The organism is Streptomyces sp. NPDC015661, from assembly GCF_043077765.1.
Taxonomy (GTDB): Bacteria; Actinomycetota; Actinomycetes; order Streptomycetales; family Streptomycetaceae; genus Streptomyces.
In genome coordinates this window covers 1-55964 of sequence record NZ_JBIBST010000024.1, presented here as the reverse complement: position 1 = coordinate 55964, position 55964 = coordinate 1, and the positions used below count along the sequence as shown (strand labels likewise).

50 protein-coding genes and 1 pseudogene are annotated in these 55964 nt (G+C 70.7%); 30 read left to right on the top strand and 21 right to left on the bottom strand.

Features of this window, described 5'->3' with window-relative positions; genetic code table 11:
- From ACF07V_RS38250 to ACF07V_RS38240, 3 genes are all read right to left on the bottom strand, one after another.
- Nucleotides 1–603 (bottom strand): hypothetical protein (locus tag ACF07V_RS38250; RefSeq protein WP_392160726.1); only part of this gene is annotated, 603 nt, incomplete at its 3' end.
- Nucleotides 604–1582: 979 nt separating this feature from the next.
- Nucleotides 1583–1912 carry a hypothetical protein gene (locus tag ACF07V_RS38245; RefSeq protein ID WP_392160724.1) on the bottom strand — a complete coding sequence of 110 codons (330 nt, stop codon included), beginning with the start codon at nt 1910–1912 and terminating at the stop codon, nt 1583–1585.
- A gap of 104 nt (nt 1913–2016) precedes the next feature.
- Entirely contained in the window at nt 2017–2334 is a 318-nt protein-coding gene (locus ACF07V_RS38240; protein ID WP_392160722.1) for a transposase, read from the bottom strand.
- Here ACF07V_RS38240 and ACF07V_RS38235 point away from each other — a divergent pair.
- Complete coding sequence (locus ACF07V_RS38235; RefSeq protein ID WP_392160720.1) at nt 2257–2562, top strand: hypothetical protein; 306 nt, start codon at nt 2257–2259, stop codon at nt 2560–2562. The two genes, ACF07V_RS38240 and ACF07V_RS38235, sit on opposite strands and share 78 nt — an antisense overlap.
- 108 nt (nt 2563–2670) lie before the next feature.
- On the opposite strand, the gene ACF07V_RS38230 is transcribed toward ACF07V_RS38235, so the two are convergent.
- Nucleotides 2671–3255 carry a hypothetical protein gene (locus ACF07V_RS38230; protein WP_392160718.1) on the bottom strand — a complete coding sequence of 195 codons (585 nt, stop codon included), beginning with the start codon at nt 3253–3255 and terminating at the stop codon, nt 2671–2673.
- Nucleotides 3256–4049: 794 nt separating this feature from the next.
- Here ACF07V_RS38230 and ACF07V_RS38225 point away from each other — a divergent pair.
- Nucleotides 4050–4724: a DUF4232 domain-containing protein gene (locus ACF07V_RS38225; RefSeq protein ID WP_392160717.1), complete on the top strand. Its 675-nt coding sequence runs from the start codon at nt 4050–4052 to the stop codon at nt 4722–4724.
- 64 nt (nt 4725–4788) lie between these two features.
- Here the strand turns inward: ACF07V_RS38225 and ACF07V_RS38220 are convergent, their stop codons facing one another.
- The 5 genes from ACF07V_RS38220 to ACF07V_RS38200 form a co-directional block, all read right to left on the bottom strand.
- A complete protein-coding gene (locus ACF07V_RS38220) occupies nt 4789–8307 on the bottom strand; it encodes a hypothetical protein (protein ID WP_392160715.1) in 3519 nt (1172 codons plus the stop codon).
- Nucleotides 8308–8380: 73 nt separating this feature from the next.
- A complete protein-coding gene (locus ACF07V_RS38215) occupies nt 8381–9235 on the bottom strand; it encodes a sulfite exporter TauE/SafE family protein (protein WP_392160713.1) in 855 nt (284 codons plus the stop codon).
- A complete protein-coding gene (locus tag ACF07V_RS38210; protein ID WP_392160711.1) occupies nt 9232–9816 on the bottom strand; it encodes a rhodanese-like domain-containing protein in 585 nt (194 codons plus the stop codon). The genes ACF07V_RS38215 and ACF07V_RS38210 overlap by 4 nt, the downstream gene beginning before the upstream one ends.
- A gap of 92 nt (nt 9817–9908) precedes the next feature.
- Entirely contained in the window at nt 9909–11291 is a 1383-nt protein-coding gene (locus ACF07V_RS38205) for a rhodanese-like domain-containing protein (protein ID WP_392160709.1), read from the bottom strand.
- Between the two features lie 156 nt (nt 11292–11447).
- Nucleotides 11448–12770, bottom strand: a complete 1323-nt coding sequence (locus tag ACF07V_RS38200; protein ID WP_392160707.1) for a D-arabinono-1,4-lactone oxidase — start codon at nt 12768–12770, stop codon at nt 11448–11450.
- Nucleotides 12771–12943: 173 nt separating this feature from the next.
- Here ACF07V_RS38200 and ACF07V_RS38195 point away from each other — a divergent pair, with 173 nt between their 5' ends.
- Both ACF07V_RS38195 and ACF07V_RS38190 read left to right on the top strand, forming a co-directional pair.
- On the top strand, nt 12944–14248 hold the full coding sequence (locus tag ACF07V_RS38195; RefSeq protein WP_392160705.1) for an amino acid deaminase/aldolase: 1305 nt from the start codon (nt 12944–12946) through the stop codon (nt 14246–14248).
- Between the two features lie 97 nt (nt 14249–14345).
- Nucleotides 14346–14951 (top strand): TetR/AcrR family transcriptional regulator, encoded by a 606-nt coding sequence (locus ACF07V_RS38190; protein ID WP_392160703.1) that lies wholly within the window; start codon nt 14346–14348, stop codon nt 14949–14951.
- A gap of 21 nt (nt 14952–14972) precedes the next feature.
- On the opposite strand, the gene ACF07V_RS38185 is transcribed toward ACF07V_RS38190, so the two are convergent.
- Entirely contained in the window at nt 14973–15614 is a 642-nt protein-coding gene (locus ACF07V_RS38185; RefSeq protein WP_392160701.1) for a CGNR zinc finger domain-containing protein, read from the bottom strand.
- Nucleotides 15615–15794: 180 nt separating this feature from the next.
- On the opposite strand from ACF07V_RS38185, the gene ACF07V_RS38180 reads away from it, so the two are divergent.
- Together ACF07V_RS38180 and ACF07V_RS38175 are read left to right on the top strand one after the other, a co-directional pair.
- A complete protein-coding gene (locus ACF07V_RS38180; protein WP_392160699.1) occupies nt 15795–16709 on the top strand; it encodes an arginase family protein in 915 nt (304 codons plus the stop codon).
- Nucleotides 16706–17215 (top strand): hypothetical protein, encoded by a 510-nt coding sequence (locus ACF07V_RS38175; RefSeq protein WP_392160697.1) that lies wholly within the window; start codon nt 16706–16708, stop codon nt 17213–17215. The genes ACF07V_RS38180 and ACF07V_RS38175 overlap by 4 nt, the downstream gene beginning before the upstream one ends.
- A gap of 27 nt (nt 17216–17242) precedes the next feature.
- Here the strand turns inward: ACF07V_RS38175 and ACF07V_RS38170 are convergent, their stop codons facing one another.
- The 7 genes from ACF07V_RS38170 to ACF07V_RS38140 form a co-directional block, all read right to left on the bottom strand.
- A complete protein-coding gene (locus ACF07V_RS38170; RefSeq protein ID WP_392160695.1) occupies nt 17243–17653 on the bottom strand; it encodes an SRPBCC family protein in 411 nt (136 codons plus the stop codon).
- A gap of 44 nt (nt 17654–17697) precedes the next feature.
- Nucleotides 17698–18678, bottom strand: a complete 981-nt coding sequence (gene bla, locus ACF07V_RS38165) for a class A beta-lactamase (RefSeq protein ID WP_392160694.1) — start codon at nt 18676–18678, stop codon at nt 17698–17700.
- A gap of 61 nt (nt 18679–18739) precedes the next feature.
- Nucleotides 18740–21736 carry an NHLP bacteriocin export ABC transporter permease/ATPase subunit gene (locus ACF07V_RS38160; protein WP_392160692.1) on the bottom strand — a complete coding sequence of 999 codons (2997 nt, stop codon included), beginning with the start codon at nt 21734–21736 and terminating at the stop codon, nt 18740–18742.
- A gap of 1 nt (nt 21737) precedes the next feature.
- On the bottom strand, nt 21738–23954 hold the full coding sequence (locus ACF07V_RS38155) for an NHLP family bacteriocin export ABC transporter peptidase/permease/ATPase subunit (RefSeq protein WP_392160690.1): 2217 nt from the start codon (nt 23952–23954) through the stop codon (nt 21738–21740).
- A gap of 83 nt (nt 23955–24037) precedes the next feature.
- Nucleotides 24038–24844, bottom strand: a complete 807-nt coding sequence (locus ACF07V_RS38150) for an HlyD family efflux transporter periplasmic adaptor subunit (protein WP_392160688.1) — start codon at nt 24842–24844, stop codon at nt 24038–24040.
- A gap of 122 nt (nt 24845–24966) precedes the next feature.
- A complete protein-coding gene (locus ACF07V_RS38145; RefSeq protein WP_392160686.1) occupies nt 24967–25218 on the bottom strand; it encodes a hypothetical protein in 252 nt (83 codons plus the stop codon).
- 351 nt (nt 25219–25569) lie between these two features.
- Nucleotides 25570–26034: a GNAT family N-acetyltransferase gene (locus ACF07V_RS38140; RefSeq protein WP_392160684.1), complete on the bottom strand. Its 465-nt coding sequence runs from the start codon at nt 26032–26034 to the stop codon at nt 25570–25572.
- A gap of 137 nt (nt 26035–26171) precedes the next feature.
- Here ACF07V_RS38140 and ACF07V_RS38135 point away from each other — a divergent pair, with 137 nt between their 5' ends.
- Complete coding sequence (locus ACF07V_RS38135; protein ID WP_392160682.1) at nt 26172–26702, top strand: GNAT family N-acetyltransferase; 531 nt, start codon at nt 26172–26174, stop codon at nt 26700–26702.
- Nucleotides 26703–26792: 90 nt separating this feature from the next.
- On the opposite strand, the gene ACF07V_RS38130 is transcribed toward ACF07V_RS38135, so the two are convergent.
- Nucleotides 26793–27740, bottom strand: coding sequence for an IS5 family transposase (locus tag ACF07V_RS38130; protein ID WP_392160680.1), 948 nt, complete (start codon nt 27738–27740; stop codon nt 26793–26795).
- Between the two features lie 254 nt (nt 27741–27994).
- The gene (locus tag ACF07V_RS38125; RefSeq protein WP_392160679.1) at nt 27995–28741 is read right to left on the bottom strand and encodes a hypothetical protein; all 747 of its coding nucleotides are present in this window, start codon (nt 28739–28741) and stop codon (nt 27995–27997) included.
- Nucleotides 28742–29098: 357 nt separating this feature from the next.
- Here ACF07V_RS38125 and ACF07V_RS38120 point away from each other — a divergent pair.
- From ACF07V_RS38120 to ACF07V_RS38100, 5 genes and pseudogenes are all read left to right on the top strand, one after another.
- Nucleotides 29099–29828, top strand: a pseudogene (locus tag ACF07V_RS38120) (IS5 family transposase); the annotation flags it as partial.
- Nucleotides 29829–30047: 219 nt separating this feature from the next.
- On the top strand, nt 30048–30470 hold the full coding sequence (locus tag ACF07V_RS38115) for a hypothetical protein (RefSeq protein ID WP_392160678.1): 423 nt from the start codon (nt 30048–30050) through the stop codon (nt 30468–30470).
- A 369-nt stretch (nt 30471–30839) separates the two neighbouring features.
- Entirely contained in the window at nt 30840–32081 is a 1242-nt protein-coding gene (locus tag ACF07V_RS38110; RefSeq protein ID WP_392160676.1) for a pentapeptide repeat-containing protein, read from the top strand.
- A gap of 350 nt (nt 32082–32431) precedes the next feature.
- Nucleotides 32432–32719 (top strand): hypothetical protein, encoded by a 288-nt coding sequence (locus ACF07V_RS38105; RefSeq protein WP_392160674.1) that lies wholly within the window; start codon nt 32432–32434, stop codon nt 32717–32719.
- A 149-nt stretch (nt 32720–32868) separates the two neighbouring features.
- Complete coding sequence (locus ACF07V_RS38100) at nt 32869–33126, top strand: DUF6332 family protein (protein WP_392160672.1); 258 nt, start codon at nt 32869–32871, stop codon at nt 33124–33126.
- Nucleotides 33127–33236: 110 nt separating this feature from the next.
- Here ACF07V_RS38100 and ACF07V_RS38095 read toward each other — a convergent pair whose 3' ends face one another.
- Nucleotides 33237–34103: a D-alanyl-D-alanine carboxypeptidase family protein gene (locus ACF07V_RS38095; protein WP_392160730.1), complete on the bottom strand. Its 867-nt coding sequence runs from the start codon at nt 34101–34103 to the stop codon at nt 33237–33239.
- 241 nt (nt 34104–34344) lie between these two features.
- The gene (locus tag ACF07V_RS38090; RefSeq protein ID WP_392160670.1) at nt 34345–34944 is read right to left on the bottom strand and encodes a TetR/AcrR family transcriptional regulator; all 600 of its coding nucleotides are present in this window, start codon (nt 34942–34944) and stop codon (nt 34345–34347) included.
- 148 nt (nt 34945–35092) lie between these two features.
- On the opposite strand from ACF07V_RS38090, the gene ACF07V_RS38085 reads away from it, so the two are divergent.
- The 18 genes from ACF07V_RS38085 (at nt 35093) to ACF07V_RS38000 (ending at nt 55817) form a co-directional block, all read left to right on the top strand.
- Complete coding sequence (locus tag ACF07V_RS38085; protein ID WP_392160668.1) at nt 35093–36253, top strand: agmatine deiminase family protein; 1161 nt, start codon at nt 35093–35095, stop codon at nt 36251–36253.
- 71 nt (nt 36254–36324) lie between these two features.
- Complete coding sequence (locus ACF07V_RS38080) at nt 36325–37242, top strand: sensor histidine kinase (protein ID WP_392160666.1); 918 nt, start codon at nt 36325–36327, stop codon at nt 37240–37242.
- Between the two features lie 379 nt (nt 37243–37621).
- Nucleotides 37622–38203 carry a TetR/AcrR family transcriptional regulator gene (locus ACF07V_RS38075; RefSeq protein WP_392160664.1) on the top strand — a complete coding sequence of 194 codons (582 nt, stop codon included), beginning with the start codon at nt 37622–37624 and terminating at the stop codon, nt 38201–38203.
- A gap of 95 nt (nt 38204–38298) precedes the next feature.
- The gene (locus ACF07V_RS38070) at nt 38299–39471 is read left to right on the top strand and encodes a hypothetical protein (RefSeq protein WP_392160728.1); all 1173 of its coding nucleotides are present in this window, start codon (nt 38299–38301) and stop codon (nt 39469–39471) included.
- Complete coding sequence (locus tag ACF07V_RS38065; protein WP_392160663.1) at nt 39443–40213, top strand: alpha-ketoglutarate-dependent dioxygenase AlkB; 771 nt, start codon at nt 39443–39445, stop codon at nt 40211–40213. The genes ACF07V_RS38070 and ACF07V_RS38065 overlap by 29 nt, the downstream gene beginning before the upstream one ends.
- Before the next feature lie 160 nt (nt 40214–40373).
- Nucleotides 40374–41069 carry an urease subunit gamma gene (gene ureA, locus ACF07V_RS38060; protein WP_392160661.1) on the top strand — a complete coding sequence of 232 codons (696 nt, stop codon included), beginning with the start codon at nt 40374–40376 and terminating at the stop codon, nt 41067–41069.
- Complete coding sequence (locus ACF07V_RS38055; RefSeq protein WP_392160659.1) at nt 41066–42802, top strand: urease subunit alpha; 1737 nt, start codon at nt 41066–41068, stop codon at nt 42800–42802. The genes ureA and ACF07V_RS38055 overlap by 4 nt, the downstream gene beginning before the upstream one ends.
- A 173-nt stretch (nt 42803–42975) precedes the next feature.
- Nucleotides 42976–43989 carry an agmatine/peptidylarginine deiminase gene (locus ACF07V_RS38050; RefSeq protein ID WP_392160657.1) on the top strand — a complete coding sequence of 338 codons (1014 nt, stop codon included), beginning with the start codon at nt 42976–42978 and terminating at the stop codon, nt 43987–43989.
- 105 nt (nt 43990–44094) lie between these two features.
- The gene (locus tag ACF07V_RS38045; RefSeq protein ID WP_392160656.1) at nt 44095–45771 is read left to right on the top strand and encodes an ABC transporter substrate-binding protein; all 1677 of its coding nucleotides are present in this window, start codon (nt 44095–44097) and stop codon (nt 45769–45771) included.
- Nucleotides 45768–46727, top strand: coding sequence for an ABC transporter permease (locus ACF07V_RS38040; RefSeq protein ID WP_392160654.1), 960 nt, complete (start codon nt 45768–45770; stop codon nt 46725–46727). The genes ACF07V_RS38045 and ACF07V_RS38040 overlap by 4 nt, the downstream gene beginning before the upstream one ends.
- Nucleotides 46724–47578, top strand: coding sequence for an ABC transporter permease (locus tag ACF07V_RS38035; RefSeq protein WP_392160652.1), 855 nt, complete (start codon nt 46724–46726; stop codon nt 47576–47578). The genes ACF07V_RS38040 and ACF07V_RS38035 overlap by 4 nt, the downstream gene beginning before the upstream one ends.
- Nucleotides 47575–48561 (top strand): ABC transporter ATP-binding protein, encoded by a 987-nt coding sequence (locus ACF07V_RS38030; protein ID WP_392160650.1) that lies wholly within the window; start codon nt 47575–47577, stop codon nt 48559–48561. The genes ACF07V_RS38035 and ACF07V_RS38030 overlap by 4 nt, the downstream gene beginning before the upstream one ends.
- Complete coding sequence (locus ACF07V_RS38025; RefSeq protein WP_392160648.1) at nt 48554–49351, top strand: ABC transporter ATP-binding protein; 798 nt, start codon at nt 48554–48556, stop codon at nt 49349–49351. The genes ACF07V_RS38030 and ACF07V_RS38025 overlap by 8 nt, the downstream gene beginning before the upstream one ends.
- Nucleotides 49352–49393: 42 nt before the next feature.
- Nucleotides 49394–50536: an agmatine/peptidylarginine deiminase gene (locus tag ACF07V_RS38020; protein WP_392160646.1), complete on the top strand. Its 1143-nt coding sequence runs from the start codon at nt 49394–49396 to the stop codon at nt 50534–50536.
- A gap of 150 nt (nt 50537–50686) precedes the next feature.
- On the top strand, nt 50687–52138 hold the full coding sequence (locus ACF07V_RS38015) for a purine-cytosine permease family protein (protein ID WP_392160644.1): 1452 nt from the start codon (nt 50687–50689) through the stop codon (nt 52136–52138).
- Nucleotides 52139–52196: 58 nt separating this feature from the next.
- Complete coding sequence (locus tag ACF07V_RS38010) at nt 52197–53366, top strand: agmatine/peptidylarginine deiminase (RefSeq protein WP_392160642.1); 1170 nt, start codon at nt 52197–52199, stop codon at nt 53364–53366.
- 178 nt (nt 53367–53544) lie between these two features.
- A complete protein-coding gene (locus ACF07V_RS38005; RefSeq protein ID WP_392160640.1) occupies nt 53545–55044 on the top strand; it encodes an NCS1 family nucleobase:cation symporter-1 in 1500 nt (499 codons plus the stop codon).
- A 41-nt stretch (nt 55045–55085) separates the two neighbouring features.
- A complete protein-coding gene (locus ACF07V_RS38000) occupies nt 55086–55817 on the top strand; it encodes an aspartate/glutamate racemase family protein (protein ID WP_392160638.1) in 732 nt (243 codons plus the stop codon).
- Nucleotides 55818–55964 lie beyond the last annotated feature (147 nt).

Here is a 55964-nt window from a genome sequence, read left to right as displayed (position 1 = left end):
GTCCAGGACGATGTTCTCCTTCACCCGCCCCGGACCCACCTGGTACGACAGATCCGCACCGGACACCGCGTCCTTGTACGAGACCGTGTCGCCCTTGGCCACCGGCGCGAGCTTCCCCGCACCCTTCAGACCAAGAGTCACCATGTGACCCTCGGCCTGGAAACGAAGCAAACGCTCCGCATCCGAGCCGAACCAACTGGACGCAGCATTCGTCGTGTTGGCGAAGTCGAAGCCCTTGGCATCGGACGGAACGACCGTCGGGTCGATGTCCTTCCAGGACTTCCCCACCCGGTAGCCGGTCGGGACGGCCGAGACCTCGGCCTGCACCCGGCCGTCGGACAGCTGCCAGTACCGCGCGTTCGCCGTCCGCTTCCCGGTCAGCTCCGCGACACGCTTCGGCTTCGCCGCGGCCTTGCCCTTCGGCAGCTTCTCCCGGCTCGGCAGTACACGCTCACCGCCCGCCGTCGGATGCTCAGGGGCCTTGTTGCCGTCACCCTCATCCGAGAACCAGCTGCCGATTGACTCCATCAACCCCTTGTCGTCGTCCTGCGACGGCGAACTGGGAGCCGTATACGCGACCTGCGGCAGCAGCGATCCCGCCACCGCCGAGACCACAAGACAGGAGAGGTATCTCCTGTAAGGAACTTTCACGCCAATACCTTTCAGCCAAAAAGGCCCGTTTTCGGGCGCGCAAAGAGGGCGCACACAGTGCGCCCTTGGAGCCTGCCGGTTCTAGCGGGCTAAGTGATCTTGAGTCAAACGCATTCAGATTTAGGGCAGTTCCACTGATTGGGCGCGAATGGCCTGCCGATGTCCCCGGCTTATCTGTGTACTGAGGTGCCATGCATCGGATGGTGTATGCGCCTGGATCCACCGACGGCATTCGGGCGAGCGATTTCGGGTGAATTCGCGGCGACTGGTGGCGTGTCTGATGTCCGGGTGGCCCGTCCCGGTGACGGGGTCTCCGAAGGCTTGGTCGGTGGGCGGCAGGGCGGTTCAGCGGTCAGGTGCGCAGGCGGCAGCCGATGGCAGCCGACGACAGCCCACAAGCTGGTGAAGGCGTCTTCCCAGGGCCGGTGTTCGGGCAGGCAGGCGGGCCTTGACCCCGGATTTGAACACGTCTATGCGGCTTGGGTCGGAGTAGCTGCTGCTCGGCGGGGGTCGTTGACCGAGGCGGGAGTGTCGGCGCCGGGTGTTGCATCGGGTCAGCCACCGGAAGGCGTCGAGCCTGGCGTCACGCTCGCTCGGCCAGGCCTTGGGCCCTGGTGCGGTGCCGGCGGCGGTGATCCTGGGGCTCCGTAAGTGCCGTCGGAGTCCTGGTGGACCCTGCGTATCAGGGACGCAAGCCGGACCTCGGCGGTCTGCCAGGCCGCCCGCGCGGCCGCCGTGCGGCGCCAGTAGTGGAAACTCAAGCGAGAGATGCCAAGCGTCGAGCATAACCGCGTGACGCCGAACCGGCGCTGTTGATCTCCAACGAACTGGCAGCGGTTCACCAGCGCGTCTCCCCGGCGAAATTCCGGGCCGCCTTGCGGAGAATGTCGCGCTTATTCGGGGTTGGTACTCCAGCCGTAGATCGTCATCTTCATGTCTGATTCACGGCTTGCCTTCGGTAATGGCTCGCCTGGGCTCGGGCCTGGTGGCGACGTCGCCGGACGGACCAGGCGAGCCGATGGGTCAGGTCGTGCACGGGCTGGACGACCATCGTTGTGACCAGTTGCTGGATCTCGTTGCAGGTGAGCGGGATGAGCCCGTGGGGTGAGGGTTGACGGTTGTGTTCGTCGGCGCGGACGACAGCGAGGAAAGCGTGGGCGAGCATGGCCAGGGTGACCCAGCGCGACCACGAGGTGTAGCGGCGGAGTTGGTGCTCGTCCAGTCCGGCCAGACCCTTTCCGGCCTGGAAGGTCTCTTCCACGCGCCGTCTCGACCCAGCGACGCGAACCAGCGTGGCCAGGGGCACCGGGCCGGGCGAACAGCAGCGGTAGTAGGCGAGTTCACCGGTGGCGCGATTGCGGCGGATCAGCAGCTGGTGGCGGCCGGGCCAGGGTTCAGTCCGGTCGATGACGGCCCAGTCGTAGAAGCGGTGCGGTCCACCGCCACGTGCCCCCGCTTGCCCGCGTAGACAAGGTAAACCGCGACCTGGGAGTTCTCGATCCTCCCGGCGGTGCCGGTGTACTGGCGCTGGACACCGACGGTATGCGTTCCCTTCTTCAAGTCCCCGGTCTCGTCGACCACCAGTACCGCGTCCTCGTCGTGCAGATGCTCCAGCGCGTACTCACGCACGTCGTCGCGCACCCGGTCGGCGTCCCACCTGGCCCGGCCGAGCAGGTGCTGCATGCCGTCCGGACTTGCCTCCCCGGCCCACTCGGCAATCGACCAGCAGTTTTTGCCGGCAGGTCCGACAGCAGCCCGAGCCCCAAGCCCCGTACCCGGCGACGCGGTTCAACCCGCCCGAACCGGCCCGCTATCCGGCCCATCAGGACCTCGAACGTCTCCTGCCGGCGGGCAGGGTCTACGCTGCGGCCTGCGGCCACCGCACGATCTTCAGTCTTCACACACCGATGATCAGCGGTGGCCGTACCCGTCTCTCAGCCGACCTCACCAGCAAGATCACTGGTTGAGTCGTCGCTGGTAGTGGCTGTGACGGGCTCATCAGCCATTGCGGGGGAAGGCTCACTGCCCGCCGAGCCGGAGCACAACAGCCACGTACAGGCTCACGGACATTGTCAGAAATAGAAAGGCGAGAACCGTGTGGACGACGAGCCCTCGCCCCGGGGCGAGACCCAGATGTGCCCTGGCCGCACGGCTCACCCGGGGCCCGGGCACACCTCGCGTGGCGTTCGCCTCCGCCTTCTCGATGGCTCGGCGCAGCTTCCTGCGGCTTCTCTCGGTCGTGATGCCCAGGCGCACACCATGGGTGTCACGCACCATCAGGGTGCGGTACGCGCTGCCGTACGAGAAGGTCGTCAGCAGCCGGACGGTGTCGATCCGGTTGAGGTCGACGGACCGTTCGCCGGTCAGGGTATGCGCAGTCAGACACGACGACGAGTGCCGGAACGGGGCTCGCTCCTCGCACAGCGCGGGAAGGAGGACGAAGCCAGCGATCACGGACAGCAGGCCGAGCGCGATCGTTGTGCCTTCGGGGACTACCCCCGTCCGGGCCAGCCCGTAGCCGCCGAAGGGCAGCAGAAGCACCGTCACCACCAGGCCCGATCCCATGCGTGCCCGAGCCACGCTGCGGGTCGTGGTTGCCTCCACTGACGCCTCCTTTCTGCCGGCAGACACCAGCATGCATGCGCGGCAGACCTCTGCGCAGTGCCGGTGTCCGGCAATCTTCGGCGCAGGATCCTTCGGGGGGCAGACCCACACGCCACAGCCACTAACAGCGGCGACTCGACTCGTGATCACGATCTACGGCTGGAGTATTAGGGCGCGCGGGAGCCAGAACGACAGTCCGTCCTCGGACCCGAGAGCGATGGGCCCCTTGTTGTTTGCCGCGTCGATCCCCGGATCCTCGGCGTCGACACTCTCGTCGTCCTCCCAGGGGCAGGCCGCCTCCAGGGGGAACGTGCGCCTGGCGGACGCGGGCCGAGGTCGGGCCGCGTGTCGGGCAGCCGGCGGAGCGGCTGGAGACCGCCGTCGCCGGCGGGCCGGGCCTGCCCGTCGTCGATCGACCTGTTCGATCGCACCCTGCGGTACCCGACCGGACGACTCGCCGCCCGGCGAGGGGAGATCGGAACCCGGTGGCCGCGCCTGACCGCCGGCCCTCAGGCGCTCCTCGCTCCGGCCCATCTGCGGTGCGGTGACACCTACGTCCAGCTTGCCGTCACGAGACGGTCACGTCGAAGCCGTCGTCCTTGCCGTCGGTGATCCGGTTCAGTTCGTCGCCACGTCGCCGATCGAATGGTTTCTCCGGCCCGCCGGACTCCGGGACCTGTGGGGCGAACCGTGGTGATTTCGGTAAGACTCCGTCACAGAACCGTGAAGCGCGCACGCGAAGCTGGAGTCCACCTCAGCGCAGTTCGTGCGTTGTCATCGGGGGGAGTACCACCATGAGTTCCGTTCGCAGAGCCGCCTTCGTCCTCGTCGCCGTGTCCGCGCTGGCCCTGACCGCCTGCGGGCCGTCCGAGGACGGTGCCGCGGGCGGCGCCGATGTGCCGGCCACGACTCCCCCCGCCTCCACGTCCCCGTCCACGCCGGGCAAGCCGTCGACGCCCGCCAAGCCCTCGCCGTCGGGCAAGCCCTCGACGACCGCCAAGCCGTCGGCGTCCGCCAAGCCGTCCAAGCCGAGCTCGCCGTCCACGGATCCGGACTACAACGTCTTTCCCTGCAGCACCTACGACGTGAAGTTCACCGCGAACCTCGCCGAGCCCACGACCAGCAGCTACCTGCTGAAGATCACCAACACGAGCGGGAAGCCGTGCCGGGTGCTCGGCCACCCCATCGTGACCTTCGGCGATCTGGACGGGCAGGCCACGCAGCGCGGCACCGCCCCGGGTATCGAGGAGGCCATCCGGCTCGAAGCCGGCGAGTCCGCCTACGCGGGGCTCATGGGCGGCCCGAAGGACGCCAAGAGCAAGACGGTCTCGTCCATCGCGATGACCATGGACACGGAGTCCGACCTGACGCAGGTGCCGCTCAAGGCCTCGACGCCCGGCTTCAACGTCTCCGAGTCCAACTCCGTGACCGCCTGGATGGACAACGCCGAGGACGCGCTCAGCCTGTAGTCGGGAGCCGCCCGCACGAACGGCGGCCGTGGTGCCCGCCACGTCCGAGCTCGACGGCCGCCGTTCAGCGTCCGCCCAGGACCGTGGCGTACGCCGTCTCCCTGACCTCCCGGTCCGGGTGCCGCCGCAGCGCCATGACGGCCGCACGGCAGGGCTCCGGCCAATCCAGGCGGGTGCCGAGGGCCGAGGCGAGGGCGGCGGCGAGGAGGCCTTCCACGAGTCCGCCGTCCTCGCCCAGGACACGCACCGCGTGCAGCGCGGCGCCGGGGTCGGCGGGCGGAGTGCCGTACCGGTGTGCCTTCTCCAGGTCCTCGGCCACCCGGGCCGCGAGGACGGGGCGGCCCTCGACCGCGGCGGCCAGCTCGCGCAGCGGGAGCAACAGGTCGGGCCCGGGTGCCTCCAGGTCGATCGCTCGTACGAGGAGGGCGGTGCGGGTCGCGGCGGCGGCCGGCTCGGCCGCCAGTTGCCGTGCCAGGGCCATGCTCATCCGGTGGTCGTGGCTCGACGAGCCGATGAGGGAGTGCAGGCGACGGCGTGCCGGCAGGTCCCCGTCCTGGCCGCCTCCCTCCGGCTCCCCGGCCGCGACGAGCGCCAGAAGCCGGTCCACGGTGTCGTGCAGAAGGCTGCCGGGCTCGGCGCCGCCGATCGGATGGGGCAGACCGGACCGGGCGAGCTCCGTCAGCCAGTAGCCAGCCCGATCGGTGGTCAGCGGCGAGGCGAGGTCCGTGTAGACGGCGACGAGGGCCGTGCCGGCCGCCGGTGTGTACTGCGCCCAGTCGCGGAGAGCGAGCAAGGCCCTCTCCGCCACCGGCTCCTCGGGTACGTGGACCAGGCGGGCGACGAGTTCCCCGTACCGCGACCGGTGGGCCGGGGCCAGGTCCGCCGGGTTCAGGCCCAGGAGGGTGCGCCGGGCGGCGTCGGGCCCGTCGGCGGCCACCGCTTCCAGCAGGGCCCACGTCTCCTCGGCCGGCAGCAGTGTCGGGGCCAGGCCGACGACGGTGGCGTGCACGTCCGGATGGATGCCCGGGGCGCGGGCCACGGCGGACAGGAGCGCGGTGGCCGGGGCCGGGGGGAGATGCCGGGCGGCGAGCCGGGCGGCCGCCTTCCTGACGGTGACCTTCACCCCGTCCTCACGGGTCAGGACGTCACGGAGCAGGGCGGCGACCAGGCTGGGCCGGGCGTGCGCGGCGGCGCGGTCGGCGGCGGACCAGGCGGCCGCGGCCTGGTCGTCGCCCGCATGGTCGAGCAGGGCGCCGAGGGCCGCTGCCGGATCGTCGGTGTGGGCGGCCGCGTCCAGGGCCGCCGCCCTCAGAGGGGGCTCGACAGGGGCGCTCGACGCCGGGTTCTCGTGCGCGGGCACCGTCGGCATCGCGGCGGTGTACCGCTGGAGCAGGGCTCTGCCGTAGGTCGGCACCTGGGCCACCGTGCGGAGCAGCGCGGCACGTTCGTCGAGACCTCGGCCGCCGTCGGCGACGACGGCCGCGGCCAGCCGGACCGCGGCTTCCTGCTGCCGGGGCAGCCACCGGTCGGCGTACCGGAAGGGAGGCAGCGGCCGGGGACGGCCGGCCGCGGGGAACCGCCCGCCCGGGAGCGGTGTTTCGGGCAGGGCGAGGTCCAGCAGGTCGGTGCGTTCCGAGGCGAGTACGGCGAGCACCTGGGGCACGAAGGCCGCGGACGGCTCCCGCGCCAGCAACACGGCCGCGCGGTCGCCCCGGGTCGCCGGGTCGGCCAGCCAGGCCGCGGCGACCTCGCCGAACACCCCGTCCGGGCAGGTGCGCAGGGCCTGTTCGAGACGGTCCTGGAGTTCCGGGATCCGACGGGCACGCCGTCCGGCGGATCCGACGAGTGCGAGCAGGGGCATGGCGTCGCCACGGGCGATGGTCTCGTCCAGCCTCGGTCCGAGTGCGCCGAGCAGGACCCCGGCTCCGCGGCCCCGCACGAGGGGGCCCAGCCGGCCGAGTGCCGGTGCTCCGGTGTGGGCGGTCAGGGCCTCCACGAGGAGGACCGCGCAGTGTGCCGCAGCCGCAGCCGCAGCCGCAGCCGCAGCCGCAGCCGCAGCCGCAGCCGCATCGGCATCGGGAGCGTCGGCCGGCGCGGTCGCGGCGGCGGCGAGCAGGGTCACCGCCAGCGTCAGGATCGTTTCCCGGGTGCTGTGCGAGCAGTCCCGGGCGCCCAGAGCGTCCAGGCACAGCCGCTCCAGGGAGTCGGACCCGGTGCGGTGTCCGGCGGGCGCCCCGGCCCCGAGGGCTGCCACGAGAAGCGGTGCCGGCAGTCGGGCGAAGCCGGACAGGGCCTCCTCGCGTACGGGGTCGCGCTCGTGGGTGAGACGGCCGGCGGTCAGCGCGAGCACCTCCGCCACCTGCTCCGGTTCACCGGTGAGGCCGGCGTTGACGACCAGCTGGTGCCAGAGCACACCGCGCTCGTCGGCGTCGTCGGTACGGAGTGCCGCCAGCAGGCGCGGACGGGCCTCGGCGGCCGGGAGCAGGGCGAGGAGGCGCCAGACCTCCCAGTCCGAGTGGCGTTTGGCGCGGGCTTCCTCGAGCGCGGCCCGGGCCCGGGCGTGCCGTTCGGCGGCCGGCAGCAGGGCGAGCACACCTTGGTGGGCGTGGAGGTTCCGCCGCGGATCCCCGGCCTCGAGGACGGCGTCCAGGAAACGGGGCCGCCGCGCCGGTGGCATCGACCGCAGGAGAACACCGAAGGCCTCCCGGTGGAACCACCGTGCCGCCAGCCCGGGCAGCGACGGGGGATCCGCCGCCACCAGTTGCCGCATGACCGCGCGGCCGGGCGTCCGTTCCCACCACCCGGCCGACCGGCGGGGATCGGCGAACCAGCGCGCGACGCGCTCGGCGTCGACCGCGACGAGCTCGCCGAGCCGGTCGTGGACCGGACCGGGCAGGTCGTGGGGGCCGTACCGCTCAAGCAGGCCGAGCACCCGTCCCGGGGCGGCGGGCAGGGCGGCGGCGATCGCCGTGGCGTGCCGCCTCCACCAGAGCTCGCGCAACCGTTCGGCGGACTCGCCGAGTTCGCGTTCCGCATGGTCGAGGACGGCGACGGGATGGCGGACGGCCAGCGTGCCCCAGTCCTCGAACGTGAGCGTCCCGGCGAGTTCGGGCAGCAGCCGCGCGGTGAATCCCGTCGAGCACCCGGGCAGCAGCCGGGCCGCGTCCCGGTCGCCGTACTCGGTGCGGACCCGGAGCACCAGCCGCTCGGCGAGGCCGGACCGGCGCCCGTCCCGCAGCAGCCGTGCGAGGTCGGCGCGGACCACGGCGGGGGCGTCGTCGTACGCGGCTTCGACAGCGGCGTCCGCGACGGGCAGCCGCCGCGCCCCGCGCAGCGCGTACCGACGGACCACGGGGTCGGAATCGCCGAGCCGGGCGGCCAGGTGCGCCGAGTCCCCGGCGGCCAGGGCCGCCAGCGCGGCGAGGCGACGCTCGTACGGGCCCCGTGCGTCCAGGGCGGTGAGCAGGGGACGGAGCGCGTCCCGGGAGGCGAGCCGGTGAGCGGTGACGGCGGTGAACCGGAGCCGGGCGGCGTGCGGCAGGGGTTCGAGGGCGGTGAGCAGCTGTTCGGCAGTCGAGATCATCGCGGGCATTGTCCGCGAGGGCGTGTCCCTGCCTCCACCGATTATCGGGCCGAGCGAGGTCGGGTACGGGAACTCAGGGCGCGCTCCTGGCGGCGGAGGTCCGCCGTAGCCGGACGGCGACCGCGCCGGCCACCGCGGTCCCGAGGACCGCCCAGGTGGCGGGGTGGGTCCACACGGCGGTGTCCAGCTGCCGCGCGAGGACGAAGACACCCATGACGACGACGAACCAGCCGAACGCCGTGCGCAGCGCGTCCTGCGGGATGCGCCCCGCGAGCCGTCCGCCCACGAGACTGCCGGCCACGGCCGCCGCGGTCACGGTCAGGGCCAGAGCCCAGTCGATCCCGACGCCCGCGAGGTGTCCCGCGAGCCCCGCGAAGGAGTTCATCGCGATGACGAGGAGCGAGGTGCCGACCGCGATGCCCATCGGGAGCCCGGCGAGCAGGGCGAGCGCCGGGACGACGAGGAAACCGCCGCCCGAGCCGACCAGACCCGTCACCGCACCGACGGCCAGACCCTCCACCGCGATGTGCCGCGGAGGGTGGTCGGCGGGGATCCGCCGCGTCTCCCGGCCGTGCCGGGGCCTGCGGAGCATCGCGACCGCCGTGGCCAGCATCATCAGGGCGAAGGCGACGAGCAGGGCCGTGCCGGGGAGGTACTCGGCGAGCCGCCCGCCGCCGTACGCACCGGCCATGCTGAACCCGCCGAAGAGCAGCCCGGTCCGCCATCGGACCCGGCGGGCGCGCGCGTGGGGGACCAGCGCGGCGAGGCTGGTGACGCCGACCACGAACAGGGAGGTGGCGATCGCCTCCTTGGTGTGCACTCCGGCCAGATAGACCAGGAGCGGCACCGTCAGGATCGAGCCGCCGCCCCCGAGGGCGCCGAGGCTGACGCCGACGAGCAGGGAGGCGGCGACGACCAGGGCGGTCACGAAGTGCTCCGCAGCTCCGCGATCACCGTGCGGATGTCGGGGCGAGGCCCACGGTTGTACGGCAGCTTGGAGAGCAGCATCCCCATGGCGCAGGAGTTGCTGAGTGCCGCGTAGGTCAGGCCGGCTCCGATCGCGGTGCCGATCAGGTGGGCGCCCGGAACGAACACCCCGACGAGTCCGGTGATCAGGACGATCGAGCCGGCCACGAGCCGGACCTGGCGCTCCATGTCCCACCGCTCGGGCCCGCGGTCGACGGGCGCGCCGGCGGCCTCCCAGGCGACGATGCCGCCCTCCAGGACGCGGAGGTTCGGCAGCCCGGCCTCGGCGAGGGCCTTCTCGGCCTGCGTGGCGCGCTGTCCGGAGCGGCAGACGAGGACGACGTCCTCGTCGAGGTGGGTCAGGAGCTCGGTGCGGTGCTCGCGGAGGGTGTGGAGCGGCACGTTGTACGAGCCGGGGATGTGTGCCGTACGGAACTCGGCCGGTGTGCGCACGTCGAGCAGGCGCGGGGCGCGCCCTTCCTGGACGAGCCGGTGCAGGGCGGCGGGGGTGAGGGAGGGGGCGGGCGCGGAGGTGGCGCTCATGGGGATCCACTTCGAGTCGGTCGGATATACCGAGGGGGGTATGTAAAAGGGTGTGGGGGGCCCAGGGCCGGATCTTTGGGGGGTCTCGAGGGCTAGGCCGCAGCCGATTCCAGCAGGGCCCAGGCGGCGTATCCGCCCAGGATGTCGGAGACGTCCTGGAAGCCGCGCTGCCGCAGCAGGCTCGCGGCGATGGAGGAACGGTGGCCGCCGGCGCAGTGCACGACCAGGGGCCGGTCGGCGGGCAACTCGTGTGCGCGGTGGGGAAGTTCGCTGAGCGGGATGTGCAGGGCGGACTCGACGGAGCCGTGCGCCTCGCGCTCGCCGCAGGTGCGCACGTCCACGACGACCGGCGGCCGCTCGCCCGCGAGGGCGGTGCGGAGGTGCGCGGCGGTGATCCGGCTCGCGGGGGAGACCTCGTCGGGCAGGGCCTCCAGGGCGTCCTCGGGGTTGCGCAGGTAGCCGGCGACCCGGTCGAAACCGATGCGTGCGAGGCGGGTGACGACCTCCTCCTCCCGGTTCTGCGGCGCCATGACGACCAGCTCGGCGGCCGGGTGGAGAACGGTGCCGGCCTGCTCGGCGAAGCGGCCGTCGGCGGGCACGTTCACCGCGCCGCGCAGGTGCCCCGCCGCGAACTCCTGCGGGTCGCGGGCGTCCACCACGATCGCGTCGCCGGCCCGCAGCCCGGTGAACTCGGCGAGGGTCAGCGGGCGGGGGGCCGAGGCGTCGTAGCGGGCCCGGTCCTTGCGGTTGAGCTCGGCGTCGTACGCGAAGTAGCCGGGCGCGGCCGACTGGCCGGCGGTGACCAGTGCGACGAACTCCTCGCGGCCCATCGGGGCGCAGGCGTAGTTGGTGGCCCGCTGCTCGCCGATCGTCGACTGCTTCTCCGTCGACAGGTTCTTGCCGCAGGCCGACCCGGCACCGTGCGCGGGGAAGACCCGCACCTCGTCCGGCAGCCCCATGAGTTTGTTCTGCACGCTGTCGTGGAGCATCGCGCCGAGCTCCTCGGCGGTGACGCCCACCGACGCGAGCAGGTCGGGACGGCCGACATCGCCGATGAACAGCGCGTCGCCGGTCAGGACGCCGTGCGGCACCTGGTCCTCGGCCCGCTCGTACAGGAGCACGCTGATCGACTCCGGTGTGTGTCCCGGGGTCTCCAGGATCTCCAGCGTGACGTCGCCGAGGGAGATCCGCTCGCCCTCGGCGAGCTTGCGGATCGGGTACTCGGTTTCGGCGTGCCGGCCGTAGCCGATCCAGGCGCCGGTCTCGTCCGCCATCTCCAGATGGCCGGCGACGAAGTCGGCGTGGAAGTGGGTGTTGATCACGCCGACCACCGTGAATCCGTGGGCGTCGACGTCGGCGAGGTACTCCGAGACGTCCCGGCGGGGGTCGACGACCACCGCCTGCCCGGTGCGCTCGTCGGCGATCATGTACGACGCCTGGGAGAGGCAGTCGAGGTAGTACTGGGCGAAGAACACGGCAGCCCCTTCACACATCGGCGGGGGGATCCCTTGCCGGGGTAGATACCCCCCTGGGTATTTACGTACTCGACCGTAAGCAAGGTGCCGCAGCAAAGTCAAATACCCCCCTGGGTATCCATGACCACAGGGGGGTATGCGCCTCGGTATCGCCGACTAGACCGGCTTCGCCTCGGGTCCTACGCCGAGGACTCGGTCGAGGTGGGCGTTGGCGAAGACGCCGGTGGGGTCGAGCGTGTCGCGCAGGGCGGTGAAGTCGTCGAAGCGTGCGTACCGGGGGCGCAGGCGCTCCGCGTCGAGGCCGTGCATCTTGCCCCAGTGCGGGCGCCCCCCGTACGAGCCGAGGATCGACTCGCACGCCTCGAAGTACGGGGCGTAGGGCATGCGGTGGTACTGGTGGAAGGCGATGTAGCAGCTGTCGCGGCCGTACGCGGTGGAGAGCCAGATGTCGTCGGAGGCCGCGAAGCGCACCTCCAGCGGGAACGACACCTTGGCGTCGTGCGTGTCGATCCACTGCTTGATCTCCCGCAGGGCGTCGACGGCGTGTTCGCGGGGGACGGCGAACTCTCCTTCGTGGAAGCGTACGTCACGCGGCGAGGCGAAGATCCGGTACGACAGGTCCGACCACTCGCGGGTGGACATCGCCCGGGCCGCGAACCGGGCGATCGGGGGGACGAGCCCGGGGTAGCGGGTGCCGAGCCGGTTGAGCCCCTCGAAGCCGAGACCGCTGACCGTCTCGTCCAGGCGGCGCGCGAGGGCGCCGATGGGCTTCAGCGGGGCGTCGGCCGGCTGCCGCCGGAAGCGGCGGGTGAGGGTCGTCGTGCTGTGCGGGAACCAGAAGAACTCGAAGTGGTCGTTGGTGTCGGCGAGTTCGTGGATCCGGTCCAGGGTCTCCGCGACGGGCATGGCGGCGTCGTGGGCGTGCAGGGCGAACAGCGGCACACAGCGCAGGGTCACCGCGGTGATGACACCGAGCGCGCCGAGCCCGACCCGGGCGGCGGCGAAGAGCTCCGGCCGCTCGTCGGGCGAGCAGGTGACCAACGACCCGTCGGCGAGGACGAGTTCGAGCGCGCGCACCTGGGTGGCGATGCCTCCGAAGCGGGTTCCGGAGCCGTGCGTGCCGGTCGAGATGGCCCCGGACACGGTCTGGCGGTCGATGTCGCCGAGGATCTCCATGGCCAGGCCGTGCTCGGCGAGCAGCGGGTTCAGCCGCCACAGCGGCATGCCCGCGTCGACCGTGACGAGGCCGGTCTCCCGGTCAACCGACCGCAGGCCCGCCATACCGTCCAGGCGCAGCTGGACGCCCGGGGCGACGGCGACCGGGCTGAAGGAATGGCCCGCGCCGATCGCCTTCACCCGGTGGCCGTCCGCGGCCGCGCTCCGTACGGCGTCGGCCACCTCGGAGGCGTCCGCCGGATGCAGAACGCGCACGGGACGCGCCTGCTCGTTTCCCGCCCAGTTGCGCCACACGCTGGTCATGACCGGAGTCCTCTCGGGTGGATCGACAGCCGCCGCCGCCCGGTCCGGGCGGCGGTTCCCGGAAGAGTGGACTTGGACATCCGTCCAAGTCAAGGGTCGGGGACGCTTGACTTGGACAGCCGACCAAGAGACCGTTGCGGAGCCGATCAGGTCTGGAGAAAGGCCGCAGGGTCATGGCACAACAGCCGAATGTCACAGGGACGACGCCCGCTCCGCACCGACTCGGGAGCCCGCCACCACCGGCCGGTTCCCCCAGCCCTTCCGGTTCCCCGGGCCCTTCCGGCTTCCCGAGCCTGGCTGGGCTTCCGAGCCTCCAGGAGGCGACCGCCGCCCTCCAGCCGCCGTTCGCCGTCGTCGACCTCGGAGCCCTGCGAGCCAACGCCGCGCAGATGACCCGGCGGGCCGGCGGCAAGCCGATCCGGCTCGCCAGCAAGTCCCTCCGCTGCCGCGCCCTCATCGGCGACACCCTCCGCCTCCCCGGGTTCACCGGCATCCTCGCCTTCACGCTCCCCGAGGCGCTCTGGCTCGCCGAGGACCACCACGACGTCCTCGTCGGCTACCCCTCCGTCGACACCGACGCGCTCGGTCGCCTGGGAGCGGACGAGCAGCTCGCCGCCCGCGTCACCCTCATGATCGACTCCATGGACCACCTCGACCTCGTGGCCGGCGCCATCGGGCCGACCGGCCCCACGGTCCGCGTCTGCCTCGACCTCGACGCCTCACTGCGCCTGGCCGGCGGACGCCTCCACCTCGGCATGCGCCGCTCACCCCTGCACACACCGCACCAGGCCCGGGACCTGGCCCTGGCCGTCGCCGCCCGGCCGCGTCTCCGGCTCGTCGGCGTCATGTCGTACGAAGGGCAGATCGCCGGCATGGGTGACAACCAGCCCGGCTCGCGGGTCAGCCGCACCGCCGTCCGCCTCATGCAGAAGCTCTCCACCCGCGAACTGCGCGAACGACGCGCCGCCGCCATCCGCGCCGTACAGTCCGTGACAGCCCTGGAGTTCGTCAACGGCGGAGGCACCGGCAGCCTGGAGAACACCTCCGCCGAACCGGCCGTCACCGAACTCGGCGCCGGCTCCGGCCTCTACGCACCAACCCTCTTCGACCACTACCGCAGCTTCCGCCCGCACCCCGCCGCCCACTTCGTCCTTCCCGTCGTACGCCGTCCCGGCCCGCGCCACGCCACCGTCCTCGGCGGCGGCTGGATCGCCTCCGGCGCCCCCGGCGCCGACCGACTGCCCGTGCCCGTGTGGCCGACCGGCCTGCGACTCCTCTCCACGGAAGGGGCGGGCGAAGTCCAGACGCCGCTCACCGGCGACGGGGCGGCCGGCCTGCGCACGGGCGACCGCGTCTGGTTCCGCCACGCCAAGGCCGGCGAGCTGTGCGAACGCGTCAACGAGCTCCATCTCGTCGACGGCGACCGCATCGTCGACGTCGTACCGACCTACCGGGGCGAGGGCCGGGCCTTTCTGTGACCGGCCGCCCGCGGGGCGGCGGCCCTGATCACCGGCCCGCGGGGCCGCTGGGATACGTTGATCCGGTTCACCGCCCCACCCCGTCGATGGAGACGCCATGACCCGCCGCTCAGCCGACGAGCGCCGTGAGCAGCTGGTCGAGGCGGCCATCCGCGTGATGATCCGCGACGGCGTCGCCAAGACCACCACCCGTGCCGTCGTCAATGAGGCGGGACTTCCCCTCGGAGCCTTCCACTACTGCTTCCGCTCCAAGGAAGAGCTCCTGCACAGCGTGATCGAACGCATCACCCTGAGGAGCGTCACCCCCGCCACCGCGTCGCCGGCGGAAGGCTCGACGCGCGACATCATCTTCCACACCCTGCACACCTACTGGGACCAGGTCCGCGAGCGGCCCGCCGAGCACATGGTCACCTACGAGCTCACCCAGTACGCCCTGCGCCAGCCCGGTCTGGCCGACGTCGCCCGCCGCCAGTACCAGCACTACCTCAAGGTCTACAGCGACCACCTCGAAGCCATCGCCGACCTCGCGGGCTTCCGCTGGACCGTGCCGCTCCCGGCCCTGGCCCGCTACGGCCTGAGCGTCATGGACGGACTGACCCTGAACTGGTTGATCGACCGCGACGACGCCCAGGCCCGGGCGGCCCTGGACGAGTACGCCGAACACCTCAGCGGCGTGGCCGCGCCCCGGGCCCCCGGTCGGTAGTCGAGCGACCGCGCACGCCGGTCACTCCTGGGGCTCGGCGGCTCGACTCCGCCGGTAGTGGGTCCGGCCCTTGGCGGAGTTGCCGCAGGTGGCCATGGAGCACCAGCGGCGCCGGCCGCCCCGGGAGCTGTCCAGGAACAGCCAGCCGCACCGCTGCCCGGGGCAGACGCGGGTGCGTTCGGGCGGCAGCGCCCGGAGCAGGTCGAAGGCCCGCAGGGCGAGCTCGTGGCGGAGGTGGTCGAGCCCCGAGGTCCCGACGTCGACCTGGAGCCGCGGTGTGGTCCCGTCCAGCGTGAGACGGGCATGGGCGACCGCGTCCTTCCAGTCCTTCTCCACCTGGCCGACGGCCTCCGTCGGTGCCGGGGCGTCCTGGTGGATCAGCGCCGTGAGCAGCTTGTGCAGGGCTTCGCGCAGCTCGCGGATCCGGGCGAGCGCCGACTCGGCCGGGTCGGGATCGGCGTCGGCCGCCTCCCGCAGGGCGGTGAGGTCGGCGGGGGAGAAGTGCCCGGTGAGGGTGGCCCACTCCAGCAGGCGGGGGTAGCCGTCGAGCCAGTCGACGGGCTCGGCGTCGCGCGCCGTGACCGTGTTCACCAGGTCGACGACGAGGTGCCCGCCGACCAGATCTCGGGCCTTGAAGGTGTGAGGCCGGATGCTGCCCGTCACACGACCGCCTTCCTCTGCGCTTGCCCCCGTCGTTCCAACCAGTGTACTGATGTTATCCGGTTGGATCGACGCGTGGATGCACGGATGCACGGATGAACCGATGCACGGATGCACGGATGCACGGATGCACGGATGCGTGGATGTACGGATGTACGGATGTACGGATGTGAGGAGACGCCCATGACGGCTGCCGTCGAGCTCATCACCGCCCCCTGGAACCTCGGCCTGCGCCCGCCCGCACCGGGCCAGGAGCCGGGAACCTGGCGCGCCCCGCGAGCCCTGCTGTCGGCGGGCCTCGAAGCACGCCTGAAACCGGACCGGCTGGTGGAGCTCGACCGCCCGCCCTACGCCTTCGACGCGCAGCCCGCGACCCGCATCCGCAACGGCGTGACCCTGCGCGAGCACACCCTCCGCCTCGGAGAAGCGGTCCACACCGCGCTCGACGCCTCCCGGTTCCCGGTCGTCCTCGGCGGCGACTGCAGCATCCTCCTCGGCTGCCTGCTCGGGGCCCGGCGCCACGGACGCTGCGGCCTGCTCCACCTCGACGGGCACAGCGACTTCCGGCACCCCGGCAACCACGACGCCGGTACGGCCCTCGGTTCGGCGGCCGGAATGGACCTGGCCCTCGCCACCGGCCGGGGGGAACTGCTGCTCACCCACTGGCCGGTGGTGGGCCGGCCACTGGTCGCTGACGAGGACGTGGTCCAGATCGGCGACCGTGAGGAGGGCGAGGAGGCACCCCCGGTCGCCCGCTTCACCGCGAAGGAGATCCCGCGGACCGGCATCGCCGAACTGGGCGAGCGGGTCGTCCGCCACCTGGAGCGGCGGGAGCTCGACCGCGTCTGGCTCCACGTCGACCTCGACGTGCTCGACGAACGCGTCCTGCCCGCGGTGGACTCCCCGGGCCGCCCGGGCCTGGACTTCCCCCAGCTCGCCGAGCTGGTCTCCACCCTGGTCGGCACCGGTCGTGTGGCGGGGCTCGACGTGGCCATCTACGACCCGGAACTCGACCCGGACGGCGCGTACGCCACCCCCATCGTCGACTGCCTCGCCCACGCCCTGACCCCGCTCACGACCGCGGAGGCACCCGCATGAGAACGCTGCTCGCCGACGGCCCCAGCACGCTGTACCCCACCGAGATGGAGCAGTTCGGACGCCTGGCCGGACAGTGGACGACCAGGATCACGTACCACCCCGCCGACGGCTCCCCGGCCCACAGCGTCAACGGCGCATGGGAGTTCGGCTACGCCCTTGACGGCCGGGCGGTCCTGGACGTCTGGCGCCGGCCCGGACGCGGGGAACTCCCCGCCGAAGGCGGCGCCCCGGACGAGGAGTGCGGTCTGTGCGTACGCATCTGGGATCCCCGCCTCCAACTGTGGCGGTTCACCTTCCACGGCACCGCCCACGGCGACCAGGTGCAGATGTACGCCCACCGGATCGACGACGAGATCGTCATGGAACGTGCCGTCGGCGGCGACCTCGTCCGCTGGACCTTCGCCGACATCACCGCCGACACCTTCCACTGGCGCAACGAACGCTCGGCCGACGGCGGCCGCACCTGGCGTCTCGACCAGGAGGTCGACGCGCGCCGTCCGACCTGACGCGATGCCAGGGCTCCGCGGGCGCACTCAGGCGGACTCGAGCAGCTCCTTCAGCCGGGCCAGGTCGGCCGTGACCGTGGCGGCGTCACGCTCGAAGTCGGCGTCGCCCGTCCCCGGCTGACGGCGGAGCGTGAACACCACCTCGCTGCGGGGGCCGTCGGCGATCACACGGACGGGGTTGTGGACGGTCTCCCCGGAGGGCAGCGTGACGTCGTGGTCGAGTACGCCCAGATCGTTGCGCGGCGCGAAGGCGACCACCACGCGTCCCAGGGGAGAGGAATCCGCCACCCACGCATCCCCGATCTTCTCGATGGACTTCCCCAGACCGTGCGCCCACGCGGGCAGGTTGGCCGGGTCCGACGCGTAGGCGTAGACATCGGCGGCGGTCCGGTCGATCCAGATGCTGAGGTGGCGTGATTCCTTGCCCGTGATGGTCATGGCACCGACGTTAGTCGGCCCGCGCCGTCTTCCTCTTGAACGAATCAGACACGCTGATCCGCATCCGCATCCGCATCCGTATCCGCATCCGCATCCGCATCCGCTCCTCTGCCGAACTCCTCGGCCAGCAGAGCGGCGGTCCTGGCCACCAGCGGGTTGTCGGTCGGGGCGTCCGCCTCGGGCTGGGTGCTGAGGACGGCGAGCACGATCGGCGTGCCGTCCGGCCGCCAGGCGACACCCACGTCGTTGGCCCCGCCGTAGCGCGGGGAGCCGGTCTTGTCGCCGAGGAGCCAGTCGGCGGGCAGGCCGCGGCGGAACTTCTCGGTGATGGTGGTGTTGCGGAGCAGCCAGTCGGTGAGCCGCTCGCGGTCGTGGGGTTCCAGCGCGTCGCCGAGGACGAGACGCGCGTAGGAGAGGCCGATGGCGTGCGGGGTGGTGGTGTCGGTGACCCGCCAGGGCTCCGCCGAGTTGAGCTCGGGCTCCCACCGGTCCAGCCGGGTGACGCGGTCCCCGATCGAGCGGCAGAAGCGGGTGACGCCGGTGGGGCCGCCCAGCTCCTGGAGGAGCAGGTTGCCGGCGGTGTTGTCGCTGAAGCGGATGGTGGCGTCGCAGAGTTCGGCGATCGTCATGCCGCCCGCGACGTTCTCGGCACGGCCCGCGACCGGCGAGATGCCCGACCTCTCGACGTACGCCTGGGTGTAGTGGACGCGGCGGGCGAGGAACTCGCCGTCGTGGTCGAGGTCGCGCAGGACGGCGGCGGCGGCGAGCGTCTTGAACACGGAGGCCATCGGGAAGCGTTCGTGCCCCCGGTGGGCCACGGTCCTGCCCGTGCGCATGTCACGGGCGAACACGCCGAGCCGTGCGGTGTGCTCCCGCTCCAGGCGCCTCAGCCGCGCGACGATGCCGCCCGGTTCCGGTAAGGCCTGCGCGGTTCCGCCGCCCAGGGCGAGTGCGGCCGTGAGCGCCGCTCCGACGCCCAGGGTGAGCGCGGTACGGCGGGACGGGCCGGGTCCGTCGGTGTGCAAGGGGTCTCCCTCCGCGATGATCACTGTCGTAGGGGGAAACGCCCCGGCGGCCGTTCCGGTTTCAGCCCAGTTGGCGCCGGACCAGCTCGTGGAAGAGTCCGGTAGTGTCGGCGAGGAGCTCGGCGGGCGTCCCTTCCTGGACGACGCGCCCGTCCGCCATGGTGATCACCCGGTCCGCGTCCATGATCGTGGACAGGCGGTGGGCGATCACCACGCGGGTCGCGTTCAGCGCGCGGGTCGATTCGATGACGGTCCGCTGCGCCTCGTTGTCCAGGGCGCTGGTCGCCTCGTCGAAGAAGAGGACGCGGGGCCTGCGGATCAGCGCCTGGGCGATCATCAGCCGCTGGCGCTGCCCGCCCGAGACGGTGCCTCCGCCGTCGGTCAGCATCGTGTGCATGCCCATGGGCATGGCCTTGATGTCCTCGGCCAGGCCCGCCATCGCGGCGGCTGCCCAGGCGTCCTCCAGGGGGTACGAACCCGCGCCGCGGATGCAGTCGAGGACGGAGCCGGAGAACGGCTGGGCGTTCTGGAGGACGACGCCGCACTGGCGCCGCACGGCCGCCTGGTCGAGGGCCGCGAGGTCCTGCCCGTCGTACCGCACGGTCCCGGAGGCCGGCCGGTCGAAGCCGATGAGCAGCCGCAGGAGCGTGGACTTGCCGCAGCCACTGGCCCCGACGATCGCGAGGAACTCGCCCGGCCGCACCCGGAGACCGACCCCGTCGAGGACCAGCGGGCCGTCCTCGGTGTAGCGGTAGGAGAGGTTCTCGGCCTCGATCGCGCCGGTCAGTTCGCCCGGCGGGGCGCTGGAGCCGCGCACCTCGGGCGTCTCCCGGAACACCGGCCTGATCTGTTCGAACATGGGCTGTACGGCAGCGGCCGAGAGGAGCGCGCCGGTCAGCTGCGTGACGGAGGACAGCATCATCGTGACGGCGGTGCTGAAGGTGAGGAACTCGCTCGCGGACAGACTGCCGCGGGCCGGACCGGCCAGGAGCGCGAACATCACGAGCGTGCACAGCGGCAGACACACCGCCCCGAGGACCGCGAGGACGTTCTTGATCCGCCCGACGCGCCGGTGCAGCTCGCGCGTGCGGGCGAACTGAGCCGCCCAGGCGGCGTACGCGAAGCTCTCGGCCGCCGCCACGCGCAGCTTCGGCAGACCGCGCAGGGTCTGGAAGGCCTGGTTGTCGAGCTTGTGGCCGAGCCGGATCAGCTGCCGCTGATAGCGCAGCTGCCAGAGGCCGAGGCCCAGGAACACCGCGGCCGTGGCGAGCAGCAGGGCGAGCGCGACGAGGGCCAGGGGCACGCTGTAGACCAGGAGCAGCACCAGGTTCACCGTGCCCACGGTGCCGGCCTGGAGGACCACCGGGCCGATGCCGGACAGGACCCGCCGGATGGCGCTGATGCCCATGGCGGCACCGGCCAGTTCACCGGTCGAGCGGCCGGTGAAGAACGTCGTGGGCAGGCGCAGCAGGCGGTCCCAGACGGCCGGTTGGAGCGTGGCCTCGATACGGCCCTCCATACGGAGGATCGCGGTGTTCTGGAGCAGCATGAAGGCGGCCGACACGACGCTGGTCGCGATGATCGCGACGCCGGCCTGGACGATGAGTCCGGTCTCGCCCGCCGGCACGTACGCGCCGAGCACCTTGCCGGTGGCGACGGGGACGAGGGCGCCGAGCGCGACCGCGACGAGCCCGCCGAGCAGCAGGTCGCGGAGCTCCGCCCGGGTGCCGCGGACACTGAACCGGAGCAGGCGCAGCACGCCGAGCGGCCGGTCGGGCAGCGGCCGGTAGAACATGACGGCCCGCGGCGCGAACCCCTCGGCGGAGATCCGGCCGACGCGCTCCCGCTCACCGGTGGCCGGGTCGAAGGCCACGTACCGGCCGCGCCGCCACAGCAGGGCGACCGGTGTGCCGTCCGCCGCGCGGTGGCCCACGAGCGGGCCGGAGTCCTCGCGCCACCAGCGCTCGCCGAGCCGCACACCGCGGGTCCGGATCCGGGAGGCGAGCGCGATGCGTTCGACGGGGTCGTGGCGTCCGGTCTCCGAGCCGACGGCGGCCGGTTCCGCGAGGGCGATGCGCGCCTCGTCGGCGACGGCCCGGCACACGGCGTAGGTCGCGTCGTCGCCCGCACGATCCGCCGAGGACGTGCCGCCGGAGCGGCCGATGGAGGCGAGCAGCGCGCGGTCCGCGCGCGTGCGTGCCGCCTTCCCCGCCTCGATCCCCGCGGCCGCGCGGTCCTCGTGGTCCCGTTCGAGCTGCTCGATCCAGTCGTCCAGGGCGTACAGCAGCCGGTACTGCTGGTCCACCATGCCCTGCCAGGTCGCCGCGTCGATCAGGAGCGTGCCGGACCCGTGGCCGTGGCCCTGATGGCTCTCGTACGCCGCCCCGTACGCGATGCTGCCGGGGCTGACCCGCATCCAGAGGACGTCGCCGTCGGCCGCGCCCGAGGCGTCGTCCAGGGCCGCCTGGTACAGGACCCGAAGACCGCGCCCGATGCCGAGCGCGAAGGCGTGCTCCAGGGGGCTGGGCGGGACCTCGGCCGGCATGCCGTACGCGTTCTGGTTCTCGTACCAGCCGTCCGCGTACCACTGACCCTCGTACCACCGGCCGCCGTACCCCTGCTCGCCGTACCCCTGCTCGCCGTACGCCTGCTCGCCGTACGCCTGCTCCCCGTACGCCTGCTCCCCGTACCCCTGCTCCCCGTACGCCTGACCGGCCCCGTGCGGCAGTTCGCGCAGCTCGACGCGGCGCAGCACGCAGCCTTGCACGGGGCGGCCGATCAGGGTGTGCGCGGGGCCGTCGACCGGGCCGAGCAGCAGCGTGCCGGTCTCGACGCGGCCCAGGGAGTGCCAGGGGCCGAGCCGTGCGGCGTCGACGGCGAAGAGATCCATCGCGCCCTCGACGACGAGCCACAGGACGTGCGGGCCTTCGAGGGCGACACTGCGCGGTCCCGCGCAGTCGACCGCGTCACCCAGCGCGCCCAGCGCGGCGACGACCGGGTCCTGGACGCCGCCGTGGCGCGCGCCGGCGAGGTCGGCGGGCGGGTGGGGGAAGGTCACGTCAGTGCTCCTTGACCAGGCCGGCGTACGCGCCCCGCGCCGCGACGAGCTGTTCGTGGCGGCCGCGTTCCACGACCGTTCCCCGGTCGAGCACGACGATCTCGTCGCTGTCGCGCACGGTGCTCAGCCGGTGGGCGATGACCACGCAGGCGCAGCCGCGCCGCCGCAGGTTGTCGATGACGATCTGTTCGGTGGCCGCGTCGAGGGCGCTGGTCACCTCGTCCAGGATCAGGACGCCGGGGCGGCGCACCAGCGCGCGGGCGATCTCCAGGCGCTGGCGCTGGCCGCCGGAGAAGTTGCGGCCGTCCTGCTCGACGCGGCTGCGGATGCCGCCGGGGCGGCGGGCGACCTCGTCGTACACGGCGGCGTCCTGGAGGGCGCTGACGACGGCCTCGTCCGTGACGGAGGGGTCCCAGAGCGCCACGTTGTCGCGGACGGTGCCCTCGAAGAGGAAGACGTCCTGGTCGACGAAGGACACGGAGGCGGCGAGGGCGCTGCGCGGGATGTCCTCCAGGCGCATGCCGTCGATGCGGATCGCGCCCTCCCAGGGGGTGTAGAGGCCGGACATCAGCCGCGAGACGGTGGACTTGCCGCTGCCGGAGCCGCCGACCAGGGCGACCTGCTGCCCGGGGCCGACGGTGAGCGAGAAGTCCTTGAGCAGCGGGGCGTCGAGGGGGCTGTAGCCGAAGGTGACGCCGTCCAGCTCGACGTGGCCCGTGAGCCGGCGGGTGGGGGCGTGCGGGGCGCGCCGGGTGTGGACCGGGTCGACGGGGAAGTCCTCGACGTCCCTGAGTCGGGCGACGTCGGCCGCGAAGTCCTGGATGCGGCCCGCCACTCCGTTGAGCCGCGTGATCGGAGCGGTGAAACCGGTCACGAGGGCCTGGAAGGCGACGAGAAGCCCGACGGTGAGGTGCCCCTCCACGGCCCGCAGACCGCCGATCGTGAGGATCAGCGCGCTGTTGAGCGCGGCGAGCGTGGGCGCCACGACCGCCAGCCAGGCGCTCGGCACCCCGAGCCGCTGCTGCACGTCGAGCGTGGTGGCGTGCTGCCCGGCCCAGCGGCGGAAGAAGCCGTCCTCGCCGCCGGTGGCCTTCATCGTCTCGATGAGCTGCAGTCCGCTGTACGCGGTGTTGATCAGCCGTGCGCCCTCGGCGCGCAGCTTCTGCGTGCCGGTGGCCCGCACGTGGACGACGACGCGCAGGGCGACGACGTTCAGCAGGGCGATCAGCACGCCGACGACGGTGAGCTGCGGGTCGTAGGTCCAGAGCAGGACTGCGTAGAGCAGGACGACGACGGCGTCGACCGCCGCCGCGGCCAGGTCGCGGGCGAGTGTCTCGGCGACGGCGTCGTTGGACTGGAGGCGTTGGACGAGATCGGCCGGGTTGCGCTGGGCGTAGAACGCGAGCGGCAGCCGGAGCAGATGCCGCAGGAAGCGGGCGCTGCCCAGCGTGGAGGCGATGACGCGCCCCCGCAGCAGATTGGCCTGCTGGAGGCCGGTGAGCGTCGCGGTGAGCACGAGGGCGGTCGCCATCGCGGCGAAGACCACGCCGAGCAGGGACGTCTGGTTCCCGATGAGGAACATGTCGATGTACGTACGGCTCAGGGCCGGCACCCACGCGCCGACGGCCACCAGAAGGAGGCTGGCGACGACCGCGGCGGCCATGGTGCCGGAGGTGCCGCGCAGCCGGCCGGGCAGGGCGGCGAGGACACCCGGCCTGCTCCCGCCGCGACGGAAGCCGGGGCCCGGTTCGAAGGTGAGCACGATGCCGGTGAAGCTGGTGTCGAACTGGTCCATGGGGACGAACCGGCGCCCGCTGCCAGGGTCGTTGACGTACACGCCGGGCCGGCCGAGACGGCGGCCGGTGCCCTCGTACACGACGTAGTGGTTGAACTCCCAGAACAGGACGGCCGGGGCGCGCACCTCGGCGAGCGCGGCCACATCCATCTGCATCCCCTTGGCCTGCAGTCCGTAACCACGGGCCGCCTTGAGGAGGTTCCCGGCCCGCGACCCGTCGCGGGAGACGCCGCAGGCGATGCGGAGCTCTTCCAGCGGGACGAAGCGGCCGTGGTGCCCGAGCACCATCGCGAGGGCGGCGGCGCCGCACTCGACCGCCTCCATCTGGAGCACGGTGGGAGTGCGGACGGTCCGGGGCCTGCGGCCCCTGGCGGAGGGGGTACGGCGCCGGGGACGGCCGGCGGGAGTACGGGGTTCGGGCACGGCGGCGGGCGGAAGCCTGCGAGCCGTCGTCCGAGCCCGGCCGCGAGACCCGGCCCCTTTCGGGGTGGCTCCGCGAGCCGGGCTCACGGCAGCAGCCAGTCGACGGGCCGCTGCGCGGCGAGGTGGACGGCGCCGGTCACCGGAGTGCCGGACGCGGGGGCGTGCCGGGGCCCGTCCGTGGAGGACCAGGCGAATCCGGAGGCGGTGGCGGGGGAGCGGTCCAGGGCCACCAGCACCGCGACCGGATCGCCCTGGCGGGAGAACCGCGCGGCGAGACCGGCGTCGCCGAGGAAGGCGACCAGCCGCGCCTGCGTCTGGGGGGTACTGCCGACGGCGGTGACCCGGCCCCGGAGCACGCCGAACCGCTCGCGCGGGGCGGACTGGACGCCGAGGTCGACCGGGGAGCCGACGCGGATCGTGGCGGCGGTGTCGCCCGGCAGGTACAGGACGGCGACCAGAGGGGCGTCCGGGTCCGTCACGCGCTCGACGGTCGCCACGTCGGCGCCCGCGGTGACGACCGAACCGAGCCTGGCGTGCAGCGTGGTGACGCGACCGCCCGCGACGGCGCGCACGGGCCGGTCGCCCCGGTCCGTACGGACGGTCAGCAGGGGCGCGCCGGGCGCGACGGGCCGGCCCTCTTCGACGAGGACCTCCGTGACCTGGCCGGCGACGGGGCTCTGGAGCAGATACGTGCCCTCGGCGTGGGTGAGGAGACCCGGGGCGTTCACCTTGGAGGTCACCGTCCCGGTGAGGGCCCAGACGCACGCGGCCGCCATGACGACGACGGTGACGGCGAGGACGAGACGGCCCTGCGGGCGCGCGAAACGCACGGGCACGTCGAGTTCTTCGGGGGATTGCAGCTTGGAAAGCGCATTGCGGCGGAACTGCACGGACTATTCCTTCGGCTGCATTCTCTCGCAATTCCCGCGGTCGGATATTCCGCGGCCGGGCTCGGGGGCGACCGTGAACCCCGGAACCGGCGTGGTTCCGGGGTTCACGGGCGTTATGGGGCTCAGATACCGGCGATGCCGGTGATGCCCGCGGTGTCCACCGAGACACCGGTGATGCCGGCGGCCAGGCCGGGAACGCCGGAGACGAGGCCCTCGACGCCCTGGACCGTCTGCAGGGAGCCGACGGTGCCGAGCACGTTGGTGACGTCGTTGGTCAGGGCGCCGGCGAGGCCGCCGGAGACGGTGACGAGACCGCCGGAGACGGCGTCGAGGTCGGCGTCGGAGATCTCAGCGGTCTCAAGGTCGTGACGCATGATGCGCACCCTTCGTTCATGGGGGGGGGAATCCGTCTTCTGCGGCCGCAGCGGGATTGATCCAATCACGTGAACGACTGACCGGAGAAATTCGGTTGACGCTTCGGCGGGCGTTCTTCTGCACCTCGGGAAGCGGCCGTGCATTCAATTTCACCGAATGCCGACACCTTCTCCTCGAATCCGAGTAACAGATTCGGCCGATCCGCCTCACGCAGGGAACCCAACCGGACAGAAGGGTGCCGTCCGGGCGGACCCGGACCCCGTGGTGTCGGGGAAGGGTGAAGGCCCCGCCCCTCCACACGCACACGCTGTGCAGGTTTCCGGCAGGCGCGCGGGACGCCCGACGGCCCGTCAGGCCTCGGGCGCCATGTCGTACGTGACCCACATCGTGCGCGTCGCCACCTGGTCGTACTTGGAGCGGGCGCGGTGGTTGTCGTCGGCCGTGATCCAGCGGACGACGCTCCAGCCGCGCTCGGCCCCGATCTCGCGCAGAGCACCGAGCAGCAGGTCCGCCGCACCGGAGCCGCGGCTCGCCGGGTCCACGAAGAGGTCGTCGAGCCAGCCACCGACGGTGGCGGACAGCGGGCGTGCGAAGGGCCGGAAGTGGGCGAGCCCCAGAAGCCGGCCGTCGGCGGCCTCGGCCACCAGGCCTTCCACCTCGTGACCCGGGTCGTGGATCCAGGACCAGACGAGCCGCGCGGCCTCCTCGGTCTGCTCGACCCGGTAGAAGTCGGCGTACCCCCGGTAGAGGGCACGCCACTGGTCGAAGTCGCCCTCCCGGACCGGGCGGACCACGACGGCGGCGGTGTCGGACATTGCTTCACGCTCCTCACGCACCGCTCCCTGCGGTGCGGAGCAAGTGGATCACGCCGTGGTTCCGCCGCTGAACCCCGGTTCAGTAGTCGGCGATTTCCCTCGGATCGCTCGCCCGGGCGTGCGATAGGTTGCCCGCCATGACTGAACTCGGATCTGACGCCTGGCCGCCTGCCCCGATACGGACCGAAAGGCTCGTGCTCCGCGAGTCCGAGGCACGGGACCGCGAGGGGTTCGTCGAACTGTTCGCCTCGCCGGAGGTGGGCACCTACATCGGTGGCGCGCGCCCGCGCGAAGAGCTCGACCGCGCGATGCCCGAGGTGCCCGGCCGGCGCCCTGGCGTCTTCGTGATCGAGCTCGACGGAGCGATGGTCGGCATGATCACGCTCGATCCGCGCGACGCGGAGCGTCCGGGGCACGTCCGCCAGGAAGGCGGCGAACGCGAACTCGGCTACATGCTCCTGCCGCAGGCCTGGGGACAGGGCTACGCCGTCGAGGCGTGCGCGGCGGCCCTCGACTGGCTCGCCGCCGCGCTCCCCGGCGAGCCGGTGGTGCTCTCCACCCAGACCGCCAACGACCGCGCGATGCGCCTGGCGGCGAAGCTCGGCTTCACCGAGGTGGAACGGTTCGAGGAGTACGGCACGGAACAGTGGTTCGGCGTCCGGTCCTGAACCGCGCGGTCCGGCTGAACGCCTAACGCCCTTGTGAGGACCTCTAAGAAGCCGTTGCTTTTCCGGATCTGATGTGCATGTTTCCGCAGGTCAGGTGTGATGTGCGCGTTGTCGAGGCAGGCTGGGGCCGTCTGATTCGTCGTGGATGACGTGAGGTGGCGGATGCCGTCGATGCGGGCTGTGATGGAGAGCCGTGAGAGGGCCGCGCTGGCGCGAGTGGAGGAATTGCGTGCCGAATTCGAGCGGGCGGCTCTCGCCGACGCGGAAGAGGTGCTGAACCGCCGGGTGATCGGCCTGGAGGAGTATCTCGAGACGCTGACCCAACTGGGAGGTCCCGAGCCCGCCGAGGCTGCAGGGCCGTCCGAGCCTGAGCCTGTTCGTGAGCCGGTGGTGGACGACGCGGCGGCCCCGTCGACGGCCAGGGCTCGGCGGGTGGTGGCCCGCAGGAAGGACGGGGTCGAGGTCGACATTCTCGGCCCGGACTACCGACGGATCATGGCCGTGTTCGAAAAGGCGGGCGGTGACGGATTGTCGGCGCGGCAAGCATTCCCGCAGCGCGGGCAGCATTCCGCAGGCGGCGTTGCGGTCCGTCACCGACGCGGGGGTGACCAGCACCGCCAGGACGAGGCCGAGGCAGTCCACGACCAGGTGCCGCTTGCGTCCGTTGACCAACTTGCCGCCGTCGAAGCCGCGGGAGGCCGCGCCGACCACGGCGTCCCCTTTCACCGACTGCGAGTCCACGATCCCCGCGGTCGGCTCCGCGTCCCGGCCCTCCGCCTCGCGGACGCGTTCCCTCAGCCGGTCGTGGAACTCCTTGATCAGAGCGTTGTCGCGCCAGCGTCGGAAGAACGCGTAGACCCGGTCCCAGGGCGGGAGGTCCGCCGGCATCGCCCGCCACTTGATCCCGTTGTCGACCAGATACCGCACCGCGTCGACCATCTGCCGGTGGCAGTAGCTCTCCGGCCTGCCTCCCCGGCCGTCCATCCATGCCGGGACGGGCAGTATCGTCCGCGCCACGGCCCACTCCGCGTCCGTCATGTCCGTCGTGTAGCGAGGCCGGCGGCCCGGTTTGTCGGCCGCGTTCCCGAACCTGTGAGCAAGACAGTCACACCCCGGGGTGAACAGGCGGGACGCCACCGGAACGACCACGTACAACTGCGGCAACAGGGCCTCCTGGCGCTCGGGCTTCGACAACGACGAGCTGTTCAGGAGGCCCTTCCTTCCTGCTCTGCCAACCGTGAACTCACCAGATCAGGACCCCCGTTCGAACCTGCGGGCTGTGCGCCTATCAGTCAGAAGGGAGGTTCGAGATCGCCGCGGCCATCGCTATGCGGCCCGCAGTCCCAGGGCTCCTCCAGGAAAGGTTCAATGTCGGTGACGTCGTGGCCCCATGCTTCGAGGGCCTTCCAGGCAACGCGCCGGTTAGGGTCGTCGCTGCTGGTGTCTAGGATGCGGCGCGCGTGCACGGCGAGGTGATCGCGGTGCTGGGCGAGCGCGGGGTGTTCGGCGAGGATGAGCGCGGCGAGGCCGGCGGCTTCGCGCACGTCCTGGTGACTGTCCTGCAGGAAGGGCGCGACGGCTCGATAAAGTATCGGGCGCAGGTCCCGGAAGGCCGCCAGCGTGGTGTCGTGGGTGAGGAAGCCTGGGAAGTACTGCTCGGTGCGGTCGACAATCTCGTCAGAGGCGTCGTAGGCCGTGGAAACCAACCAGTTCAACAATGTCGCGCGGATGGGGACGTTGCGATACGGCCGGAGGGTCATGGCCGCTGGGTGGGTGAGAATGCCGGCGACATACACGGCGACGGGGGCTGTGGCTTCGTAGATGCTGTTCTGGTGGCCGACCAGCTCACTCAGTTCCGACAAAGCGGTGACCTGCACCTTGGGATCAGGCTCCAGCAACCGTGCCAGGACTTTGGGAAGGCACTCACCGTTCCCGAAAGCTGTCTGGAGCGAACCCCAATCAGTCTCCGCCAGGACTACCTGATACGGCGGCAAGTCCGGCTCGCGGGGCGCCCCGGCCTTGGAGCTGCTGTGGTTCACAGGCCAAACCTAGACCAGACTTCTGACACGATTCCCGTGCGGGCCGGTTAGAAGCCGCTGTCCTTCCGAGAGTGACGGGTGCGTTTACGCTGGTCAGGGATAGGGTCGGTGTTTCGGCGGCAGACACGAGGTGTTGTGTCGTCTCTGCGGTGGAGGTGCCGGGATGCCGTCGGTAGGGCCTCCTGGTGTGCTCAAGGTCTCGACAACCCCGAGCTGCACCAGAGGCCCTGTCTTCATGCGCAGACAGACCGAAGATCGCCCGACCGAGCCGCCGCATTCGAACCCATGCTCACCAAGATCGGTACGACAACGGCTTCTAAGACGTCGTTTCTTATGGTGTGGTCGTTCGTTGGATGCATGACGGATCTGGTCGAGCGGCTTGTGCCGGACGAGTTGTCGGTGTTGTGCCGGCGAGTGGTACCGCCGACTGAGGTGAAGCGTCCGCAGGGCGGGGCCGGCGCCGGGCCGGCGACCGCGAGGCTCTCGCCGTGATCATCTTCGTGGCCACTACGGGCTGCACTTGGCGCCAACTCCCACCTGTGTCCGGCCCGGCCTGGCCCACTGTCTATCGGCGGTTCGCCCAGTGGAGCCGGGAGCGGGTCTGGGCCCGGCTTTACCGCGTCATCCTCGACGAGCTCGGTGCCCGCGGAGAGTTGGACTGGTCGCGGTGCGCGGTCGACTCGGTCAGCATCCGGGCCGCAAAAGGGGGCCACTGACCGGACCGAATCCGACCGATCTCGACAAGCTTGGATCGAAGATTCACCTGATCACCGATCGGAATGGCCTCCCACTGTCGCTGGGCATCTCCGGGGCGAACATGCATGACAGCCATGGCCTGGAGCCGCTCGTACGAGGCATCCCACCCGTTCGGTCCCACCGCGGCCCCCGGCGCGGACGGCCGGCGAACCTTCATGCCGACAAGGGCTACGACTACGACCACCTGCGGCGATGGCTCCGCGAGCGTGGCATCCGCCACCGCATCGTCCGGAGAGGCATCGAGTCCTCGCAAAGGCTCGGTCGCCACCGGTGGGTCGTCGAGAGATCCGTGTCCTGGCTTGCGGGCTGCCGACGTCTCCACCGCCAGCACTCATGGGCTACCGTCGGCTGACCCCCGCCGGCGGGGCCTGAGTCGGAAAAGCCCCGTCGCTCGCCTCGCAACCCGGTAACAGATGCCGCGTTCCAAACCAGGTGCCATCTGGTCCGTGTCGGGATCATGATTGAGGCGAAAGCAGGAGCTGGGAGACGCCCAGGTCACCTGCCTCAGGGGAGGGACTCAGTGAGTGATCGGCCACGGGGATTCGTCTGGTTGTCGGTTGCCGCCGGGGTGTGCGTCATCGCAGCACTGGCCAGTTTTCTCATAGACCTGACGGCGGACCATAGCAGCCCTTCGCTCACCGTCAGTGACGTGGAGGGGGTCTGGTCGGCCTCGGACGGTGGACGTCTGACGGTCAGGGCAGACGGGTCTGCAGAGCTGGAGAAGGTGCCGGATCCGGGGCCGGGCTGCGGGGAGACTGACACCGCGGTTCACACCGGTCCGGCGAACTGGGTGTTCGACACCTTCCCCGACGAGTCACCGGGGATCAGACTCGATTACCCCGGTGCCGTCACCGGCCAGACGTGCAGCGTGTATCTCTCCATCTCGATCTCTGATGGGTACGGCACCACAGGGTTTCTCCCTCACGACGCCGCCGACCTGCGGTACGTGCGCGGCCCCGCACATCCGGCCTGACCGCAGTAACGGCCCCCACGCCATAAGAAGCGACCTCCAAGGCGCGTAGGTCCCCCTGGTGAGGGCTGGGATGTGGAACAGCAAGCGGTTGAGGGTGTTGGTCAGTTGGAAGGAGGCTTCGTTGCATGAACCTCCCGGGCCGCCACGATCCACAGGCCAGGGACTGCCCGCCCCAGCTGGCTTGGCCCCGACCGCAACAAGTGGGCCAGTAGGGCCATTGAGCAGGCCCTGCATGCGTGACTCCATCTCGTCCACAGGCGGTTCCTGCAGCGGTGGAAGGTGCTCAGAGCGCGGCCTGAACTGTCCCTGGCGCAGGTCAGGAGCCGATAGCGTCCCTCCGAGTCACAGGTGATCCAAACGGAGGGACGCATGGCCGAGGCCATCAGCGAGCAGGCAGACCAAACTGGCGACGAAACAGGCCCCGTGTCCGGATCGGATGACAGAGCCACTCCTCAAGGAGACGCAACAGCCGTCGGCGCCGAACGCATCGTCGGGCAGCGCTCTGCGCCAGAGTGTGACGTGGAAGGGGACGAAGATCCCTCGCCCTCCACCTCTGAAGAGGAGGACGCGGCCACAACGCCCGTCGCGGAGCAAGTCACCCAGGAGAAACAGCACAAAGGGCAGCTCATCGTTCAATGGGCCCAGACGCTGATGGCGGGAGTTGCGGCACTCGCGGCAATCGGCGCGCTCATCTACACCGCGCAAACCACGCGCGCCACCGTGGAGACTGTCGAGCTCACCGCGAAGGGCCAGATCACCGAGCGTTACACGGCGGCTGTGGACCAACTCGGCGACGACGAGCTCGCAGTACGACTCGGAGGTATCTACGCCCTGGAGCGGATCGCCCAAGAGTCGCCTGCAGACCAGAGCATGATCATGGAGGTGATCGCTGGGTTCCTGCGCGAACACTCACCCGCGCAGAGGCGCACAACCAAGCCGCCCAGGCTTCCCGTCGCTCAATCGCGCAGCGATGTGCCCTTCGTCAAGGACCCTGTCAAGGCAGACGTCCAAGCGGCCGCCACAGTCCTGGGGCGGAGGGACACACGTCATGACCAACCCCGCTTCAGGCTCGACCTCACCAACGTGAACTTGCGCGGGGCGAATCTGGAGAAGGCGAACTTCGCCAACGCCCAGATCTACGGGGCAGACTTCACCGGGGCGAGGCTGAGCGAAGCAAGCTTCCGCAGATCAGTCCTGCAGCCCGGCGAAGTCGAGCTTCTCGAAGATCATGGACCCCAAGGAACCGTAAATTTCAGCGGAGCAGTACTGGAACATGCCGACTTCCGCGATGCACTGCTCGAGGGAGCCGTCTTTACCGGCGCATGGATGACCGACGTTCAGATGCAGAAGGCCTATGTCAATCGCTCGGACTTCCGCGGCGCCAACATCGCTTCAGGCAAGTTCGAGCGTGCCGACCTGACCGGCTCCGATGTGACAGACGGACGCCTCAACGGCGCCGACTTCACGCTCGCGGACCTGGCCGGAGCCACAGTGGCTGGGGCCGAGACCGGTGAGCTGAACTTCCGTTCAGCATTCACCGGGCCCAAGGAGCACGAAGAGGGCGAGTACGACCGCCGAGGCATGGACGCCTACGAACTTCTCCGCCCCTAGTCCGCCGGCAACCGCACGGCGAGGTCCGCGGCAAGCCGGCCGGCGGCCGCACTTCGCGACGTGAAGAGATGGCGAGGGAGGCGCAAGGCACCGAGCGCCATGTCGAGGCCATCAAGCTCCTGGCCTGGAGGCAGCCGCCGTGGTGATCGAGCGGCTCCAGGGGTGCCGCGCCGCTCGAGGTGGAGTAGTTGCTCGGCCGATGGTTTGCACGGCGAGGTTCGCCGCTACCGGGTCAGCCGTCCATCCCGACTCGAGTGGCATCGGCCCGACACCCGCGAGACGATGAGAGCCGAGGGTTGCAACGCACTCGCCCGGGGGATTCAGAGCACTCACCGACGTGGAACGTTGCCATGACCACAAAGCCCACCTGCGGGCCGCAAAGCGACCCCGAGTTCTTCGATGCACTCAACAAGCTCTTCGAGCAGTACCCCGAAGCAGCCGACAAGTACGCAATCAAGTGCATGACCATGGAACTCGACATCCTGAAGATCGACTTCAGGAAGCAAGAAGGAGTCGCCCACATCGAAGGCGGCCGCATCGTCACCGAGTTCGTCGACCGCGACCCCACACGTAGTCACGACTGCTGCGGATGGCACCACGGCGAATGCATCCTGAAGTGCGACCCCCCATGGCTATGAGAACCGCCTCATCAGCAGCCAGCCGCCGGGCCGGCTCCGATGCGAGCTGGCCCGGCTTGGTCGAATGGACCGGAGCGCCGGCCTGCGTCGCCGACAGCAGCATCGCCTCGTGACCGGCCTCCTGCGGCGAACCGTGTGAGACTCGCAGCATGGAGGACATGGGGCGGGAGTCGCGGTGGGAGAAGGACGCGATGACGGTGGAGATCGGCTTCGCCCTGGTGACGGGCGCTGCCCTGGCCGCCCTCGTGTTCGGCGTGCTCCTGGTGCCGGCCGTGCTCGTCGGCGTCTCCTCACCGGCGGGGAAGGCTCTGCTGCGGGTGGGCACGGTGCTGGCCGCACTTGCCGCGGTGTGGCGCGTGGTGAGGGTGCTGGTCCGGTTCGACGCGGCTCGCCGTCAGGGGCGTTGACCCATCACGAGGGTGCGTCCCCTTGAGCAGTACGTCCGACCACGGGCCGCCCGCACCGCCTCCCGTCGGACGGGAGGCGGCTGGAGGCGGACCGGCGCCGTCGGTGACGACTACCTCGCGAAGCCGTAGTCCAGCAGCTTCTTCACGTCGGCCGCCCGGTTCGCCTCGGACGGCGAGGCGAGCACCGTGCCGATGACCGTCTTGTTGCCGCGGGTGGCCGCGAAGACGAGGCAGTACTTGGCCTGCGGACCCGAACCGGTCTTCACGCCGATCGCGCCGCTGTACGTGCTCAGGAGCTTGTTCGTGTTGGTCCACGACATGTACCGGTAACCACCGCTCTTCGTGGTCACCTTCTGCGTCGTGGACTTCGTCTTGACGACGCTGCGGAACGTGGAGTTCTTCATCGCGCTGCTGGCGATCTTCGTCAGATCGCGCGGAGTCGAGTAGTTCTGCCCGCTCCCTATCCCGTCGAACGAGTCGAAGTGGGTGTTCCGCAGACCGAGCCTCCGCGCCTCGTCGTTCATCTTCCCGATGAACGACTTGACGCGGGCGTCGCGCGTGGAGCCCGTGCCGAACTTGTCGGCCAGCGCGTAGGCGGCGTCACATCCGGACGGCAGCATGAGGCCGTAGAGAAGCTGCCGGACGGTCACCTTGTCCCCGACGATGAGCCGGGCCGACGAGGCGTTCTTGGCGACGATGTAGTCGCTGTAGGCCTTCTGGATCGTGACCTTGGCGTCGAGGTTGAGGTTCGGCTGGGACAGCACCACCTTCGCCGTCATGATCTTCGTGGTGGAGCCGGTCGACCGGCGGGTGTCCGCGGCCTTCCCGTACAGCGTCGTACCCGTTCCGTTGTTCATGACGAAGCCGCCCGGGGCGGTGATCGACGGGGCGGACGGCGCGGCCTGCGCCTGGCCGGCGAAGAGGCCGCCGGCGAGGACGGCCGAGGCCGTCAGCGAGACGGTCACGGCGCTGCGCAGGCCGAGAGTGGGAGTCAGCAAAGTCTTCTGCCCTTGATAGGAATCGATGTCGTCCGGGTCCTGGGACGGTGCCGGACAAGGACCCGGCGCCTGCAAGACGATCGAAAGGGCTCCGGGGATGCGCGGCGGGACCGTGATCTTCGGCCGATTCCCGTGATGCGCCGTCACCGCCGGCGCGCTCCCCTCCGCCATGGGCCGAGACGCCGGTCGAACCGGGCCGGTGTGACGAGACCCCGTCGCGTCAGCGGCTCAGTCGCTCGATCTCGAGGGAGACCGCTTCCCTCACGAGTTCGCGTGCGTGGGTCAGGGGCAGCGCGCCGCTGAGCCAGCGCGTGCTGAGTCCCTCCAGGAGGCCGGTGAGCCGTTCGGCGGATGCCGTCAGGGCCGGTGCGGGAGCCGAGGGCCGGATGCCGCTCAGGAGGTCGGCGACATCGTGGATCCAGGCCAGCGTGGCTCTGGCCAGATCTCCGCGCAGTCCGGGCTCGAAGACCGCGCTGGCGCGCAGTTCGCCCCATGCCGTGCTGTTCTCGCGGACTTCGGAAACGTCCTGGAACTCCAGGAGGAGGGTCTGTGTCAGCTCCTCCCGGGCGTCGAGCGGTCCGGCGCGGCCGTCCCCGTCGGAGGTGTAGCGATCGGCCCGGTCGCTGATGAACTCGAGGGTGTGGCGGAGAACGCCGGCACGGTCCTTGAAGTGGTAGTAGATCAGCGCGGTCGAGACCCCGGCTTCCGTCGCGAGCTCCTCCATGCGCAGTCCGCGGACCCCTCGCCGTGCGATGACGCGCGCGGCACCTTCCAGGATGGCCCTTCGGCGGTCCCTCGCCACGTGTTCCCCCTCGTGCATGGTCTGACTGATTGGTCTGAGTGGTCTGAACCATCAGTGTCACATATTGACTGAATCTTTAGTCACCATCTCAGGATTATTGACTGAATTTTCAGTCTGCGACACCATGCGGGGGAACATCCGCCCCCTCCCTCCAGGTAGGAGTTCCATGGACATCCCCACGACGTCCCGACGCCGACTGCTCCGGCTCGGCGCGGCCGCTCTGCCCCTCGCGGCCCTCGGGTCGGCCCTGCCCACCGTCGCCCGTGCCGCCACCAGCCCCTCCGGCGCCACGCTGCGCATGCCCGCGGAGCACGACCGCCACGTACGGACCTTCATGGCCTGGCCCGCGCTGTCGTCGGTCTGGTCCATCCAGCTCGGCGCCGTCCGCAACGACATCGCGCGCGTGGCCGACGCGATCTCCCGCTACGAGCCCGTCGTGGTGCTCGCCCGACCCGGCCAGGCGGCCGACGCCCGGTACGCGTGCGGGGCCGGTGCCTACTACGGCATCGAGGTCGTCGAGATACCCAATGACGACCTGTGGATCCGGGACTTCGGCCCCACCTTCGTGGTCGCCCCCGGCGCCGTCGCGGGTGTGGACACGAACTTCAACGGCTGGGGCAAGACCGGCACGTCGTACGCGCAGCCGTATGCGAACGACGCCGCCGCGGCCGCGACCCTCCTCGGCGAGTACGGCGTCCCCCGCGTCCGGGCCGGGTTCGTCGGGGAAGGCGGTTCGCTGGAGACCGACGGCCGGGGCACCCTTCTCGCCACCGTCAGCTCGCTCGTCAACAGCAACCGCAACCCGGGCATGAGCCAGGACCAGATCGAACAGGCGATGAAGTCGGCGCTCGGCATCGACAAGGTGATCTGGGTGCCGGGACTCGCCGGCCAGGACATCACCGACTGCCACATCGACTGCCTGGCCCGCTTCGTCGCACCGGGACACGTCATCCTGGACCGGCCCGGCCCCCGCACCGACCCCAAGTGGGTCGCCGTCTACAACGAGACCAAGCAGATCCTGCTCGGCGCGACCGACGCACAGGGCCGCCGCCTGACCATCACCGAGCTCCCCGGGCCCGACCGCTATCAGATCCGCGGCAGGGGCACCGGCTTCCTGTCCAGCTACACCAACTACTACACGGCGAACGGCGCCGTCCTCGTCCCGCAGTTCGGCGACAGCTACGCCGACGGCGTGGCCTACGACATCCTCCAGGCCGCGTACCCCGGCCGGAACGTCGTCCAGTTGAACATCGACGCCATCGCGGGCGGCGGGGGCGGCATCCACTGCTCCACCCAGTCGCAGCCCGTTCCGCCGCCGCTGGTCTGACCCGGCGGCACTGTTCGACGCGCCGGCCGTCGCCCTCCGGCGGCGGCCGGCCCCTTTGAGAAAGGAGTGACATGCGACGCCGGTTGTTTCCGTTGTCGGCCGATCTCGCACTGGTCGCCGTGACCGCGGCGACCGTCGTGGCCCTGCTGGACTGGGACAGCTGGAGCTCCGAGCAAGGCGCGCTGTGCGGCACGGCGGGACAGCTCGCCGCGGCCACGGGAGCGGTGACGGCGGTACTCGTCCGCAGGCGATGGCCCGCGACGGCGCTGGTCGCCGCGTCCACGCTGATGGCGATCGAGCCGTTGACCGGCGGGGCGCTGACAGCCGTGGCCTACACGGCGGGCCTGAACTGGACCCGTCTCCACCACCGCGTCGTCACCCTGACCGTCTCCCTGACGGTGCCCCTGGCCGTCACCCTCGCCCACTCGGCCGCCGAGCAGGTGCCGATACTCGAGTACGACGTGATGGTCGTCCTCGTCACGGGCATCGTCTGCGGAGTCCTGCCCGGCCTCGCCGGAGCGCTGACCGGTCAGCGCGAGCGGCTCCTCCAGGCCCTGGAGGAGCGCAACGCCTTCCTGGAGCGGGCCCACCGCTCGGCGGAGGAACAGGCCAGATCCCGCGAACGGTCCCGGATCGCGGGCGAGATGCACGACCTGCTCGGCCACCGGCCCAGTCTCGTCGCCCTGCACTCCGGCGGCCTCGAAATGGCCGGTGAGGCCGGCGATCCCGAGGTCCGGCGCAGCGCCCGGCTGGTGCACAGCACGGTCCGCCAGGCGATGGCCGAGCTACGGGACGTCCTCGGGGTCCTGCGCGTGGAGGATCCGCTGTCGGGCACGCCGGAGCCGCTGACCGCGCGCACCGGAACCCGCGCGGACGTCGCCGCGCTCGTGGCCCAGTCCCGCACGGCCGGCATCGCCGTGCACCTCGACTGGTCCGGCGAGGACCCGGCGGGGAAAGCCCCACCGCCCGGCGCGCCGTGGACAGGGTGATCCGCGAAGCCCTGACCGACGTGCACAAACACGCGGCCGCGTCGGAGGTACGGGTCGCCGTGCGCAGGGAGTCCCGGGGAGCCGAGCACCGCGAGGAGCAGGAAGCTCAGACAGGCCACGGCAGCCAGGACCTTCACGAACACGGGCACCCTCGCGCGCCGTGCGCGGTGGGCTTCGGGCGCCCGGTACCCGCTGCCCGCACTCTCTTCGTACTTCACCAGGTCATGCATGGCACCAGCCTTCGGCAGGGGACCCGGCGCCCAGTAGTGCCGATCGGCCAGAGCGGGGCAACGAAAGTTGCGCGTTCGGCGGTTCCCTCCCCGGAGCCGTGATCAGCTTCGCGTTCCCGGCGGGGGAGGCGCCCGGTAAGGTTCGGGCCATGGCGTCTCGCAGCACTCAGATCCTGGAAGCCGCCGCCCGGGTGATCGCCCGGCGCGGGGTCCGCGGCCTGCGCGTGGAGGAACTCGCGGCCGAGGCGGGCGTGTCCACCGCGCTGATCTACTACCACTTCAAGGACCGCGCCGGGATCCTGAGCAAGACGCTGGAGTTCATCAACGACCGCGCCGAGCGCTACACGACCCACCGCGATCCGGACGCCGAACCGCTCAGCCCGCGCGAGGAACTGGACCAGACGCTCCTCCTCGAACTCCAGGACACCACCGAGGTCAGGGAGAACAGCAGCGCCTGGGGCGAGTTGAGGGCGAGCGCCGTCTTCGACGATCTCCTGCGCGAGGACCTGGCGCGAGCCACCCTGGTCTGGGTCCAGGAGGTGGCGGCCCTGCTCGGCCACGTCCAGCCGATGGCCCCCGCGGTCGCCCTGACGGCCTCGGCCGAGCGCCTCACCGCCCTGCTGGAGGGCCTGAGCATGCGCTGGCTCAGCGGCACGCTCCAGATCGCCCACGCCCGGACCCTGATGGGCGAAGCCATCGACGCCGAGATCGAGGGGCTGGGCCGGCCGTGACGAGGCACCTGCGTGCCGAGCCCGCGCCGCACGGGCGACCCGCGACGGAAGCCCGCATCGAGGACGTGCACAACGTCCTGGTCGCGCCTGCGGCGATGCGGGACCATGACGTGGTCAAGGACTTCTTCGGGTCGGTGATCACGCCGGAGGACCTCGCTTCCGCCTCGCCCGACCTCACACGGAGGACGGTCTACCTGTGTGGCGACATGTCCGGGATCGGCAGCCACCAACTGTGCGCGGCCGCCCGGGTGTTCATGATCCGCGAGCTGTCGCACGGTGACCACGAGGACGCCGACGCACCCTGGACTCGCGTCGACCTCGGGCGCGTTCCCCTCCGCGTACACGGCGTCGGCGTGTACTACCGCCGCTTCTTCGGACTCGACAGCGACCTCTTCGAACGGATCAGTGCGGAGCACGAGTTCCAGTCGCTGACGGAGTCCACCAAGCCCGGAACGGCCCATCGCAGCGGAATCTATCTGACGCCCGTCACGCGAGACGGTGACGAACTGCATTTCCGCCTGCTCCGGTGCTCCACGAACCTCTCGGGGCCGACCGAGGACTTCCGCCCGACCGACACGCACATCGTCGACGCTCTGAACCGCGAGGCCGCCGCCGTCTTCCGGAACCCGGCACCGCTCAATCACGTCCTCGCGCAGATCTACCACAACACCCTTGCCACGGCGGAGCGCAAGCAGTCCAAGGCCAAGATCTCGTCCCATGCGGACAAGACCAAGGACATGCCCGTCAACGGCATCATGGCCTTCTGCACCTTCTACGACCGGCTCGACGGGCTGCAGCCCCTGGCCGACGACCCCTTCGACTACGGCATGAGGGGCGCCAGCGCGCTGACCAGACTCCACTTCCGCCTCAAGGAGCCGGCCGGGGAACGCGACGGGGTCGCCCTCCCCGAGCAGTTCACCGTGACCCTCCACCCCGGCTCCGTGTTCCTCATGCCGCTGTCCACCAACCGCCTGTACACCCACGAGATCCGGCCCTCGACACTGGACGCCGAGCTGCTCCCGACCCGCCTGGGATATGTGGTGCGCTGTTCGAGCGCCGAAGCCGTTCACAAGGACGGCGACACGTTCCTCAAAAGGGCCGGAGACCTGGTGAAGCTGGGGCCACCGACACAGGCCGGCATGGACGAGCTGCGGAGGTTGTACGCCGAGGAGAACAGGACCTCGTCCTTCATCGAGTACGGCGACCAATTTCTCTTCAGCATGAACACGGGAGACTACCTTGCGCCCCGAGTCCACGATCTCGGATGAGATCCTCTCGTTCGCTCTGCCGGCCGACGAGGATTTCTTCACGGAGCTGTCCGCGTCGGTTCTCCTCGAAGACGTGGGAAAAGGCCGGCGGGGCGCCGTCCTCGCCGGGATCGACGAGGCGGGCGGTGTGCCTCTCGTACGGACCACCACTCAGTACGGCAGTCCGGTGCAGCCTTTCCAGGCGGTGCACGAGCGGCTGGCGCGACGGATCCAGGAACGTGCGGGGCTCTCGGTCGGCTTCAACAACGCTCTCATCGAGAGCTATACCAACGCCTACACGAAGATGGGCAGCCATTCCGACCAAGCCCTCGATCTGGCCGAGGATTCGTTCATCGCCGTCTTCTCCTGCTACCAGCACCCCGAAGTGAGCCCGCCGAGGAAGCTCGTCTTCGCATCAAAGGAGGGCGGTGGCGAGACGTTCGAGATCTCTCTCGCCCATCACGGCGTCGTCGCGTTCTCCGTCGCATCGAATAGGCGGCTGAGGCACAAGATCGTCCTGGACGCACCTGCACCGGCGGTGGACAACCAATGGCTGGGTCTCACCTTTCGCACCTCGAAGACCTTCGTCCGGTTTCGCGACGGACAGGCATACCTCCCGCAGGGTGAGCGGCTCATGCCGGCCGACGAGGAGCAGAGGCGCGAGTTCTATCAGCTGCGACGCCGTGAGAACAACGAAACGGACTTCGTCTACCCCCTGCTGACGTACACCGTCAGCGAGAGCGACCTGATGCCGCCCGTCTGAGCCGGCGCCCTCCTCGTCGTCCCACCTGGTCTTCGCGCCGTCCGCGACCTTGACTGATATTTCAGTCAGTGTCACAGTGAACGCCCTGCACCCCTCTGACACTTCGTGGAAAGGACAGGGACACCTTGCGTCCGACCAGACCCTTCAGACAGGGGGCGACATGCCTCTGACTCCTGCCGAACGGGACCGGCTGCTGCTCTTCACCGCCGCCCAGCTCGCCCGCACCCGCCTGGAGCGCGGGCTGCGGCTCAACGTGCCGGAAGCGACCGCGCTGATCGCCGACACCGTCTGCGAGGCCGCACGCGACGGCCTCCACCTGGCCGAGGCCCTCGACCGCGGCCGCGGAGTCCTCGGCCCGGACGACGTGCTCCCCGGCGTCACCGACGTCGTGACGGAGATCCAGGTCGAGGCGGTGTTCGACGACGGCACCCGGTTGGCCGTCATCAGCGCCCCCTTCGGCGACGTGGAACACGACGACGGCGCCCCCGGGGCCGTCCTGCCCCACACGGACACCCTGCCGGAGCCGGAACCGCAGATCACCCTGTGGGTGCGCAACGCGGCGGCGGTCCCGGTCAGCGTGACCTCGCACTTCCACTTCTTCGAGGCGAACCCGCGCCTCGACTTCGACCGCGCCGCCGCCTACGGCATGCGGCTCGCCGCCCCGGCCGGGTCGTCCACCCGGTTCGACCCCGGCGCCACCGTCGAGGTCGGACTCGTACCGATGGGCGGCGACCGGATCGCCATCGGTTTCGCGGGCCTGGTCGACGGCCCGCTGGACGGGCCCGGCGCGAAGGCCGAGGCCCTGAAGCGTGCCGCCGCCTGCGGCTACCTCGGAGCGGAAGGGGCGGAGCGATGAGCAGGCCCACCAGACACAGCGACCACTGCGCGCCCGGCAGCAGCCGGCACATCGATCCGCACGAGTACGCCACCGTGCACGGGCCCCGCGCGGGGGACCGGGTCCGGCTCGGAGACTCCGGGCTGGTCGTACGGGTGGAGTCGGATGCCCAGGCGTACGGTGACGAGTTCCTCGCGGGCTTCGGCAAGACCGCCCGTGACGGCATGCACCTCAAGGCAGCGACCGTCCGGGACACGTGCGACGTCGTGATCACCAACGTCCTGGTGATCGACGCCGTGCAGGGCATCCGCAAGGTGTCCATCGGCATCCGCGAGGGCCGGATCCACGCGATCGGGCGGGCCGGCAACCCCGACACCCTCGACGGCGTCGACGTCGTCGTCGGCACCGGAACCACGATGATCCCGGGCGAAGGCCTGATCGCCACCGCCGGTGCGATCGACACCCACGTCCATCTGCTGTCCCCGCGGATCATGGAGGCCTCGCTCGCGAGCGGCGTCACCACGATCATCGGCCAGGAGATCGGGCCGAGCTGGGGCGTCGGCGTGAACTCCCCCTGGGCGCTCAGGCTCGGGTTCGACGCCTTCGACGCCTGGCCGGTCAACATCGGCTTCCTTGCGCGGGGCTCCGCCTCCGACGAGGCGCCCCTGGTGGAGGCCCTGGCCGAGGGCGGTGCCTGCGGCTTCAAGGTCCACGAGGACATGGGCGCCCACACCCGCGCCCTCGACACCGCCCTGCGGGTCGCCGAGGAGCACGACGTCCAGGTCGCCCTCCACAGCGACGGACTGAACGAGTGCCTCTCCGTGGAGGACACCCTCCGCGTCCTGGAAGGCCGTACGATCCACGCCTTCCACATCGAGGGCTGCGGCGGCGGACACGTCCCCAACGTCCTGAAGATGGCGGGCGTGCCGAACGTCATCGGCTCCTCCACCAACCCCACCCTGCCCTTCGGGCGGGACGCCATCGCCGAGCACTACGGGATGATCGTCTCCGTCCACGCGCTCAAGACCGACCTCCCGGGCGACGCCGCCATGGCGCGCGACCGGATCCGGGCCGGGACCATGGGTGCGGAGGACGTCCTGCACGACCTCGGCGCGATCGGGATCACCTCCTCCGACGCGCAGGGCATGGGCCGCGCGGGGGAGACCGTCCGGCGTACGTTCGCGATGGCCGGCAAGATGAAGGCCGAGCTGGGGCCCCTTGAGGGCGACGGCGCACACGACGACAACGCGCGCGTGCTCCGGTACATCGCCAAGCTCACCATCAACCCGGCGATCGCCCACGGCCTCGCCCACGAGGTCGGGTCCATCGAGACCGGCAAACTCGCCGACATCGTGCTCTGGCGCCCGCCCTTCTTCGGCGCCAAGCCGCAGATGGTCCTCAAGTCGGGCTTCCCCGCCTACGGCGTCACGGGCGATCCCAACGCCGCCACCGACACCTGTGAGCCCCTGGTCCTGGGCCCCCTGTTCGGTGCCCATGGCGCCGCTCCGGCCGAGCTCTCCGTCGCCTTCGTCAGCCGCGCCGCCGCCGGACTCGGCGCCGACGCGATGCCGACCCGCCGCCGCCGGGTGGCCGTACGGGACACCCGCGGCATCGGCCCGGCGGACATGCTGCACAACGCCCGTCTGGGACAGGTGGACGTCGACCCGCGCAGCGGGCTCGTGACCCTCGACGGCGATCCGATGCGCTCCGAGCCGGCGCAGCAGGTCTCGCTGAGCCGTCTGTACTTCCTCTGATCCGGCTCCGCCGACCGAATCTCCAAAAGCGCGTTTTTGCACGTCCCTTCTCTTGACTGAATTTTCAGTCGAGAGGAGGATGCTGTTCACACCGCGTACCCGTCCCGCGCCTCCGCCAGGCAGAGCCGGCCACCGCCGACGGGTACTTCTGGCGAAACGAAGAGAGACCCGTGATGACTGCATTCCGTATGCCTGCCGAGTGGTCCGCGCACGAAGGGTGCCTGATGGCCTGGCCCGTCCGTGAGGACCTGTGGGGCAGCGTGCTGGACGACGTCAAGGAGGAGTACGCGAACGTCGCCCGCGCCATCGCCGCCTTCGAGCCCGTGACCATGGTCGCGCCGCCCGGCCACGGCGAGGAGGCCCGCACGAGGTGCGGCCACGAGATCACCGTGGTGGAGCTGGCCCAGGACGACTCCTGGTTCCGGGACTCCGCCCCGCTCTTCGTGCTCGACGCCGACGGCAACCGCGCCGGAGTGGACTTCCGCTTCAACGCCTGGGGCCGCAAGCACAGCCCGTACGACTCCGACGACCGGATCAGCGGCCTCCTCCTGGAGCACCTCGGCATCGAGCGCATCCCCTCCGACATGATCCTGGAGGGCGGGGCGATCACCGTCGACGGCGAAGGCACCCTGATCACGACCGAGCAGTGCCTGCTCCACCCCAACAGGAACCCCGGCATGAACCGGTTCGAGATCGAGACGGAACTGAAATCCCAGCTCGGCGTGGACAAGGTTGTCTGGCTTCCGTACGGCGGTCTGCTGGACACGGAGACCGACGGGCACGTCGACGGCGTCTGCGCCTTCGCCGCTCCCGGTAAGGTCGTCGTCTCCCTGCCCGACGACCCCGCGCACCCCGACTACGCCCGGATGCGTGCCAACCGTGCGGTGCTGGAGGCCACGACCGACGCCCAGGGGCGGCCGTTCGAGATCGTCGACATCCCGCAGACCGCGTTCGCCGACGTCGCCGGCGGCGAGGTCGAGGTGTCGTACCTGAACTACTACGTGGCCAACGGCGGCGTCGTCGTCCCGGTGGCCGGCGTGCCCCAGGACGACGAGGCGCTCGCGGTCATCGCCGCCGCGTACCCGGGCCGCAAGGTCGTCGGGGTGCGGGCACCCGCGATCGCGTACGGCGGCGGCGGGGTCCACTGCATCACACAGCAGATCCCCGCCGTGCCCGCCGGCGCCTGAGCCGCGGACGGACCGCTCCCGGAGGGCCGCACCGGCGGCCCTCCGGCCCCGCACCCCGCACGGAAATCACGGAACAGACGGACATCACGGAATGAGAGCGCGACGATGACCCCATCCCTGCCCTCCGGCAGCAGACGTCCCCGCGGCACGCGCGGACGGATCGCCGTGACGACGGCCGCCCTGACCTCCCTCGCGGCCCTCGCGGCCTGCGTCGGCCCGCCCAAGGACACCGGTACCGGCGGCTCCGAGACCAAGCTCTCCGCCGCCACGCCGAAGGCCCGGGGCGAGATCGACTCGTTCACCTGGGCCGTCTACGCCGAGCCGCCCACCCTCGACTACACGATGGCGTTCGACTATCCGCAGAACACGATCCTGTCCAACGTGTGCGAGAGCCTGATGCGCTGGACACCGGGCCTCGCCGTGGAGCCCGGCCTGGCGCGGAAGGCGTCGAACCCGGACCCCACCACCTGGGTCTACGACCTGCGCGCCGGCGTGCGGTTCCACGACGGCAGGACGATGACCGCCGACGACGTGATCTACAGCCTCGGCCGGCAGCGGGACCCGAAGAACGCCGCCGCCTGGGCACAGACCTTCCAGAACGTCGCCTCCATAAAGAAGACCGGCCCGCTCCAGGTCACCGTCAAGCTCAGGAAGTCGGACTCCCAGTTCCCCCAGTACATGGCGACCGCCGCGGGCGTCGTCGCCTCCAAGGCCGGCGTCGAGGCGGCGGGCAAGGACTACGGCACCACCGGTGACCTCGCCTGTACCGGCCCGTTCAAGCTCGGCGCGTGGAGCAAGGGCCAGTCGATCGAGCTGGAGCGCTTCGACGGCTACTGGGGTACGAAGGCCAAGGCGAAGAAGGCCGTCTTCCGGGTCCTGACCGACCCCTCGGCCCGCACGAACGCCATGCTCAGCGGCGAGATCGACGGCGGCTATCTGATCCCCACCGAGAGCTACGGCCGACTGCGCGACAGCGGCGTCGGCACCCTCTACTTCGGCGAGGGCCTGAGCACGGTCAACGTCAACATCACCAACATGACGGGCGCGCTCGGCGACCTCCGGGTACGCAAGGCGCTCTCCCTGGCCCTCGACCGCTCCGGGTTCGTCAAGGCCGGACTCGGCGGCGCCGGCACCGTCACCACCTCCCTCACCACCCGGGCCGCCTGGGCCGGAGCCTCGGAGAAGACCCGGCAGGCCGCCTTCGGCGCGCTGCCGCCCGCCGCCCAGGACATCGAGAAGGCCAAGGCGCTGATCAAGGAGGCCGGCGCCACCGGCAAGACCCTGACCGTCGCCACCAGCTCCATCGGCCAGGACGTCTCCCTCCTCGCCACCGCGATCCAGGCGGCGGGCACCCAGATCGGGCTGAAGATCAACCTCAAGACGATCGCCCCCAACGCCTTCACGGCGCTCTTCACCGACCCCAAGGCGCGCGAGGGCATCGACATGTTCCCGCTCACCTACTACGACTCGATCACCGACCCGCTGGACCTGCTGCAGAACTTCAAGACCGGCGCTTACATGAACTTCGCCGGCTACACCGACAAGGGGTACGACGCCCTCGTCGACGAGGCCACCGCCGTCTACCAGCCCGACCAGCGCATGAGGATCGAGGCCGAGCTGCAGCAGCGGGCCGCCGAGCAGCTGCCGTGGATCCCCGTCGCGGAGTGGCCCACCGCGGTCTTCCTCAACAAGAGGATCACCGGCGCCCCCACCACCATCGCGTACATGTACTACCCGTGGGCCGCCGACGTCGGCGCACCGGCCGCGGGGGCCACGCCGTGAACTTCGTGAGATTCGCCGTACGCCGGGTGGCGGAGATGGCCGCCACCCTGCTCGGTGCGTCGTTCGTGGTCTTCGGCGCCATGTACCTGGCGCCGGGCAACCCGGCCGGCTTCCTGCTCTCCGGCCGCTCCGCCTCACCCGAGGCGCTCGCCGCGATCAACGCCCAATACCACCTGGACGACCCCTTCTTCGTCCGCTACCTCAGCTGGCTCGGCGACATCCTGCAGGGCGACTTCGGGCGGTCCATCACCTACCGCACCGACGTCTCCCGGCTCCTGGCCGACCGCCTCCCCACCACGCTGCTGCTCGTCGTGATGGCACTGGCCGTCGTCGTCGTGATCGGCCTGGTCCTGGGATGGGTCGCCGCCGTACGCGGCGGCGGCACCGACTCGGCCGTCCTCGTCGGGACCACGCTCGCCGTCGGCACCCCCTCCTTCGTCGCCGCCGTCCTCCTCCAGGGACTCTTCGCCGTCAACCTCGGCTGGTTCCCCAGCAGCGGCTCCGGCGAGGGCTTCCTCGACCAGGTCTGGCACCTCACCCTCCCGGCGATCGCCCTCGCGCTCTACCTGATCGGCATGCTCGCCCGCGTCACCCGCTCCGCCATGGTCGAGGCCCTCGACAGCGAGCACGTCACGGTCGCCCGCAGCCGGGGCGTCCCGGAGAGCCAGGTCATCCGCCGCCATGTGTTCCGCAACTCACTGGGCACCGTCCTCACCACCGGAGGACTGATCGTCTCCACCCTCCTGGTCTGCACGATCCTCGTGGAGACCGCCTTCAGCATCGGCGGCGTCGGCCAGCTCCTCGAACTGTCCACCACGACCAAGGACTTCCCGACCGTCCAGGCCATCTCCTTGATCGTCGTCGCTCTCTTCATGACCGTGAACCTGGTCGTCGACCTGCTGCTGCCCCTGGTCGACCCGCGGATCACCCTCGGATCGAGGAGTTCCTCCGTATGACCGCCGTCCTGACCCGCAGGCCCGGCCTCGCGAAGATCCGCACCGCCAGGTCCCCGCTCCACCTGGTCTGCCTCGGCCTCGTCGCCGTCGTCACCGTCGCCGCGCTCCTCGCGCCCTGGCTCGTGCCGTACGACCCCAACGCGGTCGACCTCGGCAACGCACTGGCCGGACCCTCCCCCGAGCACCTGCTCGGCGTCGACGCCGCCGGACGCGACACCCTCTCCCGGCTGCTCCTCGGCGCCCGCACCTCACTCCTCGGACCCCTCGGGGTCGTGGTCTTCTCCACCCTCGCCGGAGTCGCGGTCGGCATGGCCGCGGGCTGGCGGGGCGGCTGGCTCGACTCCGTCCTGTCACGCAGCACCGAACTGGTCTTCGCGTTCCCCGGCATGCTCCTCGCCATCCTGATCATCTCGATCTACGGCGAAGGACTGCTCGCCCCCGTCATCGCCCTCTCCATCGCCTACATGCCGTACGTCAGCCGGCTCACCCGCTCCCTCGTCCTGGCCGAACGCAAACGCCCCTACGTCAGCGCCTACCAGGTCCAGGGGCACTCGGCCCTCCAGATCAGCCTGCGCCACATCCTGCCCAACATCGCCCCCGTCGTCCTCGCCCAGTCCACCATCAACTTCGGCTACGCACTGATGGACCTCGCCGGCCTGTCCTTCCTCGGCCTGGGCGTACCCGCGCTCACCCCCGACTGGGGCCGCATGGTCTTCGACGGCCAGACCGCCATCCAGCACGGCTACCCGCTGTCCGCGATCCTGCCCTGCGCGTTCATCGTGCTCACCGTCGTCGCCTTCAACGTGGTCGGAGAGCGCTGGGCCGACCGCGTCGCCAGGAGAGACCGATGACCGATACGTACACGCTCGACGTCCAAGGGCTCCGCATCACGCTGCCCGGCACGGCCCGCCCCGTCCTCGACGGCGTCGACCTCCACGTCGCGACGGGCGAGACCGTCGCCCTCGTCGGCGAATCCGGGTCCGGGAAGACCCTCACCTCACGCAGCGCCCTGAACCTGCTGCCACCCGGCGCCGTCGTCGAAGGCGCCGTCCGGGTGCGCGGCGAGGACGTCCTCACCATGAACGCCGACCAGCTCCGCGACCTGCGCAGCGGCACGGTGTCCATGGTCTTCCAGGACCCGCGCGCCGCCCTCAACCCGCTGCGCCGCATCGGCGACTTCCTCGTCGAGAGCGTGACCCTGACCGGGACCATGAGCCGGGCGGACGCCACCGCCCGCGCCGGTGAGCTCCTGCGGGCAGTCGGTCTCGACGACTCGGCCCTCGGCAAGTACCCCGGTCAGGTCTCCGGCGGCATGCTGCAACGCGTCATGATCGCGGCCGCCCTCATGGGCGACCCCGTCCTCGTGCTCGCCGACGAGCCCACCACCGCGCTCGACGTCACCACCCAGGCCGAGGTCATCGCCCTCCTGGCCCGACTCCGCGAACGCTTCGGCACCGGCCTGCTCTTCGTCACCCACGACCTCGACCTCGCCGCCGCCATCAGCGACCGCGTGTACGTCATGTACGCCGGCCGGATCGTGGAGAGCGGCCCCGCCGAGGCCCTCTTCGCCCGGCCCCGGCACCCGTACACCTCGGCACTGCTCGCCTCCACGCCCCGCCTGGAAGCCCCCCGAGGCAGGCTCGACGCGATCGACGGCCAGCCCCCGGACCTCCGGCAGGAGCTGCACGGCTGCCCGTTCGCCGCCCGCTGCCACCTCGCCACCGAGATCTGCGACCAACAGGCCCCCGAGCCGCGGCCCACGCCCGGACTGCCGCACCACCAGGCCGCCTGCCACCACAGCGACCGTCTCGAAGGGAGCCCCGTCGATGCCTGAGAACGTCCTGGAGGCCGTCGGCCTCCACCGCACCTTCGGGAGCGTCCGCGCCGTCGACGACGTCTCCTTCACCCTCCCCGAGGGCGGGTCCCTGGGCATCGTCGGCGAATCCGGCTCCGGAAAGACCACCACCGCCCGGATCGTCGTCGGTCTGGAACAGGCGGACGCCGGCGACGTCCTCGTACGAGGAGAGGCCCGCGGTGCCCGACAGCGCGGCCGGGCCCGGCGCCTGGCCCGTGCGCGCGAGGTCCAGATGGTCTTCCAGGACCCGTACCTCTCCCTCGACCCGCGCACCAGCGTCGAACAGGTCCTGCGCGAGACCCTGCGCCTGCACTTCCCCGGCACCGACCACGACCGGCGCATCCGGGAGCTCCTCGACCAGGTCGGGCTCGGCACCCGCGCCGCCGACGCCCGGCCCCGCCAGCTCTCCGGCGGTCAGCGCCAACGCGTCGCCATCGCCCGCGCCCTCGCCGTCGAACCGGCCGTCCTCGTCCTGGACGAGGCGGTCGCCGCGCTCGACGTCTCCGTACAGGCGCAGATCCTCAACCTGCTCGCCGACATCCGCGAGGAGACCCGGATCGGCTACCTGTTCATCACCCACGACCTGGGCGTGGTCCGGTGCGTCACCGACGACGTCATCGTCATGCGAAAGGGCCGTGTCGTCGAGGCGGGCCCCACCGCCGAGGTACTCGCCGCACCCCAACACCCGTACACACGGCTGCTGTTGGAGTCCGTACCCCGCCCCGGCTGGGACCCCGAGGCGATCGCCGAGGCTCGCCGGGCGCTCTGAACGCCCCTCACCCCCCACCGTCGTTGACACAGGAGGTCAACCATGAACGAACACGCTGTCGCCCGGCACGCGGGACCCGGCCTCAACAGGCGCCGGTTCCTCGCGGCGGCCGGACTGACCGCCGCGGGCGCCGCCCTCGCGACGACCGCCCTCCCCGAACGGGCCACCGCCGCCGCGGGCACCTTCCGGGTGCCCGTCGAGGACGTCCGGCACACCCGTACGTGGATGGCCTGGCCGGACAGCACCGTGATCTGGCCCGGCAAGCTGAGCGGCGTACAGGCGGACATCGCCCTGATCGCCCGCACGATCGCCACGTACGAGCCCGTCGTCATGTGCGCCAACCCCGGGAGCGCCGCCAAGGCCCGCTCGATGTGCGGCTCCACCGTCACGGTCATCAGCTCCGTCCCCGTCGACGACTGCTGGATGCGCGACACCGGGCCGGTCTTCCGTACGGACGGCCACGGCGGTCTCGACACCGTGGGCCTCAACTTCAACGGCTGGGGCAACAAGCAGACCCACGCCAGGGACGCCCTCGCCGCCGAGCGGATCGCCGCCCACGTGGGCGTGCCGTTCACCTACGCCGATCTCGTCGGCGAGGGCGGCGCGATCGAGCAGGACGGCGCCGGCACCCTGATGGCGACCCGCAGCAGCCTGGTGAACCGCAACCGGAACCCCGGGATGTCGGAGCGGCAGCTGGAGAAGGCGATGTGCCAGGCGTACGGCGCGTCCAAGGTCATCTGGTTCGACGGCGTCTACGGACAGGACATCACCGACGACCACGTCGACGCTACCTCCCGCTTCCTCGCCCCCGGCGAGGCCCTCGTCCAGATGCCCGTCGCGGCCGACACCGACGCCTTCGCCCGCGACGCCCGCCGGCAGTACAGCGTCCTGTCCGCCGAGACCACCGCGGCGGGCCGCGCCCTGGACGTGATGCGCCTCCAGGGCCCCGACTACAACAAGATCCGCTCCACGAACCGGGACTTCCTCGCCTCGTACGCCAACTTCTACCTCTGCAACGACGCCGTCATCTCGGCCCAGTTCGGCGACCGGAGGGCGGACGAGGCGGCCCGGGCGACGCTGCAGCGCCTCTACCCCGACCGGTACATCGAGCAGCTGAACATCGACCGCCTCGGCACGGGCGGCGGGGGCATCCACTGCGTCACCCAGCAGCAGCCGGTCGCCTGAGACCGGGATGACTGAAAGTTTCGTCAGAGAGCTGCGTCCCTGCCATTGACTGAAATTTGAGTCAGTCCCTAGGGTGAGCGCACCGTACAGCGCCGGCGTGTCGCGCAGCGCTGTACGGCTTCATGAACGCACCCCTGAACAGGAGCCCACATGGGGCCAGTTGACTCGCCGACGCGTGATTCCGCATCGCACGCGGGCATCGAACAGCACTCGATCGACTGGGTGCCCCTCTCGGAACGGCATGGCAAACCGTCGAGCGTCGGCGCCATCTGGTTCGTCGGCAGCCTCAATCTCACCGGCCTCGCCACCGGCGTCGTGACGCTGTCCATGGGGGCCTCGCTCGTGTGGACGGTGGTCGCCACCGTCCTCGGCTCCCTCTTCGGAACGTTCTTCATGGCGTTCCACTCGGCCCAGGGGCCCCAGCTGGGGCTGCCCCAACTCGTGCAGTCGCGGCCCCAGTTCGGCTATCTGGGGGCCGCTCTCACCGTCTGGGTGTTCGCCCTGGTCAACTACGTGGCCTTCAACACCTCGGACGCCCTGCTGTCCGGCCAGGCCATGAACCTGCTCACCGGGATACCCAACACCCTCGGCTATCTGCTCGCCGCCGCGGTGGCGACCGTGATCGCGCTGTTCGGGTACGAGTGGATCCACAAGCTCAACAAGTGGCTCACCTGGCCCTTCGTCGTGATCACCGCGGCCGTCACCGCGTCCGCCCTGTTCGGCGGAGGGCTGCCCGACGACGCGTGGACCGCCGGCCCGTTCGAACTCGCCCCGTTCATGCTCGTGTTCGTCTTCGTCGCCGGGTTCCAGCTGGGCTGGGCGCCGTACGTCTCGGACTACTCGCGCTACCTCAGACCCGACGTCCCCGTGCGCAGCACCTTCTGGTGGACCTACCTGCCCAGCGCGGTCTCCGGGATCTGGGTCTTCGTCCTCGGTGCCGTGGTCTCGGCCGCCGCACCCGAGGGCACGGACCCGGTCACCGCGCTGAAGCTGTCGGCCGACCGGCTGTTCGGCGGGTTCGGCACGATCGCGGTCGTCGTCCTGCTGGTCGGGCTGCTCTCCATCATGGCGATCAACCAGTACGGCGGCAGTCTCACGATGATCTCGATCGTCGACTCGTTCCGCCCGGTCAAGCCCACCAGGTCCATCCGGGTCGCCACGATCGGGATCATGCTGGCCGCCGTCGGCACGGTCTCCACCCTCGTCGGCATCGACCAGTTCAACTGGTTCTTCGCCAACGTGGTGGTCCTCCTGACGTACCTCTTCATCCCGTGGACCGCCATCAACCTGGTCGACTTCTTCTTCGTCCGGCGCGGCCAGTACGTCGTCAAGGAGATCTTCAACCCGCAGGGGATCTACGGCCGTTGGGGCTGGCGCGGGAACCTCGCCTATGCGATCGGCCTGGCCTGCATGGCCCCGTTCATGGTCATCACTGGCCTCTTCGTCGGGCCCGTCGCGGAGCGCCTCGGCGGCGTCGACTGCTCGATCTTCGTCGGCCTGCCCGTGGCCGGAGGCCTCTACTGGGCCTTCGCCCGAAGTCTCGATCTGGCCACCGAGCGCCGGATGGTCAGGGAGGAGGGGCTGCTGGACCCGGTCCACTGAGCAACCCGCTGAGCAAGCGCGCCTGCACGTACAGAACCTTTGGAAGAAGGAGCACCACGTGAAGACAGAGCACGACGGCGAACGTCCCGGCATCAGCCGCAGAAGCCTCCTCGCCCGCGGCGGAGCGGCCGCGGCCGCCCTGGCGGTGGGTCCCGTCCTCGGCGGCATCCAGCCCGCGATGGCCGCGTCCTGGCGTGTCCCCGGTGAGGACGCGTCGCACAAGCGGACCTGGATGGCCTGGCCGTCCAGCTACACGATCTGGGGCAACCTGCTGTCCAAGATCCAGGCCGACATCGCCAAGCTCGCCAAGGAAGTCGCCAAGTACGAGCCGGTCGTCATGTGCGCGGACGGCTCTTCCGCCGCCTCGCAGGCCAGGACCGCCTGCGGGTCCACCGTCACGGTCATCAGCTCCATCCCCGTCTCGGACTGCTGGATGCGCGACACCGGCCCGCTGTTCCGTGTGGACGGGGCCGGCGGCCTGGACGCCTTCGGCCTGAACTTCAATGCCTGGGGCGAGAACGCCACCACCTTCTACGGCCTCCCGACCTCCGCCTACTCCAAGGACCGCACGGTGGCGCCGAAGGTGGCCTCCTACGCGGGCGTGTCGTTCGCGAACGCGTCGGTGGTGGGTGAGGGCGGCGGAATCGAGTACGACGGCGACGGCACCGTGATGGCCACCGAGAGCTGCTGGCTGAACAGCAACCGCAACCCCGGCAAGTCCCGCAGCCAGATCGAGGCCGAACTGCTGTCCCGCTTCGGCGCGTCCAAGATGATCTGGCTGCCCGGCGTCACCGGGCAGGACGTCACCGACGGCCACATCGACGGAACCGCCCGCTACATCCGGCCCGGCGTGGTCATGGTGCAGCTGGCCGGCGCCGTGCGCCCGGACGTGTGGACCGCCAACGCGCAGGCCATCCGCGACACCCTGGTCAACGCGACCGACGCCAGAGGGCGCAGGCTCCAGGTCCTCACCATCGAAGGGCCCGACACCCTGCCCCGTATCCAGGTGGGCAAGCAGGCCGACTTCCTCAGCTCCTACATGAACTGGACGGTGACCAACCAGGCGATCATCACCACCCAGTTCGGCGACACCGCCAAGGACGCGGCGGCCAAGTCGGCCATCGCCGCCGCCTACGGCCGCCCCGTCGTCCAGCTGAACCTCGACAACCTCTACGGCAACGGCGGCGGTGGCGCCCACTGCGTCACCATGCAGGAGCCCAACCGCTGAACCAACGACGGGCCCGGGTCTCTCCTTTGAGACCCGGGCTCGTCGCGTTTTATGCGCTTTGTCCGGCGATCCGGACTCTGGCGAGGTGGACGCGTGTAGAGGGAAGTCGTTCTCGCCGAGCCCTTGACGCTGCTCTTGGAGAAAACTACGTTCTGTCGATCGGAAAACCACTTCCACTTTGTGGAAACATCTAAAGACTCCGCCTCAGACCTCCACCGGTCGCCAGGCCCTCCGTCGCGCAACCGGCTCCGTTCTGTACACCTACGACCTGGCCCCGACGAAGAGGGAAGGCCGCCGCTGGGGCGCGTACAACGTCTTCACCCTCTGGGCCAACGACGTGCACAGCCTCGGGAACTACGCCTTCGCGATCGGGCTCTTCGCCCTCGGACTGAACGTCTGGGGCATCCTCGCGGCCTTCGCGCTCGCCTCCGTACTGCTCTTCCTGCTCCTGACGCTCTCCGGCTTCATGGGCCACAAGACAGGCGTGCCCTTCCCGGTGATGAGCCGCATCGCGTTCGGCATCAAGGGCGCGAAGATACCTGCGGCCGTCCGCGGCATCGTCGCCATCGCCTGGTTCGGCATCCAGACCTATCTGGCCTCCACCGTCCTGAGCGCCCTGCTCGTCGCGATGTTCCCCGGACTGGCGTCGCTCGACGAGAACACGCTGCTCGGCCAGTCCACCCTCGGCTGGATCACCTTCCTGGCCCTCTGGGCCGTGCAGCTCGTCATCGTCAGCTACGGCATGCAGATGATCCGGCGCTACATGGCCTTCGCCGCGCCGACCACGCTCATCACCATGTGCGCCCTCGCCGTCTGGATGTTCGTCCGCGCCGACGCCTCCATCGCCCTCTCCATCGACGCACCGCTCATCGGCGGCGAGATGTGGCTGCAGATCCTCCAGGCCGCCGCCCTGTGGGTGGTCGTCTACGGGACCTTCGTCCTGAACTTCTGCGACTTCACCCGGTCCGCCAAGAGCCGCGCCTCGATCGTGCGCGGCAACGTCATCGGCATCCCGCTGAACATGCTGTTCTTCGCCGGCATCGTCGTGGTCCTCAGCGGAGCGCAGTTCAAGCTCGACGGCCGCGTCATCACCAGCCCCACGGACATCGTCCGGACCATCCCGAACATGGCGCTCCTGGCGGCGGCCTCCCTCGCCCTGATCGCCCTGACCGTCGCCGTGAACCTGCTGGCCAACTTCGTCGCGCCGATCTACGCCCTCATCGACCTCTTCCCGCGCAAGCTCGACTTCCGGCGGGCGGGCGTCGTCAGCGCGGTCATCGGCCTGGTCATCCTGCCCTGGAACCTCTACAACAGCCCGATCGCCGTCAACTACTTCCTCGGCGGGCTCGGCGCCCTGCTCGGACCGCTCTTCGGCGTGATCATGGCCGACTACTGGCTGCTCCGCAGGTCCCGGGTCAACGTGCCCGACCTCTACACCGAGAACCCGCAGGGCGAGTACCACTACCGCCACGGCTTCAACCCGCGCGCCGTCGCCGCCTTCCTGCCCGGCGCCGCCGTCGCCGTGGTCGTCGCCCTGGCGCCCTTCTTCCACGCCGTCGCCGGATTCTCCTGGTTCGTGGGCGCCGTCCTCGGCGCCGGGCTGTACGCGATCGTCGCGGACCGCAAGGCGCCGATCCGCGACGTGGACGGCGAGTCCATCGCCGTCGCCGCCGAATGACCCACCGGGCCGAACGAACGGAACGAGCGGAAGGCCGGCTGATGCGCATCCTCGTCGTCAACGTCAACACCACACAGTCCATCACCGACGCGATCGGCAGGCAGGCGGCGGCCGTGGCCGCGCCCGGCACCGAGATCGTCGCGCTGACCCCGGAGTTCGGAGCGGAGTCGGTCGAGGGCAACTACGAGAGCTACCTCGCCGCGATCGCCGTGATGGAGACCGTCCGCGCCTATCCGGAGCCCTTCGACGCGGTCATCCAGGCCGGGTACGGCGAGCACGGCCGCGAAGGCCTGCAGGAGCTGCTCGACGTGCCGGTCGTCGACATCACCGAGGCGGCCGCCGCCACCGCCCAGTTCCTCGGCCGCAGCTATTCCGTCGTCACCACCCTCGACCGGACGGTCCCGCTGATCGAGGAGCGCCTCCACGTCGCCGGACTGAGCGCGCGCTGCGCGTCCGTACGGGCCAGCGGGCTCCCCGTCCTGGCGCTGGAGGAGGACGAGAGGACGACCGTCGAGGCGATCGTCGAACAGGCCGCCCGAGCGGTGGAGGACGACCGGGCCGAGGTGATCTGCCTGGGCTGCGGCGGCATGGCAGGCCTCGCCGAGCGGGTCGTCGAGCGCACCGGCGTGCCCGTCGTCGACGGAGTGAGCGCGGCGGTGACCGTCGCCGAGTCCCTGGTGCGGCTCGGTCTGTCCACCTCGAAGGTACGCACCTACGCGACGCCGCGCCCCAAGAAGATCGCCAACTGGCCTCCGCAGGCAGCGAACAAGTGAGAGAAGAGGAGAACATCCGTTGACCGACACAGATCTGGTCCTGCGCTCGACGCGCGTCATCACCCCCGAGGGGACGCGCCCGGCGTCGGTCGCCGTCTCCGGTGGGACGATCGCGGCGGTGCTGCCCCACGACGCCGAGGTGCCCGC

Excerpts from the sequence above, each read along its gene's own strand:
- ACF07V_RS38235 (WP_392160720.1), top strand. The coding sequence starts at position 2,257 with ATGCTCCAGCGCGTACTCACGCACGTCGTCGCGCACCCGGTCGGCGTC.
- ACF07V_RS38240 (WP_392160722.1), bottom strand. The coding sequence starts at position 2,334 with ATGCAGCACCTGCTCGGCCGGGCCAGGTGGGACGCCGACCGGGTGCGC.
- ACF07V_RS38225 (WP_392160717.1), top strand. The coding sequence starts at position 4,050 with ATGAGTTCCGTTCGCAGAGCCGCCTTCGTCCTCGTCGCCGTGTCCGCG.
- ACF07V_RS38220 (WP_392160715.1), bottom strand. The coding sequence starts at position 8,307 with ATGATCTCGACTGCCGAACAGCTGCTCACCGCCCTCGAACCCCTGCCG.
- ACF07V_RS38210 (WP_392160711.1), bottom strand. The coding sequence starts at position 9,816 with ATGAGCGCCACCTCCGCGCCCGCCCCCTCCCTCACCCCCGCCGCCCTG.
- ACF07V_RS38200 (WP_392160707.1), bottom strand. The coding sequence starts at position 12,770 with ATGACCAGCGTGTGGCGCAACTGGGCGGGAAACGAGCAGGCGCGTCCC.
- ACF07V_RS38195 (WP_392160705.1), top strand. The coding sequence starts at position 12,944 with ATGGCACAACAGCCGAATGTCACAGGGACGACGCCCGCTCCGCACCGA.
- ACF07V_RS38190 (WP_392160703.1), top strand. The coding sequence starts at position 14,346 with ATGACCCGCCGCTCAGCCGACGAGCGCCGTGAGCAGCTGGTCGAGGCG.
- ACF07V_RS38180 (WP_392160699.1), top strand. The coding sequence starts at position 15,795 with ATGACGGCTGCCGTCGAGCTCATCACCGCCCCCTGGAACCTCGGCCTG.
- ACF07V_RS38175 (WP_392160697.1), top strand. The coding sequence starts at position 16,706 with ATGAGAACGCTGCTCGCCGACGGCCCCAGCACGCTGTACCCCACCGAG.
- ACF07V_RS38170 (WP_392160695.1), bottom strand. The coding sequence starts at position 17,653 with ATGACCATCACGGGCAAGGAATCACGCCACCTCAGCATCTGGATCGAC.
- ACF07V_RS38145 (WP_392160686.1), bottom strand. The coding sequence starts at position 25,218 with ATGCGTCACGACCTTGAGACCGCTGAGATCTCCGACGCCGACCTCGAC.
- ACF07V_RS38140 (WP_392160684.1), bottom strand. The coding sequence starts at position 26,034 with ATGTCCGACACCGCCGCCGTCGTGGTCCGCCCGGTCCGGGAGGGCGAC.
- ACF07V_RS38135 (WP_392160682.1), top strand. The coding sequence starts at position 26,172 with ATGACTGAACTCGGATCTGACGCCTGGCCGCCTGCCCCGATACGGACC.
- ACF07V_RS38130 (WP_392160680.1), bottom strand. The coding sequence starts at position 27,740 with ATGACGGACGCGGAGTGGGCCGTGGCGCGGACGATACTGCCCGTCCCG.
- ACF07V_RS38110 (WP_392160676.1), top strand. The coding sequence starts at position 30,840 with ATGGCCGAGGCCATCAGCGAGCAGGCAGACCAAACTGGCGACGAAACA.
- ACF07V_RS38105 (WP_392160674.1), top strand. The coding sequence starts at position 32,432 with ATGACCACAAAGCCCACCTGCGGGCCGCAAAGCGACCCCGAGTTCTTC.
- ACF07V_RS38100 (WP_392160672.1), top strand. The coding sequence starts at position 32,869 with ATGGAGGACATGGGGCGGGAGTCGCGGTGGGAGAAGGACGCGATGACG.
- ACF07V_RS38090 (WP_392160670.1), bottom strand. The coding sequence starts at position 34,944 with ATGCACGAGGGGGAACACGTGGCGAGGGACCGCCGAAGGGCCATCCTG.
- ACF07V_RS38085 (WP_392160668.1), top strand. The coding sequence starts at position 35,093 with ATGGACATCCCCACGACGTCCCGACGCCGACTGCTCCGGCTCGGCGCG.
- ACF07V_RS38080 (WP_392160666.1), top strand. The coding sequence starts at position 36,325 with ATGCGACGCCGGTTGTTTCCGTTGTCGGCCGATCTCGCACTGGTCGCC.
- ACF07V_RS38075 (WP_392160664.1), top strand. The coding sequence starts at position 37,622 with ATGGCGTCTCGCAGCACTCAGATCCTGGAAGCCGCCGCCCGGGTGATC.
- ACF07V_RS38070 (WP_392160728.1), top strand. The coding sequence starts at position 38,299 with ATGCGGGACCATGACGTGGTCAAGGACTTCTTCGGGTCGGTGATCACG.
- ureA (WP_392160661.1), top strand. The coding sequence starts at position 40,374 with ATGCCTCTGACTCCTGCCGAACGGGACCGGCTGCTGCTCTTCACCGCC.
- ACF07V_RS38055 (WP_392160659.1), top strand. The coding sequence starts at position 41,066 with ATGAGCAGGCCCACCAGACACAGCGACCACTGCGCGCCCGGCAGCAGC.
- ACF07V_RS38050 (WP_392160657.1), top strand. The coding sequence starts at position 42,976 with ATGACTGCATTCCGTATGCCTGCCGAGTGGTCCGCGCACGAAGGGTGC.
- ACF07V_RS38045 (WP_392160656.1), top strand. The coding sequence starts at position 44,095 with ATGACCCCATCCCTGCCCTCCGGCAGCAGACGTCCCCGCGGCACGCGC.
- ACF07V_RS38035 (WP_392160652.1), top strand. The coding sequence starts at position 46,724 with ATGACCGCCGTCCTGACCCGCAGGCCCGGCCTCGCGAAGATCCGCACC.
- ACF07V_RS38030 (WP_392160650.1), top strand. The coding sequence starts at position 47,575 with ATGACCGATACGTACACGCTCGACGTCCAAGGGCTCCGCATCACGCTG.
- ACF07V_RS38025 (WP_392160648.1), top strand. The coding sequence starts at position 48,554 with ATGCCTGAGAACGTCCTGGAGGCCGTCGGCCTCCACCGCACCTTCGGG.
- ACF07V_RS38020 (WP_392160646.1), top strand. The coding sequence starts at position 49,394 with ATGAACGAACACGCTGTCGCCCGGCACGCGGGACCCGGCCTCAACAGG.
- ACF07V_RS38015 (WP_392160644.1), top strand. The coding sequence starts at position 50,687 with ATGGGGCCAGTTGACTCGCCGACGCGTGATTCCGCATCGCACGCGGGC.
- ACF07V_RS38000 (WP_392160638.1), top strand. The coding sequence starts at position 55,086 with ATGCGCATCCTCGTCGTCAACGTCAACACCACACAGTCCATCACCGAC.